Here is a 46804-nt window from a genome sequence, read left to right on the forward strand (position 1 = left end):
AAAACACCCAGCAACCAGAAGCCATCCAAACCCCCCGGGCCACGACCCCGCCGAACAGGATAAAAACCCAGCTCAGAGGTTAAAACTCAAGCTAGCCCCTGTCGTGGTGAACACACGCCCGGGAGCGCTCTAGTCTGGAGTCCGATCGCGGCGGGCAGCGCCGCCGAGCCTCAGGAGGAGTCCCATGAACGCCACGCTGTCACGGACCGGCCGAACCGGCCTCGGGATCGCGATGGTCGCCATGGCGCTCGCGGGCTGCACCGACATCGAACGCGCGCTCAACCGCGGCGGCGACACCCCGTGCAGCGAGTACATCAAGCAGGACCAGGACACCAAGCGCACGACGATCACCAAGTTCGTCAAGCAACAGAGCAAGGACGACCGCGAGCCGGCGGGGACCGTGGTGGACGCGACGATGGTCTCGGTCGACTTGCTGTGCGGCGCTCAGGCCAATGCCGACACACCGATCAAGAACGCCGACGTCGCAGGCATTTTCATCCGGAAGTGACCGCTCAGCGCGGCGGATGGGCGGCAAGCCAGTCCGCCGCCCGCTTACGCGAGGCCCGGGCCAGCCAGGCGTCCTGGATGACTTCGGTGAGCTCCCGACGGCTCAGTTCGCCGAGGTCCGCCGCGCGCACCAGGACCGACGGATGCCCGTCGAAATGCCGCGTGGTGAAGAACGGCGAGTCCGGGTCCTGGACCAGCGCCTGTTTGTCCGACTCCGACGGCACCCAGATCACGATCACATCGGCATAGCGCTCGCCGGTCGCCGGGTCGACCGCGTCCGGACGTGGATTGCGGAAGAACACGAACGATTTCCCCCCGACCTGGTAGATCGCGTTGCCGCGCGGTCCGTCGACGCGCGTCACATGGGGCATGCCCGAGGCCACGGCGTGCACGTCGGCGAGGCGTGCACGTGGAGTACCGGTCGCCATGCCAGCAGCTTATGGCGTGACCGGCCGGTAGGGCTCGAACAGTTCGCCACCGTCACCGGCGTCCGCCAGAATGAGAGTGCGAATACGAGCTCACACGACGATGGGTCTTGCACGTGGCGCGGTTCCGCACCCTCACGCAACAGCGGGTCCAACTGGAAAGAGAATGGGAGCGTTGGGCGACGGCTCCGCGGGCGACACCGGCGCCACGGAACACCGTCCTGCGCAAAGAAGTAGCGCAATCCTGGCGACGGTCGTTGCACACGGTCGATCCGGGCACCACCGGCGCACCGGGAGTGGACGACATCGGCGATCGCTGGGCCGCTTCCCCGTTGCGCGATCCGGTGACGGCGCTGGCGGGTGAACTGCGCGCCGTCACCGAGGACTCCGGTTATCTGGCCGTGGTCACCGACAGCGCGGGCACCGTCCTGTGGTCCTGCGGTGACCGCACCCTGCGCAGGCAGGCCGAGCAGGTCAATCTCGCACCCGGCGGCTGCTGGGACGAAAGCCATATGGGCACCAACGGCGTCGCCCTCGCCCTGCACACCGATCGCCCTGCCTCCGTGTTCTCCGCCGAGCACTTGGTCGCCGCCCTGCACGGCTGGGTCTGCTATTCCGCACCGATCCACGGCCCCGACGGCAGGCAGGTCGGTGCGCTGGATCTGTCCAGTTCCTGGGACCGTTCCCATCCCGCGGTGCGGACCTCGGTGCGCGCGCTGGTGACGGCGGTGGAGACGATGTTGCGCACGGCCGCGCCCCTGCCCGAGCCGGGAATCCGGCTGGAATGCCTCGGCGCCGCGCGACTGGTGCGCGACGGCGTGCCGCTGCCCCTGCCCCCTCGGCAATTGGAGATCCTCGCGCTGCTGGCGCTCCAGCCGGACGGCTTCTCCCCGGAGCAATTGCACGCCGCCCTCTACGGCGACCGCGCGGTTTCCATCAGCACGCTGAAAGCCGACGTCTCGCATCTGCGCCGCGCGATAGGCGGCGAGATCAGCAATCGCCGTTATGCCCTCACCGGTCCGGTGTCCTGCGACGCCGTCGACCTGCTCGCCGCCGTCACCGCGGGCGACACCACCTCGGCGGTCTGGCTGTACCGGGGGCCACTGCTGCCCGGATCGGAAGCGCCCGCCGTGCTGCAGTGGCGTGATCATCTCGACGTGGGTGTGCGCACCGCCGTGCTGGCCGGGGACCGCGCCGAGCACGCGGTGGCGTTCGGCGAACGCGTGCCCCGTGACATCGCGGTGCACGAGCACGCGCTGCGGTTGCTGCCGCCCGACGACGTGCGCCGCGCCCTGGTCGCGGCTCGGCTGCATACCGCGTTGCGCGACTGAGAATTTCCCACCAACCTCGCACCAACCTCGGCGGACCATAGTGGGTCGGTCCGAGATATCTGCGAGGAATCATGAGCTACACCAGACCGGGGGCCGGACTCCGGCATCGCCGACTACCCGACGTCCGGCTCCGTCGTCCACGCGGTGCGGCGGCGCACCGAACGCATCGGGTGGACATCACCGATCGCGCCAGGGCCGTGCTGCGCCACGTGATCGACCAGCACGGGGCCGTGCTGCTGCACCAGTCCGGCGGACACCACGACAGCGGCTCGCCGCGCTGTCTGCCTATCCGGGAGTCCCGGATCGGCGGCGAGGACGTTCTGCTGGGAAGCCTTCCCTGGCACACCGAATTGTGGATCAGCGGGGAGCAATACGAGCACTTGAAGCACGCCCACCTCACCGTGGACGTGGCCGACGAGCCCGGCGGCGGCCTCACCGACGCACTCGAGGACATGCGTTTCGTCATCAGATCACGGCTGCTCACCGACGAAGAAGCAGCGGCGATGGCGGCGGGCGGGCCGCCGCGCACCGGAGCCGACCGGTTGGCGTGACCCCTGCACGACCGAACCGGCGGGTCGTCCGTCCGGGTGGGCACGACCACCCGGACGGACGTCGTGTCTCAGCGCCCGGGCAGGAAACGCAGACTCCGGGCCACCGTCATCAGGAACGGCTGCCACTTGCCCTTGGGGAACAGTTTCGGCGCGTCGAGGTTCATGAAACGGGTGACCACGATCGACTGCGGCTCGGTGAATTTGAGCAGGCCGTCCGGCCCGTGGCGGCGCCCCACACCGGAGATGCCCATACCGCCCATCGGCGCCCCGGTGGTGCCCCATGCCGGCGCGTAGCCCTCGTCCACACAGACCGTGCCCGCGTGCAGCCGCGCCGCGATCCGCTCGCCTTCGGACTTGCTTCCCGCCCACACCGAGGCGTTGAGACCGTAGGCGGTGTCATTGGCCAGGCGCACGGCCTCCTCGACATCGTCGACCGGATAGATCGAGACCAGCGGTCCGAAGGTTTCGTCGCGGCCGCATTCCATCTCGTCGGTGACTTCGCCGAGGACGGTCGGCTCGAAGAACAGCGGACCCAGATCCGGGCGGGCCTTTCCGCCGGTGAGGACCTTCGCTCCCTTGGAGGTTGCGTCCGCGACGTGCTTGGAGACCGTCTCCAGTTGCGCTTCGGAGATGAGGCTGCCGATGTCGGTCGAATAGTCGTAGGCCGCACCGAGTCTGGCGGCGTTCGTGGCGGCGACGAATTTTTCGGTGAACGCCGCGGCGACCTGACGCTCGACATAGAGCCGCTCGATCGAGATGCACAACTGCCCGGCGTTGGAGAAGCAGGCGCGCACGGCCGCCCGCGCGGCCTTGTCCAGGTCGGCGCCCGCGGCCACGATCATCGGATTCTTCCCGCCGAGTTCGGCGGAGAAGCCGATCAGCCTGCGGCCGCACTGTTCGGCCAGGGTGCGGCCGGTCGCCGACGACCCGGTGAACATCAAGTAGTCGCAGGCCTCGACGATCGCGGTGCCGACGACGCCGCCCGGCCCGGGGACGACCGCGAGCAGCTCCCGAGGCAGACCGGCCCGGTAGAGCAATTCCGCACCGGCCAGTGTGGAGAACGGAGTCTGGCTGTCGGGTTTGACCACCACCGCGTTGCCCGCGATGAGCGCCGGTATGGAATCGCCGATCGACAGCAGCAACGGGTAGTTCCACGGAGCGATGACGCCGACCACGCCTTTGGGCTGGTACCGCACGGAGGCGCGGTTGAGCACGGGAAAGGCGCCCGGTACCCGGTGGCCGCCCAGCAGGCTCGGTGCGATCCTGGCGAAATAGCGGGCCGCGAACATCAGGCCCATGATCTCTTCCTGGGCCGCCCAGCGCGCTTTGCCGGTCTCGGCCTGCACGACGTCCATCAGGAATTCACGGTGCTCAACCACCAGCGCGCGGTAACGGTCCAGCACGGCGGCGCGTTCGGCCACCGGCTTGGCCGCCCAGCTCCGCTGCGCGGCCCTCGCCTTGTCGAAGGCGGCGGCGACATCGGCCGCCGTGCCGACCGGCACGCTGCCCAGCGGCTTCCCGGTGAAGGTCTCGGCGATCGTCCTGCGCTGACGATCTGCGGGCGCCTCGATCGCGGCCAGCGCGCTGAGGCGGTCGAATATATCGGCTTCCGGCGCGGGCATCGTTGCCTCCTACTTGTGAGTAACCGAGGGATACGGACAATCTACGCCGCGTCCGGGGGTGCCATGAACCGGCCACGGGAGGATTTCGGGCGGATCGGGCCCCGGCCGGCCGCGCAGGTGAACCGCGCCGGTCGCCATTGCCTCCCAGTTATGCGCTCCGGCAATAATTTTCGGTAGATCGCCGCCCGATCACGCGGAAGCGTGTCAGGTCAAATCCAGTCCCGCTCACCGGGACAGGACGCCCGGATCGCCGGGTTCGTGGATTACGTTGTGCCGATGTTCAGAGCGAGGCTCGGGGTCCGCACCCGGATTCTGGCGATCGCGCTCATTCCGAGCCTGACTCTGCTTGTCGTCGGCGTGGGCGCTGCGAGCTATCTGGTCGCGGAAGGAACCAAGGCCAAGGACTGGGCCGCCGAGAACCAGAAGGCCATCCCCTCCACCAGGGAATTGATGGAAGCGGTTCAGCAGGAACGCTACTTGACCCTCGCGCAGCTGAGCGGCGACCCCACGGCGGCAGTCCCGCTCGGCGCCGCGCGGATGCGGCTGGACGGTGCGCTGCGCGGCTTGGTCCAGGACTCCGAGGGCCTCCGCGGCATCGACGACTCCAAGCTCGGCGACAACGTCGCCAACTTCACCACCCTCACGCAGAACATGACCGCCGTGCGTTCCGGCGTCGACGCCGCGGCGCTGCCGCCCTCGGACGCGTACATGTTCTTCAACCGCCTGCTCGACGTGATCTCCGTCGGCACCAAAGTCGCCGAGCAGACCGCCCCGTACACCGAGATCGGCGTGCGGATTGCCACCGGCATGCGCCTGTTCAACGCTAACGAGGCAATGGCGCGCAGCAACGCGCTCGGCGGCATGTACGTCGACGGCGCCACCGCGCCACCGGCCATTCCCGCCGAGGAGTACGTCCGTCAGGTCGGCTTCTACCACACCGAGATCGCCGCGCTCAGCGCGGAACTGCAGGGCGCCGAACAGCACCAACTGCAGACGCTGACCGCAAGCCCGGCCTGGCAGCAGCTCACCGCGATGGAGAACGCCATCGCCCAGCGCGCCGTGACTGCGCCCGCGCCGACCGGCTCGAGCACATCCGGCAGCGGTACGCGTTCATCGAGTCCGCCGCCGCTGCCACTGAACACGCAGGAATGGCACAGCGCCGCCGCCGAGGTCAACCGCGGCCTGATGGATGCCTGGACCGCGCACAACCGGGCATCGCAGAAACTCGCGGAGGACAAGGCGGCCGCGGCGGCGACCAGATCCGCGTTCGCGGGCGGCGGCGTGCTGGTGGTCAGCGTGCTGGCGTTCCTCATCGCCGTGGTGATCGCCAATCGGGTCATCCGCCGGTTGAAGCGGCTGCGTGGTCAAACGCTGGCCCTGGCCGACGAGCGGCTGCCGGAGATGATGCGCAGGCTGCGCGACGGAGAGACCGTCGATCCCGCGGCCGAATCCCCGAATCTGGACTACGGCAGCGACGAGATCGGCCAGGTGGCCAAGGCTTTCCAGCACGCGCATTCCGCGGCCGTCTCCGCGGCGGTAGCCGAATCTCGTACCAGGGAAGGTGTCAAAGCGGTGTTCTTGAAGATCGCGCACCGCAGCCAGATCGTCGTGCACCGGCAACTGGAGATCCTCGACGAAGCCGAGCAGCAGCAGGAGGACCCGATACTGCTCGACACCTTGTTCCGCCTCGATCATCTCGCGACCAGGGAGCGGCGCAACGCCGAGAACCTCACCATCCTCGGCGGCGGCAAGCCGGGCAGGCAGTGGCGCAATCCCGTGCCGCTGGTCGATCTGGTGCGCAGTGCTGTCGGTGAGACCCTCGACTACGCGCGGGTCCGGGTGGCGCGGTTGCCCGAGGTTCGTGTGCTCGGCACGGTGGTCGCCGACCTCATCCACCTGCTCGCGGAGCTGGTGGACAACGCGACCTCCTTCTCCCCGCCGCAGTCGCGGGTCGAGGTGACCGGCAACGTGGTCGGCAAGGGCGTGGTGGTCGAGATCGGCGACCAGGGCATGGGCATGTCCGAAGCCGAGCTGACCAAGATGAACGAGATGCTGCGCAACCCGCCGGATTTCGGCGTGGCGGCGCTCTCGGCGGACTCCCGGCTCGGGCTGTTCGTGGTCGCGCAGCTGGCTACGCGCCACGGCATCGCGGTGCGGCTGTCGGACTCCGACTACGGCGGTATCAAGGCCATCGTGCTCATTCCGACCGCGCTGATCGCGACGGACCCCGTCGCACCGCAGACACCGGCGGAACTCACCGATCCCGGCAGCCGACGCAAACTCGTCGCCGGTGCCGCGGTCGCGGCGGACACCGGGACGTTCGCGCAGGCGGCATCGCCGGTGGCGACCCTTTCCGCCGAACCCGCCGCACCCCCGCGCTACGGACCGCGCCCGTACACCGAGGCGCCGACGCAAGCGGGTCCGGACGGCCGTCCGGCGTTGCCCCGCCGGAGCCGACAGACCAACCTCGCACCGCAATTGGCGCAGCCGGTCCAGGAGCAGGCCGCACCCGCGCAGCCACCCCGCTCCGCCGAGCAAGCCCGTGACCTGATGTCCGCCATCGAGAACGGGACCAGGCAGGGCCGTCGCGCTGCCGTCTCCGACGAACAGGAAGGCTAGGTGTGTCCGCTTCTCCCGCAGGTGATCTCAATTGGCTGCTCGACGATCTCGTCGATCGGCTGGCCGGCGTGCGCCACGCGGTGGTGCTGTCCACCGACGGGCTGCTACTGGGCCGCTCCAGCGGAATGAACCGCGAGGACGCCGAACACTTCGGCGCGATGTCCTCGGCGCTCTACGGGCTGGCGCGCAGCGCGGGCAACCGATTCGACGGCGGCGGGGTGCGCCAGGCGGTCATCGAACTAGACCGCGCGGTGCTGTTCGTGACCTCCGCGGGCGACAACGCCTGCCTGGCACTGCAGGCCGCCGAATCGGCCAATCTCGGCATGGTGGCCTACGAGATGAACCTGACCGTCCAGCGCGTAGGCAACTACCTGTCCACAACTGCGCGCCAAGACCTCGTCGGACATGTCGAATAGCCACCGCCATGACCAATCCGCGTGAGCCCTGGTTCGACGAGGCGGCCGGTCCGCTGGTGCGTCCCTACGCGCTCACGCGCGGGCGCACCAGCGGCGCCGGACCCGAGCTGGATATGCTCACCACCGTGGTCGCGGACACCTCCGCGTCCGCACTGCGACGCAGTGAACCCGAGTACGCCGAAATCCTTCGGCTGTCCCGGGTCTCGCAGACCGTCGCCGAACTCTCCGCACAGTTGCGTTTGCCGCTGGCGGTGACGAAGATCCTCGTCGGTGACCTGATCGGCGACGGGCAATTGATCTTCCGTGCTCCCGTTCCGACGGAGGCCGGACCCGATGACCTCAACATATTGCGAGCGGTACTGGATGGAATCCGAAAACTTTGACCCGAGCGGCACACCGCAACTGGCCGCCTCGGTCAAGATCCTCATCGCCGGCGGGTTCGGCGTCGGCAAGACCACGATGGTCTACGCGATCAGCGAAGTCCCGCCACTGCGCACCGAGGAACTGATCACCGAGGTGAGCACCGGCATCGACGATCTGTCGGGCGTCGAGCAGAAGTCCACGACCACGGTCGCCTTGGACTTCGGCAGGCTCACCATCGACCGTGACCTGGTGCTCTACCTGTTCGGCACGCCCGGCCAGGACCGGTTCTGGTTCCTGTGGGACGAACTCGCGCGCGGCGCGCTCGGCGCGGTCGTGCTGGCCGACACCCGCAGACTGGGCAACTCCTTCGCCGCCGTGGATTTCTTCGAGCGGCGTGGTCTGCCGTTCATGGTGGGCGTCAACTGCTTCGACGGCGCACCGCGATACACCATCGACGAGGTGCGTGACGCCCTCGACCTCGACACGGTCACCCCCGTCATGCTCTGCGACGCCCGCGACCGCAGCTCTTGCAAAGACGTCCTGCTCACCCTCGTCGAGCATCTGATCCAGCGGGCACAGCGCGCACACGCCACCACCTGATCGCGCCGCGTGTTCACACGCGGTGCACTCCCTCGGCGACTGAAACCCCGAGAGTTCGGGGCTCACACCTGCCGCAGCCAGGCGACGAACAGCAGCGCGCCACCGGCGACGAGCACGACCGCCGCCGGAGCGGGCCATCGCGGCCCGTTCCGGCCGAGCAAACCGCGGGTCAGCCGCAATTGGAACGCGCCGAGCCCAGCCAGGGCCAACAACCACACCGGCAGCAACCCGACACCGAGCGCCGCGTGCACCGCCCACGCCCCCGCCAATGTCGGGCCGCCCCAGGAATCCTCGAGATCATCGCTCGCGACGAGCGGATAGCAGACTCCGCGGAACGCGCCCAGGGCCGCGAGGAACGCCAGGAACCACGTCACCAGGCCCACCCCGCCACTGAGCACCGAGTGCGACACCGACCGGAGAGCCGAGAATTTATGCGGCAGAACGGATTCGCCGAGCATTCGCCGCGGCACGCGCAGTCGGGTGGGAATTCGCCGCGCAGCCGAGGGCAGGGCGCGCAGTGCGTAGGCTGCGTAGCGCAGAAGCGGCCGAAACCAGGACATATCGCCGACGGTAGCGCTGTTCTGCCCGCGATTCACCGCAGCAGGCCCGCGTGCACGAGATCGTCGAACAGCAACTGATCGACCAGGGGGACGAGGGCGCGGTCGGCATAGGAGAACCACGCGACCTCTTCGATCTCGCTGCTGGCGGCCAGCGTTCCACGATAATCCGCGGTGTAGCAACTCATCCGCACCAGCGCGCCGTCCGTCGGGCCGTGCACCGCCTCGTAGGTGCCGACATGCGCGGCGGTCTCCGGCAGCAGGGCGACGGTGAGTTCCTCCTCGATCTCGCGGAGCAGTGTCTGCAGGTCGGTTTCGGCGCCCTCGCGCTTGCCGCCCGGGATGTAGAAGACGCCTTTGCCACGCGGTCTGGCGCAGAGAATGCGTCCCTCCTCGATGCGCACCCACGCCACCGTGTCGATCAGTTGCCGCACTCGCCCGTCCGCCACCGCCGCAGCCTATCGCCGCGCGGCGGTGAACGCGGAACCGGCCGCACCCGCCTCAGCGCGAAGGCAGGAGGGAGGAATCCTTGGCGCCGGGGCCGAGAACGGGACACAGGTCGCGTGGGGCGATGTGCTCACCGCACTCGGAGCACACCGGTTCGACGGTCGCGAGGTTCCCGCACGTGGTGTGTACGGTCTGCACCGGCGGGCCGTCCGGGGCAGCCCATTCGTCGCCCCACTGACGCATCGCGGTGACGACAAGCCACAGCGAACGGCCTTTCGGGGTGAGCCGGTAGTCGTAGCGAACCGGATTGTCCTGGTAGGGCTCTCTGGTCAGTACCCCGTGCTCGATCAGATGCTCGAGACGCTGGGTGAGCACGTTGCGGGCGATGCCGAGACGGGCGCGGAAGTCGTCGAAGCGCGTCACGCCGAACAGAGCGTCGCGCACGATCAACAGCGTCCACCACTCTCCGACCACCTCGAGGCACTGGGCCAGCGAGCAGTTCATGTCCTCGAAGCTCGTCCTGCGCATATCCGCCAGCATAGTCGGTTGCTTCATAGAACTCACTCCCTTATGGTGCGTTGCATGAAACAACTCACTAAGCGGACACTCGCCGAGGAGTTCGCGCTCACCGAGACCGGCGCCGCCGGGTGGCAGGCGCGCGTCGACCGGTCCTGGCGCGGCTGGACCGGCCCGCACGGCGGCGTGATCGCGGCACTGCTGATCGAGGTGGCTCGCGCGGCCGCCGCGGAACCGCTGCCGGTGCGGGCCGTGGACCTCCGGTTCCTGGGCCGCCCCACCCACGAAGTGCTCACCTTCCATGCGATCGAACGCGCCGTCGGCCGCAGCACCGTCGTGGTCGAGGTGGGCGCCGACCAGGACGGCAGCCCGGTCGCGGGGGCGTCCGTCACGCTCGGTCGCGCCGTGGCGTCGGGCGTCGCGTATTACGCCGGCGCGCCCGCGCCGCGAGTGCCCGATCCCGATTCCTGTGCGCACTTCGCCCTCCCGCCCGAAATCGTGCCGGCGGCAGCTCATTTCGACATCCGTCCCGCAGCCGGGCCGCTGCCGCTGACCGGTGCGGACGAACCGATGATGTGCGCGTGGATCGAACTCGTCCCTGAGTTGCCCACCGATGCCGCGGCCCTCGCGATCCTCGCCGATGCCCTGCCGCCCGCCGTCTTTCCCACACTGCGCGCGCCCGTCGCGATTCCCACCGTGGCGTTGTCGATGCATCTGCACGACGTGCCGACCGAGGGCTCGCCGGTGCTGGTGCGTACGGTGAACGCCTCGACCGGCGGCGGCTGGTCGGTGGACGACACCGCGATCTGGGATCGAAGCGGCCTGCTGCTCGCCTCGGCCCGCCAGACCCGCCGCGTGCTCGGCTGAACGGAGACGATCGTGCATTCTCCGTCCACGCCGCCCAACCGGGCCACCGACTTCCGGGTCGTGCTCGCCGTCGTCTCCCTCGGCGTCCTGCTGTCGAGCCTGGACCTGTTCATCGTCAACGTCGCCCTGCCGGACATGGCCGCCGACCTCGGCGGAGCGCAGATCTCGGGACTGTCCTGGGTGCTCAACGCCTACGCGATCGTGTTCGCCGCGCTGCTGGTCCCGGCGGGACGACTGGGCGACCGTCGCAGCATCCGGACCACCTTCCTGCTCGGGCTGGTGGTCTTCGTCGTCGGCTCGGCACTGTGCGCCACCGCCTGGGACGTCGGGTCGCTGGTGCTGTTCCGCGTGCTCCAGGCCGTCGGCGGCGCGCTGCTGACGCCCGCCTCGCTCGGCTTGGTGCTCGCGGCCAGCCCGCCATCGCGCCGCGCCGCCGCCGTGCGGCTGTGGGTCGCCTTCGGCGGGCTCGGCGCGGCGCTCGGCCCGGTCCTCGGCGGCCTTATCGTCGAATTCGGCTGGCGCTGGGTATTTCTGGTGAATGTGCCGATCGGTCTTGCCGCCGTGGTGGTCGGACTGCGGACGCTGCCCGATCCCGAGGGCGACGGCGGGCGGTTGCCCGACCTGCTGGGTGCGGCGCTATTGGTCGGCGCGATCGCGAGCCTGGTGCTCGCGCTGGTCAAGGGCGAGGACTGGGGCTGGTCGTCGGGGCGGGTGCTGGTCGCGTTCGCGCTGGCGGCGACCCTGACGGTGGCGTTCGTCGTCTCCTCGGCCCGGCACCACAGCCCGGTGGTGGATCCGGCGCTGCTGCGCGCGCCCAACTTCGCCTGGATGACCGGCAACGCGGTGTTGTTCAACGTGGCCTTCGGCGCGATGCTGCTGTCGGTGGTGCTGTGGGCGCAGAACGTCTGGGATTGGTCGGCGTTGCGCACCGGACTGGCCATCGCGCCCGGCCCGCTGATGGTGCCGGTGGTCGCCGCCCTGGCGGGACGGCTGATCGGCCGGATCGGGGCCGGGCCGGTCATCGCCGCGGGCGGGATCGTGTTCGGCGCGGGCATGCTGTGGTGGGCGCGGGCGATCACCTTGACGCCCGACTATGTCGGTGGCCTGCTCGGCGGCATGGTGGTCAGCGGCATCGGCGTCGGCCTCACCCTGCCGACCGCCTTCGCCGCGGGCACCGGCGGACTGCCGCCGCAGCGGTTCGCCACCGGATCGGCCGTGCTGAGCATGGCGCGCCAGCTCGGTCTCGCCGTCGGCGTCGCGGGCCTGGTCGCGGTGCTCGGCTCACCCACAAGCCCGGAGGCGACACTCGACGCGTTCCGGCACGGGTGGTACGCGACGGCCGTGGTCGCGGTCCTCGCGGGCCTGATCGGCGCGGCCGCGCGTATGCCGAAACCCACTGTGTCACAACCAGATTCGGCTATCCAGTCGGCCGTCGTCTGATCCGGATCCACGCCCCCGGCCCGTGCGTGACACTCCGCTCGGCAGCGCCGATTCGACAGCGCGGGTCGCGCCGCCCATTGCCCGGCGATCCGCGGCCGCACTTTCCGGATCCATCGCGGCGCTGTCCGTAGTGGCTGTCATCGGCCGATTCGTCGGCCGCACACCTGGTCGATCCCTGGTCGACGTCCGAACAGCACCGGACGCCGACCAGGGTCCCACGCGACGGGCAGTTCAGCGGCTGGGGCTGAAACCGCCGCACCACGAGCGGCGGAATCGGCACCAGTAGCCCGTTTCGGTTGGCAGGGCATCCTCGACAGCCTGGAACACCCTGTGGCACAGCATGGCAACGCTACGCGACTCGCACCGTGAGGCTCTCGCGCCCGGCCGCCAGCGCCACGTGGGCGAGGGCCGCTTCCAGGCCCCGCGCAGGCAACGGCGCACCGTCGAACATGGTGATCTCGACGGCGTCCTCGGCGAGCTCCCAGACACCCGCGATGCGCCCACCCACCACGACGATCGGTGAGATCCAGCCCGCGGTGCGGCTCACCTTCGCACGGTGTGCGGCAGGCAGCAGCACGGTGTCACCGGTGCCCGGTCCCAGCACGTATTGATCGAAGGCGCCGAGCAGGTGCACCATGGCGCTCGGCGCGGCGGCGGCCAGTGCGTCGACCTGGTCGGTCGGCAGGAAGGCGCGGCGGCCCTCCACGTCGATTTCGGTGATCAGCTCGCCCAAATCGGCGAACCAACGGCGCACCGTGGTCTTGCGCAGACTGTTGCGGCTGAGCCAGGCGTCGAAGGTCTCCGGCGTCGCCGGGCCGTAGGCGCCGAGATAGCCGAGGATCGCCACCCGGGCCGCGGCGTCGAGATCGGGCAGGCCGGGCCAGTCGCGCACCAGGTGCGCGGGACTGGTGAACGTCACTTTGGTGCCTCGTGCCGGGCCGTGACACAGCACGCCCTGCCAGGCCAGCGGTTTGAGCAGCGCACCCCAACCGGATCGCAGTTCCTCCCCCAGCCGATGGAATTCCGGTGCGGACACCAGGGCTTCGACCAACTCCTCCCGGGTGAGCACCGCGGCGTCGAGTACCTGCGCGACCGCCTCGGTCAGTGCCGCCACCTCCGTGGGCGAAGCGCCGAAGTTCTTCTGCCACGAGGGTTTCTCCCACGTGCGCGCGGAACCGATGAGCGCGAGAACGGCGGCGGCCTGTTCCGAAGGCAGCGCGTGCAGCGTGCCACGCATCGCCCAGGTCTTCATCAGCGCGCCGTCGTCGAGCGCGCGCACCAGCGCGCCGGATTCCGGCTTCGTGCTGCGCAGTGCGACCGCCAGTTCGGCCGCTGAGGTGACCTGAGCCTGGACACCGCACAGACGCCCGGCCACCGCTACCGCACCTTCGTCGGTCCGGGACACGACATGGTGCCGGTCCAGCCGCCAGGCGAAAACCTGATCCCAGGTGGCCCGCATTCGCGCTCCTTCTACTGCTCAGCTCAGCATCGTGCCCGCGCAGGCGACCAGCGCGGCAGCCAGCGCCGACCCGGCGACCGTCATCGCGATCACGCCGAGCAAAGCGGTGCGGGTGGTGGCGCGCCGAATCGCGCCGACCGGATCGGCCAGCCGTTCGGCGCGGACCAGTACCGCCGTGCCCGCCGCGGCCAGCGCACCCGGCGGCGCGGGCTCGACGATGCCGACGATCGCCAGCAGCCCGCCCAGCAGCGGCAGCGAACCGTGCTCGTCGGCGGCCTTGTCGTCGGCGCACATCTCCAGCAGGCGGGCGATCTCGGCCGCGCCCCCGGTGAACAACCGCAGGCCGGGCAGTGTGGTGGCCACCGCGCGCAGCACCGCCGTCAACGCCGCGTGCCTGCCGGACAGATGCGCGCGTTCGTGCGCGAGTACCGCCGCGAGTTGATCCTCGTCCAGCGCCGCCAGCGCGGCGGTGGTGACCACGATGGTGTCGGGTCGTCCCGGCACGCAATACACCTGCCGCTCCGGTGAGTCGAGCACGACCGCCCCGATTCCCGGCACCGGCCTGCCGACCAGACGGACCGCCCGCGCGTGGACGCTGGTGCGCCTGCGCATGTCCAGCACGACTCCCACGGCGCGCGCCACCAGCGCGACGGTTCCGGTGGACACCAGTGCCGCCACCGCGAACGTGGCCGCACGGCCCGCTGCGGCGCCGTGCGCATCCACCGGAGCCCATAGGAACGAGGCGCACGCGTGCAACGCGTCCTTCGGATGTCCCCAGTAGGTGGCGAACTCGACGGTCAGCACCGCCGCCGCGACCCCCCATGCGCTCAGCGCACCGATGATCGCGACAACCCAGGCGATCACACCCAGCCGCGGCGCGATCCCGCGATGGGTCAGTCTGCGCAGCACGGGCGGACCGAAGGTCGCCACGACGCCGCCGTACAACGTCAGAGCCAGGGCCAGGCTCACGGCACTTCTGGTGACTTACGCGCCGCGAGTCTGCGTAGCGCGGCACGCAGCCCCGCCGACTCCTCGGCGCTGATCCGATCGACGAAATGGCTGAGTACCAGATCCGAGCGTCCGCCCGAACCCAGCGCCTCCAGCATGAGCCGGGCGCTGTGTTCCTCCCTGGTGAGCGTCGGCCAATAGCGATAGGCCTTGCCCGCGCGTTCACGCGCCAGCCAGCCCTTGCGATGCAGGTTGTCCATGGTCGACATCACCGTCGTATACGCGATGTCGCGCTGAGCCGACAGTTCGTCGAAGATCTCACGCACCGTTGTGTCCTCTGCGTCCTGATCCCAGATGCGGTCCATGATCACCGCCTCCAGATCCCCGAATCCACGCACCGTACCGACTCCCTCATCCGAGCTGTACCCCGTCGTGGGAACAGGTTACCGGTCCGGGTGGGTTACTACGGAGGCAACCAGTAGATCCGTCCGCTCCGACCGCACCCTGTCGGGGGCGTATGCGAACATATGTTCGTGTCCGACGCGCCCGTCTCCCGATCCGGCAGGCCCCGGATTCTCGCGCGGCCGGAGGCATCGATCCTGCATGCCGACCTCGACTCCTTCTATGCCTCGGTCGAGCAGCGGGACGACCCGTGGCTGCGCGGCAAACCGGTGATCGTCGGCGGCGGCGTCGTCCTGGCGGCCAGCTACGAAGCGAAGGCGTTCGGAGTGCGCACCCCGATGAACGGCGGACAGGCGCGCCGGTTGTGCCCGCACGCGATCGTGGTGCCGCCGCGCATGTCCGCCTACGCCGAGGCGAGCAGAGCCGTCTTCGAGATCTTCCGCGACACCACACCCGTGGTCGAGGGCATCTCGATCGACGAGGCCTTTCTCGACGTCGGCGGACTGCGCCGGATCGCGGGCGAGCCCGTCGCCATCGCGACGCGGCTGCGTGCGGAGGTCCGCGACCGGGTCGGCCTGCCCATCTCGGTGGGCATCGCTCGCACCAAGTTCCTCGCCAAGGTGGCCAGCGCCGTCGCCAAACCCGACGGATTACGGCTGGTGCCGCCGGACGGCGAACTGGACTTCCTGCATCCGCTGCCGGTCGAAAGGCTCTGGGGCGTAGGCGATGTCACCGCGCGCACGTTGCACGAGCACGGCATCACCCGGGTGGGCCAACTGGCCGAGCTGGGCGAGCGCCCGCTGCGGGCGATCCTCGGACCCGCCGCGGCACGCCATCTCTACGCCTTGTCCTGGGCGCGTGACCCGCGCCGGGTCGAGACCGGCCGGCGACGGCGCTCGATCGGCGCCCAGCGTGCCCTCGGCCGCAAGCACCGGCCGCCGGACGAGATCGAGGCCTATCTGCACGGGCTCACCGATCGGCTCGGCCGTCGCCTACGCACCGCCGACCGGGTGTGCCGAACCGTGGTGCTACGCCTGCGTTTCGACGATTTCACCCGGGCCACCCGCTCGCATACTCTCGCCGGGGCCACCGACCACACCGAGACGATCCTGAGCGCGGCCCGCACCCTGCTCGCCGGGGCGATGCCGCTCATTCAGGAACGCGGCCTCACCCTGATCGGTCTCGCGCTGACCAACCTCGACGACGCCGACTCCGTCCAGCTCACCCTGCCCTTCGAAGCCCGTGCCACCAGCAGCCTCGACGCCACCCTCGACGACTTGCGCAAGCGCTTCGGCTCCGCCGCCGTCACCCGCGCCGCCCTCCTCAACCGCGGCGAGGGCCTCTCGGTTCCTCTTCTCCCCGACTAGCCACGCCTCAGTACGAGCGTTTCGGCCGCTTGTCCATCAACCGCAGAATCAGCGGCGTGAAGATCAGCTGCATGGCCAGCTCCATCTTCCCGCCGGGCACTACGATGCAATTCGTCCGCGACATGAACGAGTCGTGCAGCATCGACAGCAGATAGGGGAAGTCGATCACCTTCGGGTCGGCGAACCGGATCACCACGAAACTCTCGTCCGCCGTCGGAATGGTGCGCGCGATGAACGGATTGGACGTGTCCACGGTCGGCACCCGCTGGAAGTTGACGTAGGTGCGGGAAAACTGCGGGCAGATGTAGGTGACGTAGTCCGGCATCCGCCGCAGGATCGTATCGATCACGGCCTCGCTGGAGTACCCGCGCTCGGTCTTGTCCCGGATCACCTTCTGAATCCACTCCAGATTGATGATCGGCACGACGCCGACCAGCAGATCGGTGTATCGCGCCACATCCACGGTCGAGGTGACCGCCGCGCCGTGCAGGCCCTCGTAGAACAGCAGGTCGCTGCCCGGCGTCAACTCCTCCCACGGCGTGAAGGTGCCCGGCGGCTGGCCGTAGGGCTTGGCCTCGGCTTCGTCGTGCAGGTACCGGCGCACCGTTCCGACCCCGGTCTCGCCGTAATCGCGAAACAGCGTCTCCAGTTCCTTCAGCAGGTTGGCCTCCTCCCCGAAATGCGAGAACCGCAGATTGCGGCTCTGCTCCGCCTCGGCCATGGCCAGTTTCATCTCGTTGCGGTCGTAACGGTGGAACGCGTCGCCCTCGACGATGACCGCGTTGATCTCTTCGCGGCGGAAGATCTCCTGGAAGGTCCGCGTCACGCTGGAGGTCCCCGCCCCGGAGGACCCGGTGATGGCGACGACCGGGTGCTTGACCGACATGGTTCTCCTCTTCAGCGCTGGGCCGGACGAAACAGCGACCGCCTGCCGAACAGCGAGCTGTCGAAGCTGGGGCCCTCGTCCGGTTCGCGGTGATACCGCTCGATGCGCTCGACTTCGTTGCGGGAGCCGAAGATCAGCGGCACCCGCTGATGGACGTCCCCGGGCGTCACTTCCAGCACTCGCTCGCTGCCGGTGGTCGCGGAACCCCCGGCCTGTTCGACGATGAACGCGATCGGATTGGCGCCGTAGAGCAACGCCACCCTTCCCGGACGCGTGGGCGGGCGGGTGTCGCGGGGGTACAGGTACACCCCGCCCCGGTTCAGGATGTGAAAGGTGTCGGCGACCAGGGATGCCACCCAGCGCATATTGAAATCGCGCTCGCGGGGACCGTCGACGCCGTCGAGGCACTCGTGCACGTAGCGGCGCACCGGTCGTTCCCAGAACCGCTCATTGGCCGCGTTGATCGCGAATCCGGAGGTGTCGTCGGGAATGCGCATCCGCGGGTGGGTCAGCACGAACGCGCCGATCTCCCGGTCCAGGGTGAACCCGTCGACCCCGCTGCCGGTCGTCAGCACCAGCATGGTCGCGGGCCCGTACAGGGTGAACCCCGCGCACACCTGCTCGACGCCGGGCTGCAGGAAGTCGGCCGCCGCAGGGCCAGGGCCCTGCGCGGGCGCGCGCAGCACGCTGAAGATGGTGCCCACCGGCAGGTTGACGTCGATGTTCGACGAACCGTCCAGGGGATCGAAGGCCAGCAGGTACTTCCCGCGCCGATGGGTGGCGGGCACCGGATGGATCTCGCTGATCTGTTCGGACAGCAACGCCGCAAGGTGCCCGGTCCATTGAGTTTCGGCGACCATGATGTCGTTGGTGATCGCGTCCAGTTTGCGATGCACCGTCGGCGGCAGATTGTCCGGCTCGGACGCACCGATCGAGCCGACGATCGCGCCCCTGGTGACCTGATTGGCGACGATCTTCGTCGCGGTCGCGATCACGTTCACCAGGGCGGAGAACTCACCGGACGATCCGGGATGCCGATGCTCCTGTTCGATGGTGTAGCGGGTGAGGGTCTTCAGTCCTTCTGGCATAACGCCTCGATCTCGTCACCGGGGTCACACGGTCGGCTCGCCTGCGGGCTCGGGGTCGGTGAACACGCTGCTGCCGTAGACATCCCGGTCGGTCAGCGTGATCAAATCGGTCTTGGTCAGCGGTCTGCGCAGTTCCACGAGACGCTTGGCCTGCCGCAACCGGCAACGGTCGAGCGCGTTGCGGACGCTGCGCGCGTTGGAGAAGCGCGGGCGGGCCATCCGGTGTTCCAGGTACTCCCCGAAAGCGGTCCGCGCCGCGTCGTCGAAGTGGAAGTTCTCCGCCGCCACCATGAGCTCGGCGATTCCCAGCAGCTCCGCGTGCGTGTAGTCGGCGAACTCCAGGTGATGAGCCACCCGCGAGGACAGGCCCGGATTGGCGGAGAAGAAGCGGTCCATCCGGTCGGGGTAGCCCGCGAAGATCACCACCAGACTGGCACGTTCGTTCTCCATCTCCTGCAACAGGATCTCGATCACCTCCTGCCCGTAGTCGCGTTCGTTCTCCGGCCGGAACAGGTAGTAGGCCTCGTCGATGAACAGCACCCCGCCCGCCGCCTTGGCCAGCGCCTCTTTGGTTTTCGGTGCGGTGTGCCCGATGAACTGACCCACGAGATCGTCGCGGGTGACCGTGTGCACCTTGGGTTTGCGGATGTAGCCCAGGGCGTGCAGCATCTGCGCCATCCGCAATGCCACCGTGGTCTTGCCCGTGCCGGGACCGCCGGTGAAGCTCATGTGCATGGTCGGCCGCGAGGAAGTCAGCCCGAAACGCTGCCGGGCGCGGTCGATCAACAGCAGCGCCGCGATCTCGCGGACCCGCCGCTTCACCGGAGCCAGCCCGATCAACTCCGCGTCCAGCCTGCGCAACGTTTCCTCGACGTCGTGACCCGCGATGTCGCTCGACAAGTCCAGCACCGCGTCCTCGGCCAGGATTTCCGGCTCTTCCGGATCGGCGGACGCCGTCCGCACCGCGCCGGGGACATCGGTCCCCGGCCGGTGCAAACGGAATCCGGAGCCGTTGCGCTCAGCCGCCATACCGCTCTCCCGGCCGGACGGTCGTGGCATACGAATGCAGGCCGTATGTCTGCATCCGGTCGGGCCCCTCGGTGCGGGTGAGCACGAAACCCGGCTCATCGGGCGGTCGTTGCACCAGGAAACTCAACGCCGTCGTCTGCCTGGTGTAGCGGGCGTCGTAGGCTAGCACCCGCACATAGTGCCGGGGGAAAGTCGCCCGGCACGCGTCGATCTCGGCCAGCACGCCGTCGGGCTCGTCCAAGTCGAACAGCGGCAGCCCCCACATCTCCCAATAGGCATTACGTGGGTGCGGATCGTCGGTGTACTCGATGGACACCGGCCAGCTGTTGAGCAACGCGTAGCGCACTTGGGCGGCGATCTGCTCGTCGGTCAGCGGCGGCAGGTAGCAGAATGTTCCGTGCCTCAGATACATCGGCTCGTCCTTCCTGGATGGTCAGCGGCTGGCCGTCGGCACAGCGTCCGGCGCGTCGGTGGAGGTGTAGTCGAAGGTGACATCGCCCCAGGTCGCCAGCGCGACATCGAGCGGACGGCAGATCTCGGCCGCCTTCCTGAGCACATCGGGGCCTTCCTTCAACAGGTCGCGGCCTTCGTTGCGGGCCTGCACGACCGCCTCCAGCGCGACCCGGTTCGCCTCCGCGCCCGCGGCGATGCCGAGCGGATGCCCGATCGTGCCGCCGCCGAACTGCAGCACCACGTCGTCACCGAACAGGTCGAGCAGTTGATGCATCTGCCCGGCATGGATGCCGCCGGAAGCCACCGGCATCACACCGGGCAGGCTCGCCCAGTACTGGTCGAAGAAGATCCCGTTGGCCGGCTCGGTCCGGATGTGGTTCTCCCGCAACGTGTCGTAGAACCCCTTGGTCGTCGCCGGGTCGCCCTCCAGTTTCCCGACCACGGTGCCCGCGTGCAGATGGTCGACGCCGATCAGCCTGCACCACTTGGCCAGCACCCGGAAGCTGACGCCGTGCGTCTTCTGCCGGGTGTAGGTGGAATGCCCCGCGCGATGCAGATGCAGCAGCACCCCGTTGCGGCGCGCCCAATGCGACATCGACTGCATCGCGGTGAAGCCGACGGTGAGGTCCATCATGATGACGACGCTGCCGAGTTCCTTGGCGAACTCCGCGCGCTCGTACATCTGCTCCATCGACGCCGCGGTCACATTCAGGTAATGGCCTTTGATTTCGCCGGTCTCCGCCATCGCGCGGTTGACGCCTTCCATCGCGAACAGGTACCGGTCGCGCCAGCGCATGAACGGCTGCGAGTTGATGTTCTCGTCGTCCTTGGTGAAATCCAGGCCGCCTTTGCATGCCTCGTAGATGACGCGTCCATAATTGCGGGCGGATAGCCCGAGTTTCGGTTTCACCGTCGCGCCGAGCAGCGGCCTGCCGTATTTGTTGAGATATTCGCGTTCCATCACCGTGCCGTGCGGCGGCCCTTGGAACGTCTTCACGTACGCCACCGGAATGCGCATGTCCTCCAGCCGCAGCGCCAGCAGCGGCTTGAACCCGAACACGTTGCCGATGATCGAGGAGGTCAGGTTGGTGATCGATCCCTCCTCGAACAAGTCGAGATCGTAAGCGATATAGGCGAAGTACTCCCCCGGCCGCCCGGGGACCTCGTCGATGCGGTAACACTTCGCCTGGTAGCGCGAGTGGGCGGTGAGCCGGTCGGTCCACACCACCGTCCAGGTCGCCGTGGAGGATTCACCCGCCACCGCGGCGGCCGCCTCGATCGGATCGACACCGCGCTGCGGAGTCACCCGGAACACGGCGAGCACGTCGGTATCCGACGGCTGGTAGTCGGGCGCGTAATACCCCATCGACGCATAGGATTGGACACCCGGATCCCAGCGGTCGCGTTCGGTTTCTTCGGCCATCGTTCCTCCTGCTGTGCCACTGCGGGACACCCGCACCCGGGTGAACGGGCGTGCCTTGGGATTTCCAGGATGACGGGCCGGATACCGACAAACAATTTGATTGTTTCTCGCGATACTCAACATATTCGTTGAGTTTGTTACCGTTCTCCGGTGGGTATGGTGAGCGCGGCTCGGATGGAAACCTTCCTGGCCGTCGCCCGCCACGGCAGCATCCGCCGCGCCGCGGCGCAGTTGCACATCACCGAGGCCGCGGTCTCCGCGGCCGTCGCGCACATCGAGAAACAGCTGGGGGCAAAGCTCATCGCGAAGTCCGGGCGCGGCATCGCGCTCACCGAGGCCGGGCGCGTCTACGCCGAGTACTGCCGCGGCATCCTCGGGTTGATGAAGGAGGCGCAGGCGGCCGTGCGCCGCGCCGAGACCGGGCGACTGCGGATCGGCGTGGTCGCCACCGCGGGCGAGTACGTCCTGCTGCGGCCGCTCGCGTCGTTCCGCCGCCGGTTCCCCGACATCGAACTGAGCCTGTCGGTGCATCCGCGCGACGCGCTGTTCCTCGAATTGCAGCACCACGAAACGGATCTCGTCATCGCAGGCCGACCGCCACGCGACACCGGGCTGGTGGTGCGCGCCCGGCGGCCCAGCCGCCTGGTCGTGGTCGGCCTGCCGGAACTCGATCCGCTGCGCGCCACCTGGCTGCTGCGCGGGCGCGGCTCCGGCACCCGCGAGGCCACCCTCGCCTTGCTCGACCAACTCCGGATCGAACCGCCGGTGCTCACTCTCGGCTCCCACGGCGCCGTTCTCGCCGCCGCGCGAGAAGCACTGGGGGTGACGCTGATCCACAGCGATGCCATCTCCCAGGACCTGGAGAACGGCGCGCTGCGCGTCCTCCCGGTCGAGGGCACCCCGCTGGATCGTCCCTGGCATGCCATCACCACCCGCACACCGACCCCGACCACCCGCCTGTTCCTCGCCCATCTGCTCGACCCCGCGGAGGTCGGCTCCGACGCCTTCCACCCGCATTGAGGCCCGCGACCTGCGCGGACCGGCGCCACAGCCGCCACGGAAACCGACTGGACGGATATGACAGACTCACTCGCATGACCCGAGGGGATGTTCCGTCCAACGTCTCGGACACCGCGCGCTGGGTCGCGGCCTACCGCGCACGCGAGACGACGCGCCCGGACGCGCTGTTCCGCGATCCGCTCGCCGACCGGCTGGCCGGCGAACGCGGCCACGCCATCGCCGACAACGCGCCTCCGGTGATGCGCGACGGGTGGCCGATCGTCACGCGGACCAAACTGATCGATGACCTCATAGCCACAGCGATCGGCGAGGGCTGCGACCGCGTCCTCAACCTCGCCGCCGGTCTGGACACCCGCCCCTATCGGCTCGACCTGCCCGACGAGTTGCTCTGGATCGAAGCCGACCTGCCCGAGATCGTCGCCGAGAAGGACAGCGCCCTCGCCGGCGAGACGCCGCACTGCGTGCTCATCCGCCGCGCGGTCGACCTCGCCGACCCCGAGGCGCGGGTGAAGTTCCTCGACGAGGCGCTCGGCGCGATCGGCCCGAACGCCACCGGCGCGTCCAAGGCCCTGGTACTCACCGAGGGGCTGCTGATGTACCTCGACCCGCCGACGGTCACCGACCTCGCGACCGCACTGGCCCGCCCCGAAATCGCCTGGTGGCTGCTGGACCTGAGCCTGGGCATGCGCAAGATGCGCTCCGGCGACACCTTCGCCAACGCGCCGATGCAGTTCGAACCCGCCAACGGCGTCCGCTTCTTCGAAGACCTCGGCTGGCGGCCGATCGAACTGGAAAGCCTGCTGCTGCACGCCCGCAAATTCCACCGCGCGCCTTGGTACCTACGTCCCTTCACCTATCTCCCCCAGCCCGACCCCCGCAAACCCATGCGCACCCCCTGGTCGGGCATCATCCGTTTCCGCCACACCTGAGCGACGCCGCCCGCGACTACAGCTGGCCGTGCTGGGAGTCGAAGGTGAGCACGCGGCCGCCCAGTTGGATCTGGGCTCCGGGTGTGAGGGCGACCGGCTGGCCGGGGACCGCTCGGACCCAGTCCTGGCGTCCGGGATGACGGATGTGGGTGCCGTTGGTGGAACCGCCGTCCACGACCGTGACATCCCAGTCGACGAGGCGGATCTCCGCGTGCGCCCGCGACATTCCGCCCGAGCTGTCCTCCAGCCGCACCGGGCGCGCACCACGCGCTACCGCGTCCGAATGCTCCGGTTCGCGGCCGAGAACGCAGTCGCTGTCCAGGACGAACGACGTGCCGTCGTCCAGTAGCAGCACACCGAGCGGTGGGCGCACCCCTTCGCTGAGCACGCAGGTGAGCTGATCCATCCGGATCCCGCAGACCGCGCAGAACGACACCCGAGGATCGTTGTGATGATGCCGGGCGCATTGGAAACCCGGCACGATCACGCGATGTCCCAGCGCGTTCGAGCCGGTCGACCCGAGCGCGTCGGCGACGACTCCGGCCGAGGGAACCATCGTCTCGGCGAGATTCGCGTCGTTGGCGATCGCGTGATCCCGATCGGTGCGGTGCGCGGGCCGCGCCGGGCTCTGGTCCGGCGCCGGTGGTAAGGGCTGCGCCGCCGGCGGCGTCACGCCTTCGCGTGGCGTGGCCCGCCGCGCCGCCGCTTGGAGATCGACTTCCGTCGCGGCATCGCCGGAGTCCTGGCCCTTCCGCAGGCTCGGCGCCCGCCGTGGTTGCGCTTCGGACGCCTCGGAACCCGCCTGCCCACCCGGGCGGTGTGGTTGCGGCATCGCCTGCGGTCCGGCGGTGAGACTCGGTTGTGGCATCTGATCCGGCATCGGCGGACCATCCTCGACGCGATGCGGTTCGGCCGCCGGTCGTGGCGCGACGTGCGGCGGCTCCGGCCGGGGCTCGACGGGAGATGGCGGCGCGGATCCGGCGTGCGGTCGCCGCGGGGACTCGGCGTCACCGTGGTTGTCCGGCTCATCACCGATCGCGCCCGACCACAGCACCGCGCCGGACCCCGGCGCGGTGCCCGCATCCAGCGACAGAATTCCCCGCCCCGGTAGCGATTCCGCGGTCCAGCCCGCCTCGTCCACGAACAACCCGGCGCCGCTGTCGGGTGCGGGCGTCACCATGCGGTCGACGGTGAATCCGGCGTCCCGGCCGCGCAGCACCTCCGTGTGGCCCGGGCCGGCGAGCACCGCGGTGACCCCACCGTGCAGGAACACCGCGAGACCTTGGTCCACCGGCGTGATCACCCCGAATTCGACTTCGTCTTCCTCGCCGTTGGACAGGCCCATCAGCCAGGTCGTGGCCAGTCGCGCCACCGCGCGACCGCTGCGGCGCCGGTCGCGCGCGACGGCTTCGCGCACGATGTCCAGCAGCGCCGTCATCGTGCGGGCAGCGACCGTGTCCGCCGTGAGGAGCCCGTCGGCCCGGTGCGCGACGACCACGACTGCGCCATTCGCGCTCGCCACCAGGTGGGCGCCGGGCAACACCTCGATCTGCGCGCTCACAGGAACCGACCGCCTTGGAAGCGCCACCGATGGAAGACCACCCGCATCGGCCCGTTCACGATGAGCCAGAAGGCGATCCATGTGACGACGAACTGGATGAGGAAGGCAGCGAGCGACGGACGCAGATGCTCGGGCAGCACCACCGTGGTGTAGCGCACGAGCACCCAGATCAGCGCCCCCTCGTTGAGGATGGTGACCAGACCGAACAGGGTCGGCCAGTCCTTCTCCCAGCGGAACTGTTGGAGCAGGTGGTAGAGCAGTTCCCAGAGCACACCGACCAGAACGGTCGCCAGCAGCACCGACAACGTCACCCGGTACGCCTGACCGGTGCTCAACGCGCCGGTCGGCAGGAGCGGGGTGATGAACAGCGCGACAGCGAAGCCGATCACGCTCAGCGCGAGCAGACGGGTCTGGATTCGCCCGTTCAAGGTAGGAAGCATCGCTCAGATCTTCTCGTTCGTAACCCACAGCCACCATTGGCGCGTCGAGCGTAGCGGCCCCATCCTGCGGCAGAACCCGACCGCGGCCAGGTCGTCGGCGATCTCCTGCGCGGCGATCTGCAAGCCGAGGAAGGTGTCCACCCCGGCGAACGGCCCGCCGAGCGTCGCGCTGCCGGAGGCGTATATCCGTCCCGTGCCGCTGCGGGTGCCGATCAGCTCGAAGGTCGTGTCCACGTCCAGCCGACCGAGCGGATTACGGCCCGCGCCGGTGTGGTCGAGCAGGTCTGCCAACAGCCGGTGCTCCCGGACGTCGGCTTCCAACCCCGTGCAGTCGATGATGTAGTCGACGGTCGTGTCGAACGGTTGCGTCGGCGGAGGAAAAGGCAAGGGTGCGCTGGAGTCCGGAAGAATCGTGGCGACCACGCCTTGCCGTCCCGCGGCAGGACGCGGAGCGCGCATCGTGCCGGCCATCACCTGGTACCACCCCTCCCTGCGGCCGCGGCGCAACTGTTCCTGCCAGTTGTCACGGATGGGGGTGTTGGTGCCGGAGATCTCCTTGTACGCGCGCGCCCGTTCCTCGCCTTGCAGTCGTCGCACCTTCTGCTTGAGCTGACCGCCCCACACCGACTTCGGATAGTTGAAACCCTGGTAGGCCCATCCGTCGCCGCCCTTGCGCCTGCTGAAGACGTTCTTGCCGTGCGAGCCGGCGATATACGTGCGGAACAGGTGCAGGATCCGGGTGTCGAGCCGGTACTTGTCCCGATCGTCGATGAGCCGTTGCAGGACGCGGCTGGCCACGATCCCGCTGCCACGGATCAGCACCGTGCCGGGCCGCCGCTGGAGCGCCTGGTAGACGTGCTCGTGCGGCTCGTAGGCATTGACCACACGGGTGGGGTCACGATGGGTCTCGCGATACTCCTGCAGATCCGGCAGCAGCTTCAGTCCCGGATAGCCTACGGCGACATGGACATACGTGCTGCGGAAAGCGACCCGCTTGGTCGGTGTCGAACCCGCGGGCGGGGTGAGGATGGTGAAGTATCCGCCGCCGTTGCGCTTGCGGACCATGCGCACGTGCCCGCGGTGCAACGAGCGGGCATAGCCGATGCGGTGGAATTCCCGCTCCATGGAGGCGAACGCCTGGCCCGCACGCGGGGTGTAGTAGTTGGCGAAGATCGGCTCGACGAAGACGTTCCACAGCGGCTTGATCGACTTGTCCGCGATCGCCTCCCGCACCGCGTAGGACGGAAAGCCCCAGATGTTGTCCGGCGTGGAGGCCGAGTCGCTGCGCAGGCGTTCGCCACGGGGGATCTGCGACACCCTGGTGAGGTACTCGTAGGAGGTCCACGGGTGCTCCTGCGGACCGAGCACCGCCATCGCTTCGGCGGGCACGCCGAAGATCCGGAGCGTGTCGTAGGTGACGAACGATCCGATCCCGCTGCCGATGGTCACGAACGGTACGTCGAACACCGGAATCCCGGCGCTGCCGAGCATTTCATCGGTCCATACGTCGGTGTCGACGAGGGCCTGCGTGATATCTCCCCGCATTGGCCGGACTTTACCGGCAGTTTCTTATCAACTGCTTGCCATCGGCTTTCGCCGGACGACCGCACTGGTGACGCGCCGCGCACGACGCGCGCGAACCATCTGCGCCGAACCTGCCACGCGGTACGCCCTCGCGGACGTACCATGCCGTTCGTGGCCGATTCCCCTCGTTCCACCCCACTGCGGGTCCTCGTGTACAGCAACGACGCCGACACCAGGCGCCAGGTGATCCAGGCCTTGGGCAAGCGTCCGAGCACGGAGCTACCGGAGTTCGAGTACCTGGAGGTCGCCACCGCTCCCGTGGTGATCGCGCAGCTGGACGCCGGTGGCATCGACTTGGCCGTGCTCGACGGCGAGGCCACCCCCGTCGGCGGGCTCGGCATCGCGAAGCAGTTGAAGGACGAAGTCGATCCGTGCCCGCCGCTGCTGGTGCTCACAGGCAGGGCCGACGACGCATGGCTTGCCAGCTGGTCGCGCGCGGAGGCAGCGGTGGCGCATCCCATTGATCCGCTCCGGCTCACCGAGGCCGTCGTGGCTCTGCTGCGCAGCCGCTCCGCGGCCTGACCCCCCGGCAATTCATAGCGATCATGAATTAATTCACCCGGGCGTGCCGCCGCGCCCCAGACCGCCGGTAAGCGACCCCGGGGCGCACCGCTCGCCGGCACCGTTGTGCGCCGCACAATTTGTCGCCTTTTCCGACTGCGAACCCGCTCGGGACCACATTTGGCGTCGCGGTACCCGACACCTCAGCGTTTCCAACTGACCGTTCACCCAACGGTGCGGGCCCCTCGCGCGGATTACCACCGTTTCGGTCATAAATGCTTGTACTGAATTCGATCAAACGCCGTCGCCAAACGGGGTGCGGGCCGCCGGTTCAGTTGTAGGCTGTGCTCTACCTCACACGGAGACGGATCTGGCCATGACCGTCCCCGGGTGGAGCCGAGGGGCGAGTCTGGCCGAGGCGGACAACGACGTCAGCCCGCCTCGGACGCTGTTGTCAGCTGCCGCTCGCAAGGAGGGGAAGTGCAGTCGTGAACATCGAGGTGCCGACGCTTGTACTCGGCGCGATCGCGGCGGCGTTCGCGCTGTTCTCCATCGTTCTGTCCGCCCTGGTCGGCCCGAAACGACGAAACCGGGCAAAGCTGGAACCCTACGAATGCGGTATCGAACCCACGCCGCATGCCGTGGCAGGCGGACCGGGAAACGTTACCGGACAACGCTTTCCGGTGAAGTACTACCTCACCGCCATGTTGTTCATCATCTTCGACATCGAGATCGTGTTCCTCTACCCGTGGGCAGTCCACTTCGATGCGCTCGGTCTCTTCGGTCTGGCCGCGATGGCGTTGTTCATCGTCAACGTCTCGGTGGCCTACGCCTACGAATGGCGACGGGGTGGGCTCAGCTGGGACTGACCCCCGCGCAGCCGAATTCGTAGCCGACGAGTGGAAGCGAGTCAGTAGAACATGGGTCTCGAGGAAAAACTGCCCAGCGGCTTCCTGCTGAGCACGGTCGAGGATTTCGCCGGATACCTGCGCAAGGGCTCCCTGTGGCCGGCCACCTTCGGGCTCGCCTGCTGCGCCATCGAGATGATGGCCACCGGCGGGGGCCGTTTCGACATCGCCCGCTTCGGCATGGAGGCCTTCCGCGCCTCGCCGCGGCAGGCCGATCTGATGATCGTCGCGGGCCGGGTGAGTCAGAAGATGGCTCCGGTGCTGCGCCAGGTCTACGACCAGATGACCGAACCCAAATGGGTGCTGGCGATGGGCGTCTGCGCCTCCTCCGGCGGGATGTTCAACAACTACGCCATCGTGCAGGGCGTCGATCACGTCGTGCCGGTGGACATCTATCTGCCCGGCTGTCCGCCCCGGCCGGAGATGCTGCTGAACGCGATCCTGGCACTGCACGCCAAGATTCAACAGATGCCGCTCGGCGTCAACCGCGAGGAGGCCATTCGCGCCGCCGAACAGGCCGCGCTCGCCTCGACGCCGACCATCCGGATGGAGGGTCTGCTGCGATGACCTTCGACACCCCTGACGACACCGAAACCCCGCCCGCGCACGACGCGATCGATGCCGCCGCCACCGCGGGCCCCGAAGGCACACTGCCGGAAGAGGATTCCAGGCCGGCGGAGACCGACGTGATCGGCGTGCGCCGCGGCATGTTCGGCGTCACCGGCACCGGCGACACTTCCGGCTACGGCCGCCTGGTCCGCCCCGTCACCCTGCCCGGCGGCACGTCCGCCCCCTACGGCGGGTACTTCGACGAGCTGGTCGCCGCGCTCCACGCCGCGCTCGCCGCCACCGGCGTCCGCTCGGACGCGGCGCTCGAGAAGGTGATCGTCTTCCGTGGCGAACTCACTGTGCACGTGCGCCGGGAGCATCTGCCCACGGTGGCCGGCGCGTTGCGCGACGATCCCGCACTGCGATTCGAGCTCTGTCTCGGCGTCGACGGCGTGCACTACCCGGAGGACTCCGGCCGTGAACTGCACGCCGTCTACCACCTCATGTCGATCACGCACAACCGCCGTCTACGGGTGGAGGTCTCCGCACCGGACGCGGACCCCCACATCCCCTCGCTCTACGAGGTGTATCCGACCACCGACTGGCATGAGCGCGAGACCTACGACTTCTTCGGCATCCGGTTCGACGGGCACCCCTCGCTGACCCGGATCACCATGCCGGACGACTGGCGCGGCCACCCCCAGCGCAAGGACTACCCGCTCGGCGGGATCCCGGTCGAATACAAGGGCGCGCGCATCCCGCCGCCCGACGAGCGGAGGGCATACAGCTGATGAGCGACACCGACACCGAACCCGAGGTCACCGCGCCCGGGCCCGCCACGGTCACCGTCGCAGGCCAGGACTGGGACCAAGTGGCCGAGACGCTGTCCGGCGCGGGCGAAGAACGCATCGTCGTCAACATGGGTCCGCAGCATCCGTCCACCCATGGTGTGCTGCGCCTGATCCTCGAGATCGAAGGCGAGACGGTCACCGAAGCCCGCTGCGGAATCGGCTACCTGCACACCGGGATCGAGAAGAACCTCGAATTCCGCAACTGGACCCAGGGCGTCACGTTCGTCACCCGGATGGACTACCTGTCGCCGTTCTTCAACGAGACGGCGTACTGCCTGGGCGTGGAGAAACTGCTCGACATCACCGAGCAGATCCCCGAGCGCGCCACGATCGTCCGCGTGCTGCTGATGGAGCTCAACCGCATCTCCTCGCACCTGGTCGCCCTGGCCACCGGCGGCATGGAGCTCGGGGCGTTGACGCCGATGCTGTTCGGCTTCCGCGAACGCGAGCTGATCCTCGACGTGTTCGAGACGATCACCGGCCTGCGGATGAATCACGCGTTCATCCGCCCCGGCGGCCTGGCTCAGGACCTCCCCGACAACGGCGTCACCAAGGTGCGCGAACTGCTCGCGCTGCTGCCCGAACGGCTGCGCGATATGGAGCGCCTGCTCACCGCCAACCCGATCTGGAAGGCCCGCACCCAGAACATCGGCTATCTCGACCTGCAGGGCTGCATGGCCCTCGGCATCACCGGCCCGGTGCTCCGCGCCACCGGCCTGCCGCACGACCTGCGCAAAGCCCAGCCCTACTGCGGCTACGAGAATTACGAATTCGACGTTCCCATCACCACCGGATGCGACTGCTACGGCCGCTACGTCATCCGGGTGGAAGAGATGAAGGAATCGTTGAAAATCGTCGAGCAGTGCCTGGACCGGTTGCGGCCCGGCCCGGTCATGATCGACGACAAGAAGATCGCCTGGCCCGCCGACCTGCAACTCGGCGCCGACGGACTCGGCAACTCCCCCGAGCACATCGGCAAGATCATGGGCACGTCCATGGAGGGCCTGATCCACCATTTCAAGCTGGTCACCGAAGGCATCCGCGTTCCGGCCGGCCAGGTCTACGCGGCCGTCGAGTCACCGCGCGGCGAGCTGGGCGTGCACATGGTCAGCGACGGCGGCACCCGGCCCTACCGCGTGCACTATCGCGACCCCTCGTTCACCAATCTGCAAGCGGTCGCGGCGATGTGCGAGGGCGGCATGGTCGCCGACGTCATCGCCTCGGTCGCCAGCATCGACCCCGTCATGGGCGGAGTGGACCGATGAACCCGGCAACAGACGGCGATACCCCGAACGGCGGCTACGGGACCGGTGGGACGCGGGTCCTGCTGAAGCTCAGCGCCCGGCCCGAGCCGTACCAGCCCTTCGTGCGCGAACGGCTCGAAACCGACGCCAAGGAGATCATCGCGCGCTATCCGCATCCGCGCTCGGCGCTACTGCCCCTGCTGCACCTGGTGCAGTCCGAGGAGGGTTGCGTCACCGGCACCGGAATCGAGTTCTGTGCCGAGCAATTGGGCTTGACCGGCGCCGAAGTCACCGCGGTCGCCACCTTCTACTCGATGTTCCGGCGCACACCGACCGGCGACTACCACGTCGGCGTCTGCACCAATACGCTCTGCGCGGTCATGGGCGGCGACGCCATCCTCGCCGCACTCGAGCGCCACCTCGGCATCGGGCACGGCGAGACCACCGCGGACGGATCGATCACGCTGGAGCACGTCGAGTGCAACGCGGCCTGCGACTTCGCGCCGGTCGTCATGGTCAACTGGGAGTTCTTCGACAACCAGACCCCCGAGTCCGCACGGGCGCTGGTGGACGCGCTGCGAGCCGGACAGCAGGTCACCCCGACCAGGGGCGCGCCGCTGTGCACGTTCAAGCAGACCGCCCGCATCCTCGCCGGTTTCCCCGACGAGCGCCCCGGCGTGCTCGACGGCGTGGCCGGTGACGCGACACTCGCGGGTCTGCGGGTGGCCCGCGAACAGGGCATGCGCGCCCCCGCGCCGGAAGAGGACGCGGAGGGCAGGCGATGACGCTCACCCCGGTGCTCAGCACCTACTGGGACGATCCGCAGTCCTGGACGATGGACACCTACCTGCGCCACGACGGCTACCAGGCGCTGCGCACCGCCCTGCGGATGGACCCGGATCAGATCATCCAGACCGTCAAGGACGCGGGCCTGCGCGGGCGCGGCGGCGCGGGCTTCCCCACCGGCATGAAATGGAGTTTCATCCCGCAGGGGCCCGGTCCCGACGGCGTCACCAAACCGCACTACTTGGTGGTGAACGCCGACGAATCGGAACCCGGCACCTGCAAGGACATTCCGCTCATGCTGGCCGCCCCGCACGCGCTGATCGAAGGCGTCGTCATCGCCGCCTACGCCATCCGCGCGGCGCACGCGTTCATCTACGTGCGCGGCGAGGTGGTTCCGGTGCTGCGGCGGCTGCAGGCCGCGGTGGCCCAGGCCTACGAGGCGGGCTTCCTCGGTCACGACATCCTCGGCTCCGGCTACGACCTCGAGCTGATCGTGCACGCGGGCGCGGGCGCCTACATCTGCGGTGAGGAGACCGCACTGCTGGACTCGCTGGAAGGCCGCCGCGGCCAGCCTCGCCTGCGCCCGCCGTTCCCCGCCGTCGCGGGTCTGTACGCCTGCCCGACCGTGGTGAACAACGTCGAGTCCATCGCCAGCGTGCCGCCCATCATCCGCAACGGCATCGCGTGGTTCCGCTCCATGGGCAGCGAGCGCTCGCCCGGCTTCACGCTCTATTCGCTGTCGGGTCACGTCACCCGGCCCGGGCAGTACGAGGCGCCGCTGGGCGTGACGCTGCGCGAACTACTCGGCTACGCCGGTGGCGTGCGCGCCGGGCATCGGGTGAAGTTCTGGACTCCGGGCGGTTCGTCCACGCCGCTGTTCACCGAGGAACACCTCGACGTGCCGCTCGACTACGAAGGCGTCGCGGGTGCGGGATCCATGCTCGGCACCAAAGCCTTGCAGATCTTCGACGACACCACCTGCGTGGTGCGCGCCGTGCTGCGCTGGACGGAGTTCTACGCCCACGAATCCTGCGGCAAGTGCACCCCGTGCCGGGAGGGCACCTACTGGCTTGTGCAGCTGCTGCACCGTATCGAGGCGGGCACCGGCGTCGCATCCGACCTGGACAAGCTGCTCGATATCAGCGACACCATCAACGGCAAGTCGTTCTGCGCCCTCGGCGACGGCGCGGCCAGCCCGATCATCTCCTCGCTGAAGTACTTCCGCGAGGAGTACGTCGAACACCTGCGGCTCGGCCGCTGCCCGTTCGACCCGGCGCGCAGCACGGCATGGGCCGAGTCAGGAGAAGAGGTCCGATGAAACCGGTATCGCGGAGCGATTCGATCAGAGGTGGCGGCCGGGCGGCGAACGGGCCTGCCGCCGTGCGCGACCACAACGGCGGCCCCGCGCCCGCCGATCTGGTGACCGTGACCATCGACGACACCCCCGTCAGCGTGCCCCCCGGCACACTGCTGATCCGGGCCGCCGAGCTCATCGGCATCCAGATCCCCCGCTTCTGCGACCATCCGCTGCTCGACCCGGTCGGCGCCTGCCGTCAATGCCTGGTCGAAGTCGAAGGGCAGCGCAAGCCGGTCGCCTCCTGCACCATGGCCGTCGCCGACGGCATGGTGGTGCGCACCCAGCTCACCTCCCCCGCCGCCGACAAGGCGCAGGAGGGCGTGATGGAGCTGCTGCTGATCAACCATCCGCTCGACTGTCCGGTGTGCGACAAGGGCGGCGAGTGCCCGCTGCAGAACCAGGCGATGTCCACCGGCCGCGCCGAAAGCCGGTTCGACGGCCGCAAACGCACCTACCCCAAACCGATTCCGCTGTCCACGGCCGTGCTGCTGGACCGGGAACGCTGCGTACTCTGCGCCCGCTGCACCCGTTTCTCCCAGCAGATCGCGGGCGACCCGTTCATCGAACTGATGGATCGCGGCGCGCTACAACAGGTCGGCACCGCGCAGGCCGAACCGCTGGACTCTTATTTCTCCGGCAACACCGTGCAGATCTGCCCCGTCGGCGCGCTCACCGGCACCGCCTACCGATTCCGCGCGCGCCCGTTCGACCTGGTGTCCAGCCCGAACATCTGCGAGCACTGCGCCTCCGGCTGCGCCCAGCGCACCGACCACCGGCGCGGCAAGGTGTTGCGCCGGTTGGCCGGAGACGACCCGCAGGTCAACGAGGAATGGAACTGCGACAAGGGCCGGTGGGCTTTCGCCTACGCCACCGCACCCGACCGGCTCACCACCCCCCTGGTGCGCGGCTGGGACGGCGAACTCGCCCCCGCCTCGTGGTCGCAGGCGCTGGCCGCGGCCGCGGAGGGGCTGGCCGCGTCCTTCGGCAACGCAGGCGTGCTGGTCGGCGGCCGGGTCACCGAGGAGGACGCCTACGCCTACGCGAAGTTCGCGCGAGTCGCCCTCGGCACCAACGACATCGACTTCCGCTCCCGCGCGCATTCCGCCGAGGAGGCCGATTTCCTCGCCGCCCGCGTCGCGGGCCGGGACGGCGCGGTCACCTACGACAGCATGGAAGCCGCACCGGTCGTCCTGCTCGTCGGATTCGAACCCGAGGAAGAGTCGCCGATCGTCTACCTGCGGTTGCGCAAGGCGGCCCGCAAGCGCGGCCTACCGATCTACTCGCTCGCGCCGTACTCCTCGCGCGGGCTCGAGCGCATGTCCGGACGGCTGATGCGCGCCGTGCCGGGCGCCGAACCGCATCTGCTCGACGCTATCCGCACCGGCGAGATCACCACGCCCGGCGCGGACCCCGCCCAGCTGGCCGATCTGGCCCGGCTGCTGCGCGAACCCGGTGCGGTGATCATGGTCGGCGAGCGGATGGCGGGCGTCGCGGGCGCGCTGTCGGCCGCGGTTCGCCTCGCCGACGAAACCGCGGCCGCCCTCGCCTGGGTGCCGCGCCGGGCAGGCGAACGTGGCGCGGTCGAAGCGGGCGCCATGCCCGGCCTGCTTCCCGGCGGCAGGCCCGTCGCCGATCCCCGTGCCCGCCAACAGGTCCGGGCTGTTTGGAACGTACCGGAGCTGCCCGTCGGCGCGGGCCGCGACACCACGGCGATCCTGGAGGCCGCCTCCGGCCTCGGCGCGCTGGTCATCGGCGGGGTCGATGTCGCCGACCTGCCCGACCCGGCCGCAGCGCTGGCCGCGATCGACGCGGCCAGGTTCGTGGTGAGTCTGGAACTGCGCCGCGGCCCGGTCACCGAACGCGCCGACGTGGTCTTCCCGGTGGCCGCGGCCATGGAGAAATCCGGCACCTTCCGCACCTGGGAGGGCAGGCCGCGCCCGTTCGCCGCCGCGCTCGGTGACGACATGGTGCGCCGCCAGACCGCGCCGCTGTCGGATCAGCGCGTGCTGCACGCGATCGCCGAGGAGATGTCGGTGCGCCTCGGCCTGCCCGACATCGAAACCGCCCGCGCCGAACTCGCCGAACTCGGCGCGTGGGACGGCGCACCCGTCACCGCCCCCGCGCACGGGCCGAACCCGTTGCCGCGGCTCGAGCCAGGAACGGCGGTGCTCGCCAGCTGGCGCATGCTGCTGGACGAAGGCCGGATGCAGGACGGCGAACCGAATCTGGCCGGCATCGCCCGGCCCCCGGTGGTGCGCCTGTCGGCGGCCACCGCCGCCGAGATCGGCGTACAACCCGACGACCCGGTCACGGTCGCCACCAGCCGCGGCACGGTCACGCTCCCCCTGATGATCAGCGACCTGCCCGACCGCGTGGTCTGGCTGCCGCAGCACTCGCCCGGCTGCTCCATCGCCGAGCAACTCGCCGTGCAGCCCGGCGCGATCGTGCATCTGCGGCACGCCGACGAGAGGATGAAGGAGCACCGTCATGAGTGATCTCGCCGCGCTCGCCCTGACCTCCACGGTTACCCACGCCGCCTCCGATCCCTACGCGCCCGCCGGCTTCGGGCACGACCCTTTGTGGCTGGTGATCGTCAAGGCGCTGGCCGTCTTCGTCTACCTGATGCTGATTCCGCTGATCGCCGTGCTCGCGGAACGAAAGATCGTGGCACGCATGCAAATGCGGATCGGCCCCAACCGGACCGGGCCGTTCGGCTCGTTACAGAGCATCGCCGACGGCGTGAAGATGGCCCTCAAGGAGGACATCGTCCCGGCGATCGTGGACAAGCCGATCTACATCCTGGCGCCGGTCATCTCGGTGGTGCCCGCGTTCATGGCGTTCGCGGTGATCCCCTTCGGGCCCGAGGTGTCGTTCTTCGGCGTCATCACGCCGCTGCAGCTCACCGATCTGCCGGTGGCGGTGCTGTACATCCTCGCGATCACCTCCATCGGCGTCTACGGCATCGTGCTGGCCGGATGGTCGTCGGGCTCGACCTATCCGCTGCTGGGTGGGTTGCGCTCGACCGCGCAGGTCATCTCCTACGAGATCGCGATGGCGCTGTGCTTCGCGACGGTGTTCCTGCTCGCGGGCACCATGTCCACCTCCGGCATCGTATCCGCGCAGGAAGGCACCTGGTATGTGTTCCTGCTGCTGCCGTCGTTCCTGATCTACTGCGTCTCGATGGTCGGCGAGACCAACCGGGCGCCGTTCGACCTGCCGGAGGCCGAGGGCGAGCTGGTCGGCGGCTTCCACACCGAGTACTCCTCGCTCAAGTTCGCCATGTTCATGCTGGCCGAGTACGTCAACATGGGGACGGTGTCCGCGCTGGCCACCACCTTGTTCCTGGGTGGCTGGCACGCGCCGTGGCCGCTGAACATGTGGGACGGCGCCAATTCCGGTTGGTGGCCGGTGCTGTGGTTCACCGCGAAGGTCTGGACATTCCTGTTCGTGTTCATCTGGCTGCGCGGCACACTGCCCCGGCTGCGCTACGACCAGTTCATGAATCTCGGTTGGAAACTGCTGATCCCGACCTCGCTGGCTTGGGTCATGGTGGTGGCCACCGCACGGGTGTTGCAGGCAGAGGGCCATCGGGTGCAAACCCCCATCCTGGTGATCGGCGGCTTGGTCGTCACCGGGCTACTGGTGCTGCAATTCCTGCGGGCAGGCCGGGCGCAGGCGGCGCCGCCACCGGTCGAGCAACCCGTGATCGCGGATTCCCCCGAGTCGACGGTCTTCCTCGGCTTCCCGGTTCCGCCGCTGCCCGCCGACGCGCACACACGCGACGCCACCCGCACCAAAGCCGGGCTGTTCGATCCACTGGCCGGCTTCGCGGTTACCGCGGGCACCATGTTCAAGAAGCCGAACACCGAGTTCTATCCCGAGCAGAAGACGCCGACCGCGCCGCGCTACCACGGCAGGCACCAGCTCAACCGGCATCCCGACGGCTTGGAGAAGTGCATCGGCTGTGAGCTGTGCGCATGGGCCTGCCCCGCCGACGCGATCTACGTCGAGGGCGCCGACAACACCGAGACCGAACGGTTCTCGCCCGGTGAGCGATACGGCCGGGTCTATCAGATCAACTACCTGCGCTGCATCGGCTGCGGCCTGTGCATCGAAGCCTGCCCCACCCGGGCGCTGACGATGACCAACGACTACGAGATGACCGATGACAACCGGGCCGACCTGATCTACGAGAAGGACCGATTGCTCGCCCCGTTGCAGCCCGGAATGACCGCACCGCCGCACGCCATGCACCCCGGCGCCGACGAGGCCGACTACTACCTCGGCCGGGTGCCCGGCGGGCCTGCCACCAGCGGTGCCACGGCGACCGACGCGCTCCGCAAACCCGCCACCGCCGGCGCGGAAGGAGTGACACGATGACCGAACTGATCCTGGCCGCGGAGCCACTGACCCGCGCATCCACCGGCGAGACCGTCCAATTCTGGATCCTCGCCCCTATCGCCGTGCTCGGCGCGCTCGGCATGGTGTTCGCCCCCAAGGCCGTGCACTCCGCACTGTGCCTGGCCGCGACGATGATCGCGCTGGCCGCGTTCTACATCGCCCAGGACGCACTGTTCCTCGGCATCGTGCAGATCGTGGTCTACACCGGCGCGGTCATGATGCTGTTCCTGTTCGTGCTGATGCTCGTCGGCGTCGACTCCGCCGAATCGCTGAAGGAGACCATCCGCGGCCAGCGACTCGCGGCCGCCGCGGTCGGCATCGGCTTCGGGCTGCTGCTCAGCGGCGGCATCGCCCACGGCGTACGCGAATCCGGAACAACCTTCCCCGCCAACGGTTTCCCCGGCCGCAACGTGATCGCCGAATTGGCCGAACTGATCTTCCTGCGCTACGTGTGGGCCTTCGAACTCACCGGCGCCCTACTGATCACCGCCACCATCGGCGCCATGGTGCTCGCGCACCGCGAGCACTTCGGCCCCCGCACCGATCAGCGTGAACTGTCACGCCGCCGCTTCCGCGAGAAGGGCCACCGCGCCACACCACTGCCCACCCCCGGCGTCTACGCCAGGCACAACGCGGTGGACATCCCCGCGCGGCTGCCCGACGGGTCTTTCGAGGAACTGTCGGTCAGCACCATCCTGCGGCACCGCCGCACCAGGGCGCTCACCGAAGCGGCCGTCATCTCGGTCGGCACCACGCCCGCGGCGGACGCGGCCGACACACCCAGCGACGAGGAAGGCAACCGGTGAATCCCGAGAACTACCTGTTCCTGTCCGCCCTGCTGTTCACGATCGGCGCGGCCGGAGTGCTGTTGCGGCGCAACGCCATCGTCGTGTTCATGTGCATCGAACTGATGCTCAACGCGGTGAACCTCGCGTTCGTCACCTTCGCCCGGATGCACGCCGATCTCGACGGACAGGTGTTCGCGTTCTTTACGATGGTGGTCGCCGCGGCCGAGGTGGTCGTCGGCCTGGCCATCATCATGACCATCTTCCGTACCCGCCGCTCGACCTCGGTCGACGACGCCAACCTGCTGAAGTTCTGACGTGGACACCGCAACGCTGTGGCTGCTGCCCGCCCTCCCCCTGGCGGGCGCGATCGTCCTGCTGCTGACCGGACGTTACGCCGACAAGTGGGGCCATCTGCTCGGCACCGCGCTGGCCCTCGCCTCGTTCGTAGTCGCCGCGCTCGCGTTCGCCGACATGCTCGGGCGCGACACCGCCGACCGGGCAGTGCGCCAGGACTTGTTCAGCTGGATCCCGGTAGCCGGTCTCCAGGTCGACTTCTCGCTGCGACTCGATCAGCTGTCGATATGTTTCGCACTGCTGATCACCGGCGTCGGCTCGTTGATCCACATCTACTCGATCGGCTACATGAGCCACGATCCGGCGCGCCGGAGGTTCTTCGCCTACCTGAACCTCTTCCTCGCCGCCATGCTGCTGCTGGTCCTGGCGAACAACTACCTCGTGCTCTACCTCGGCTGGGAGGGCGTCGGCTTGGCCTCCTACCTGCTGATCGGGTTCTGGCACGAAAAGCCCTCGGCGGCAACGGCGGCGAAGAAGGCGTTCGTCGTCAACCGGGTCGGCGACATGGGCTTGGCGATCGCGATGATGGTCATGTTCGCGACGTTCGGGTCGATCGACTTCGACGTCGTGTTCGGCGCCGCGTCCGCCGCGGGCGAGGGCACACTCACCGCGATCGGCCTGTTGCTGCTGCTGGCCGCGTGCGGCAAGTCCGCGCAGGTGCCGCTGCAATCCTGGCTCGGTGACGCGATGGAAGGCCCCACGCCGGTGTCGGCGCTCATCCACGCGGCAACCATGGTGACCGCGGGCGTGTACCTGATCGCGCGCTCCAACGCGATCTTCGACCTCGCACCGAACGCGCGCTTGGGCGTGGTGCTGGTCGGCGCGGTCACCCTGCTGTTCGGCGCGATCATCGGCTGCGCGAAGGACGACATCAAGAAGGCGCTCGCCGCCTCCACCATGAGCCAGATCGGCTACATGGTGCTGGCCGCGGGACTCGGCCCCGCCGGATACGCCTTCGCCATCATGCATCTGCTCACCCACGGGTTCTTCAAGGCCGGGCTGTTCCTCGGCGCCGGTTCGGTGATGCACGCGATGAACGACGAAACCGACATGCGCCGCTACGGCGGACTGCGCACCCTGCTGCCGATCACCTACGTCACCTTCGGCCTCGGCTACCTCGCCATCATCGGTGTTCCGCCGTTCGCCGGATTCTTCTCCAAAGACCGGATCATCGAGGCGGCGTTCAACCAAGGCGGCCTCGGCGGGGTCGCCTTGGGACTGGTCACGCTGCTCGGCGCGGGCCTGACCGCGTTCTACATGACGCGGGTCATGCTGATGACGTTCTTCGGCGAACGGCGCTGGAAACCGGACACCCACCCGCACGAAGCCCCCGCGGTGATGACCGGGCCGATGATCCTGCTCGCCCTCGGCTCGATCGGGGCGGGCGCGGTGTTCGTCTTCGGCTCCTCGCTGCAGAACTGGCTCGAACCGGTCGTGGGCGCCCACCACGGTACCGAAACCGTTCCCGCGGCGCTGGTCACCATCCTGGCGCTGGGTGTGGTCGCCGTCGGAGTCTGGGTGGCCTACTCGCAGTACGCGCAGCGCGACATCCCCGAGACCGCACCCGAAGCCGTCTCCGCGCTCACCGTCGCGGCGCGCCGCGACCTCTACGGCGACGCGGTCAACGAAACGGCGTTCATGCGGCCGGGACAGTACCTCACCCGGGCGCTGGTCTTCCTCGACAATCGCGGCATCGACGGCGTCGTGAACGGCACCGCGGCGCTGATCGGCGGGTTGTCCGCACGAGCCCGGCGTGTGCAGTCCGGCTTCGTGCGCTCCTATGCCCTGTCCATGTTCACCGGCGCGGCCCTGGTGGCCGCAGCCCTGCTGGCGGTGAGGTTGTGGTGAGCGAGTTCCCCTGGTTGACGACGCTGTGGCTGGCGCCGGTCGTCGGTGCGGCGATCGTGCTCGTGCTGCCCGCCGCGCGACGTACGCTCGCGCGCGCGGTGGCACTGGCCTTCTCGGTGCTCACCCTCGGTATCGGCATCGCGCTGGCGGTGCGCTTCGATCCCGGCGGCGCGCAATACCAATTCATCGAATCCCATCAGTGGATTCCGGCGTTCGGCGCCGGCTACACCCTCGGACTGGACGGCATCGCACTGGTGCTGGTGCTGCTGACCGCGGCACTGGTGCCCCTGCTGATCCTGGCGGGCTGGCACGACGAACGCGAAGTCGGCAGCGGCAAGCGGGTGGCCCACACTTACGTCGCGCTCATCATGCTCGTCGAGGCGATGGTGCTGGTCTCCTTCGTCGCCTTGGACATCCTGCTGTTCTACGTCTTCTTCGAGGCGATGCTCATCCCGATGTACTTCCTCATCGGCGGGTTCGGGCCGCGCACCGGCGACGCGCTGGCGCGCAGGCAGCGCTCGCGCGCGGCGGTGAAGTTCTTGCTGTACAACCTGTTCGGCGGGCTGATCATGCTGGCCGCGGTCATCGGGTTGTACGTACTCACCGCCCGCGAAGGTTTGGGCGAAGGGTCCTCGGGCACGTTCGATTTCCGCACCGTGGTCGCCGCCGCCAACGCCGGGCAGCTCGGCGCGGGTCCCGCGGTGCTCAATGCCCTGTTCCTCGGGTTCATGTTCGCTTTCGCGGTGAAGGCGCCCTTGTGGCCGCTGCACACCTGGCTGCCCGACGCCGCCGTCGCCGCCACGCCGTCCAGCGCGGTGCTGATGATGGCGGTGGTCGACAAAGTGGGCACCTTCGGCATGCTGCGCTACTGCCTGCCTTTGTTCCCCGACGCGTCGAGCACCTATGCGCCGTTGGTGATCACGCTCGCGGTGATCGGCATCGTCTACGGCGCGCTGCTGGCCATCGGGCAGACCGACGTGATGCGCCTGATCGCCTACACCTCGATCTCCCACTTCGGTTTCATCATCCTCGGCGTCTTCGCCATGACCAGCCAGGGTCAAACCGGCGCGACGCTGTACATGGTCAATCACGGCATCTCCACCGCCGCACTGTTCCTGGTGGCCGGGTTCCTGGTGTCGCGGCGCGGAACCCGGCTCATCGCCGATTATGGCGGCGTGCAGAAGGTGGCCCCGGTGCTGGCGGGCACGTTCTTCATCGCCGGTCTCGCGACGCTCTCGCTACCCGGGCTCGCACCCTTCGTCAGCGAATTCCTCGTGCTGATCGGTACCTTCACCCGCTACCGGTTCGCCGCCGTGATCGCCGCGAGCGCGCTGGTGCTCGTTGCCCTCTACGTGCTGTGGCTCTACCAGCGGATGATGACCGGACCGGTGAAGAAAGGCAACGAGCGGATCTGGGATCTCGCCCCGCGCGAACTCGCCGTCGTGATACCGCTGATCGCCGCGCTGCTGTTCCTCGGTATCTACCCGAAAGTCCTGACCGACTTCATCAATCCCGCGGTGAGCCAGACCCTCACCACCATCGGCCGGACCGACCCCGCACCGTCGACACCACCGGCGGAAGCGGGATCGACCCACCATCCCGGAGGTGTCCACAAATGACCGACCTCGCCTCCACCGCGACGCTCGCCGCGAGCGTTCCCGCGCCGAGCATCGAATACGGCGCCCTGTCCCCCATGCTCATCGTGTTCGGCGCCGCCGTACTCGGTGTGCTGGCCGAAGCGTTCGTCGCCCGGCACTACCGCTACGCCACCCATCTGGTGCTGAGCGTGGTCGGCTTGGTCGCCGCGCTGATCGCGGTGGTGCTGCTGGCAGGCACCGAATCCACCGCTGTCGCCGGTGCGGTCGCGATCGACGGCGTGACCCTCTTCCTGCAGGGCACGATCCTGGTGGTGTCGCTGCTCGGGATCCTGTTCATCGCCGAGCGCGGAGCCGAGCCGCGTCTGCGGGCGCGGTCGGGCCCCGGAACCTGGAGCCGAGCCGCCGCCACCCTCGAACGCGGTGTGGACGCGTTCACGCCCCAGGCCTCGGCGGTGCCCGGCAGCGCGACCGAAGCCGCGGCGCTGCGCGCGGGTGTCGCGACCACCGAGGTGTTCCCCCTGACGCTGTTGGCCGTCGGCGGCTTGCTGCTGTTCCCGGCGTCCAATGACCTGCTGACCATGTTCGTCGCCCTCGAAGTGCTATCGCTGCCGCTATATCTGCTGTGCGGCCTGGCCCGGCGCAAGCGGTTGCTCTCCCAAGAGGCGGCGCTGAAGTATTTCCTGCTCGGCGCGTTCTCCTCGGCGTTCTTCCTCTACGGCGTCGCGCTGCTGTACGGCCAGGCGGCTACGGTGCGACTCGGCGGCATCGCCGACGCGATCGCCCAGCATCCGGACAACGCGACGCTGGCGGTCCTCGGGATCGCGATGCTCGCGGTCGGCCTGCTGTTCAAGATCGGCGCGGTGCCGTTCCAGTCCTGGGTCCCCGACGTCTACCAGGGCGCTCCCACCGCGATCACCGGGTTCATGGCCGCGGCCACCAAGATCGCGGCGGTCGGCGCGTTGGTGCGTGTGCTGCAGGTCGCGGTGCCCGGTCTGCGCGACGACTGGCGGCCCATCCTCGCGGCCGTCGCGATCGCCACCATGGCCGTCGGCGCGGTCATGGCGATCACGCAGACCGACGTCAAACGAATGCTTGCGTATTCCTCGGTGGCGCATGCCGGGTTCCTGCTCACCGGCCCGGTGGCGGCCAACGCCCGCGGTGTCGCGGCCGTGCTGTTCTATCTGCTGGCTTACGGCATCGGCACACTCGGCGCGTTCGCGGTGGTCAGCTTGGTCCGCGAGCCGGACGGTGACGAGGCCACCGGCCTGCAACGGTGGGCGGGGCTGGGCCGCAGGTCACCCTGGCTGGCAATGGTATTCGCGCTGTTCCTGCTTTCCTTCGCGGGGTTGCCGCTCACCAGCGGCTTCGTCAGCAAGTTCACCGTCTTCGAGGCCGCCGCGTCAGGCGGCGCGGCACCACTGGTCGTCATCGGCGTGATCTGCAGCGCCGTCGCGGCGTTCTTCTACCTGCGGGTCATCGTGCTCATGTTCTTCACCGACCCGCCCGCCGACGCGCCGGTGCTGGTCAGCCCGCCGCTGACGACGACGATCGTGGCGATCACCGCGGCGATCACGTTCGCGCTCGGTGTCTTTCCGCAGCCGTTGCTCGACCTCGCCGATCAGGCGGCGACGTTCGTTCGCTGACCGGCCCGATGCCGCCGCCGCACGACCGCGGCGGCATCGTCGTCTCACGGCTCGACGCGCTCAGGCGCCGCGCCGGCCTTGCAGCGCTTTCGCGATCAGCGCCCGGGCGCGATCGCCGTACTCGGCTTGGTCGGCAAGGATCGCGAAGGTCTTCTCGTGCAGAGCGATCTCGGACGGGCGCGTGATCGTCAGCTCCGCCGAGACCGTCTCGGTCAGCACCTGTGAGCGGTCGTAGATGACGAAGTTCGTCGCGGGGGCGCGGTACTCGGCGCAGATCGGGATGATGCCCAACCGCACAGTCGGGTTGGCCATCACCGCGAGCAGGTGGGCGAGCTGCTCGGCCATGACGGTGGCGTCGCCGACCGTGCGCCAGAGCGCGGCCTGGTTGATCACGAAGTGGAACCGGTGTTTCACCCGGAAGAGCACCTGCTTACGGGTCATGCGTGCGGCCACCGCTTCTTCCAGGTCGTCGCGCCCACCGGTCACCGCGATGCAGGCGGTCAGGATCGCGCGCGCGTAGCCCTCGGTTTGCAGCAGCCCCGGCAACGTGTCCGGCGCGTACCAGCGGATCTGCGTGGTCTGCGATTCCAAATGGATCGATTGCCGTTGCCTGCGCGCGTGCCCGGAGGCGACGGTGCGCTGCCATTCCAGGTACATCGACTGCAGATTGCGCGCATTGGCGACCAGGTCGTCCAGCACGGCGGTGTTACCGCACGCTTCACACCACGCGGCGAGGTCCGCTTCCGACGGCGTCTGCTTGCCGCCCTCGATCCGGGAGACTTTGCTCGAATGCCAGCCGCACCTCGCGGCCAGCTCCAGGCCGGTGAGGTGGGCAGCGCGACGAAGTTCACGCAGGCGCGCGCCCAGCACCTCGCGTGCGTCCGACACACCGTTCACTCGGGTACGTGCTCACTCTCGCAATATCGTTGATGATCGATGCCCATGGGCCACAGCCGTTCCCGCACCCGCAGGTACCGGGCGACCAGCGCTGGATCAGTACTGATCGACAGCCCGGTGAACGCCCCGTTCTCGGCGAAGGTGTTGAAGGCCACCGTGTCCGAGTCGAACAGCCAGTAGTCGTCGTGCGGCAGATCCGCCGCGTCGACCAGATGCCGCGGTAGCCAGCGCACCGCCTCGCCGGTGGCGATGTTGTCGTCGGTCGCCGACAACAACCACCGGGTGTAGCCGGTATGCGGGACCGTCACGACACGTAGTCGCTCCAGCGTGACTCCGCGGGTAGCCGACTCGACCATCAGAGCATCCCAGGCTTTCCACGACTCGGGCTGTTCCTCTCGCTCGTACGCTACTCCGGCATCGAAGCGGCGCAACGCTTCCTGCTCGTCCTCCATCACGTACTGATCTCTCACCTCCAAGTGGAAAGCGCGGAATCGAGCCGCCCGAAAGAGCGGCTCGAAACAGCGGTCACCGGCGACGTGCAGCATCAGCGCACCACCACGGCGGTTTCGTGACGGTCGAGGGTCAACTGGGCGAGCAGTTCGGGGTCGGTGACCGGTTCGCCGGCCACCAGCACCGAACCGCAGGTTCCACTCGCCTCCACCCGTAGCCACATGCCGGGTTCCAGCCAGTCCAGCAATTGGTGCGGTACACGCACCGTGCCCGTGCGGTCGGTGGCATCGCCCTGCACCACGAGCACGCCCGTGTCGGTCGCATACACGGCGGGGCAAGCTCCATGGTCGGATCCGGATCCGAGAAGTCGCAGGTTCATAGCTGATCCTTTGCGAGAGCTGGCGGACGATGTCGTGCAATCGTCCCCACCGGACCCGATGCGGGTCAACGCACTTCGCAAAGTCGCGCAAAATGTAGGCGGCGGTATCGGTGTGGCTTCTACCGTCGATTCGGCAACCCGAGCCACCGCGCCGATGTCGGTCCCGGGCTGCCTTCTCCTCGAGGGAAAGGGCCGCGACATGATGAGACGCCCCAGGACTGCCGCCGATTTCGCGGTGCTGGGTGTGCTGGCGCCGGGCGGTTTGCTCACTGTGGAGCAACTGGCGCAGCAGGCGCGACTGACCGCCTGGTCGGTGCGCAGCGCATTGCTGCGCCTGCAGTCGCGTGGTTTGATCATGGACTGCCGGTACCGCGGCCGCTGGGCCATCACGCCGCGCGGCCGCGGCGAGTGGGCCGCGAAGGGCCGCAGATTCACGCTGTGAGTCGGATCCCGCGACTTCGCAGGCGACACTCCAGCCGATTCAGGACTTGTCGAGGATTTCGCGCAGCCGGTCGGCGAAGGCGCCAGGATCGTCGACGAATCCGGTGTGTCCACCGGGGAACAGCGTTGGTGTCAGGTCGAGCGCCGCGGCGAGCGCGCGCGAGGTGCGATCACAGAATTGCCCGGCGGATTCCGCGCCGATACCGATGACGAGACGAGTGGACGCGTGGTGCAGGGCGCGGATATCGGGTTCCCAGGTGGTGGTGCCGCGGATCTCGTGGGCGAACCAGTAACGTTCACTGGCCAGCTGCCGCGGGTCGCGCTCCGGGCCGAACATCTGCTCGAGCACCGGCTCGGGCATCGCAATGTTCGCGGCCGCGAAGAACTTCCGCCAAGCGCCGAGCACGTCACCTCGGGCATAGGTGGCGACGAGGTCGTCGGTCGCGGCTCGATGCGCGTCCCGGTCGGCGATCAGCGCGTTGATCGGTGGTTCGTGCGCGATCGCCGTAGTGACGAGATCAGGACGAGACTGGGCCAGTGCGAGCGCGGTCACCGCACCGCCACTGGAACCGAAGACCACCGCGGGCCCGGCGTCGACGTGCACGATCAGCCGGGCGAGGTCGTCGGCGCGCAGTTCCGGCGTCGAGTCCTCTTCGGTGTCCTTCAGCGTGGAACTTTGGTGCCCGCGCGGGTCGGTGGTGAGCACGGTGCGGTCCACGGCCAGCAGATCGGCCAACGGCGCGAACGCGGCGGCGTGCATCGGCGCGCCCGCCAGTACGACCAGCGGGCCCGCGCCACGCAGTTCGTAGTACAGGTGCGCGCCCGGGACGTCGAGGGTCCGCGCGGTGGTCGCGGACGGCAGATGGGTCACTAGGGCACCATCCTTTGCGCGGATCTTGTTACGGGGTTCGTGGAAGGGACTCGGGGGGAGCCGGGGTGACGGCCTGGGTCGGTCGCTC

General features: G+C 68.7%; 47 protein-coding genes. 27 read left to right on the forward strand and 20 right to left on the reverse strand.

Features of this window, described 5'->3' with window-relative positions:
• Window positions 1–184 precede the first annotated feature (184 nt).
• Window positions 185–508, forward strand: a complete 324-nt coding sequence (locus tag ACWEO7_RS28740) for a hypothetical protein (RefSeq protein WP_355073951.1) — start codon at window positions 185–187, stop codon at window positions 506–508.
• 4 nt (window positions 509–512) lie between these two features.
• On the opposite strand, the gene ACWEO7_RS28745 is transcribed toward ACWEO7_RS28740, so the two are convergent.
• The gene (locus ACWEO7_RS28745) at window positions 513–935 is read right to left on the reverse strand and encodes an MmcQ/YjbR family DNA-binding protein (RefSeq protein WP_452427810.1); all 423 of its coding nucleotides are present in this window, start codon (window positions 933–935) and stop codon (window positions 513–515) included.
• Between the two features lie 113 nt (window positions 936–1048).
• Between ACWEO7_RS28745 and ACWEO7_RS28750 the strand changes: the two genes are divergently transcribed.
• Together ACWEO7_RS28750 and ACWEO7_RS28755 are read left to right on the forward strand one after the other, a co-directional pair.
• Window positions 1049–2263 (forward strand): transcriptional regulator, encoded by a 1215-nt coding sequence (locus tag ACWEO7_RS28750; RefSeq protein ID WP_452427812.1) that lies wholly within the window; start codon window positions 1049–1051, stop codon window positions 2261–2263.
• Between the two features lie 71 nt (window positions 2264–2334).
• A complete protein-coding gene (locus ACWEO7_RS28755) occupies window positions 2335–2814 on the forward strand; it encodes a DUF779 domain-containing protein (protein WP_450017008.1) in 480 nt (159 codons plus the stop codon).
• 68 nt (window positions 2815–2882) lie between these two features.
• Here the strand turns inward: ACWEO7_RS28755 and ACWEO7_RS28760 are convergent, their stop codons facing one another.
• The gene (locus ACWEO7_RS28760; protein ID WP_452427814.1) at window positions 2883–4436 is read right to left on the reverse strand and encodes a succinic semialdehyde dehydrogenase; all 1554 of its coding nucleotides are present in this window, start codon (window positions 4434–4436) and stop codon (window positions 2883–2885) included.
• Between the two features lie 276 nt (window positions 4437–4712).
• On the opposite strand from ACWEO7_RS28760, the gene ACWEO7_RS28765 reads away from it, so the two are divergent.
• From ACWEO7_RS28765 to ACWEO7_RS28780, 4 genes are read left to right on the forward strand one after another with little or no spacing between them, the layout of a single operon-like run.
• Window positions 4713–7055, forward strand: a complete 2343-nt coding sequence (locus ACWEO7_RS28765) for a nitrate- and nitrite sensing domain-containing protein (RefSeq protein WP_452427816.1) — start codon at window positions 4713–4715, stop codon at window positions 7053–7055.
• 2 nt (window positions 7056–7057) lie between these two features.
• Window positions 7058–7471, forward strand: coding sequence for a roadblock/LC7 domain-containing protein (locus ACWEO7_RS28770; protein ID WP_452427818.1), 414 nt, complete (start codon window positions 7058–7060; stop codon window positions 7469–7471).
• Window positions 7472–7479: 8 nt separating this feature from the next.
• Window positions 7480–7854, forward strand: coding sequence for a DUF742 domain-containing protein (locus ACWEO7_RS28775; RefSeq protein ID WP_355073960.1), 375 nt, complete (start codon window positions 7480–7482; stop codon window positions 7852–7854).
• On the forward strand, window positions 7835–8434 hold the full coding sequence (locus tag ACWEO7_RS28780) for a GTP-binding protein (protein ID WP_450017001.1): 600 nt from the start codon (window positions 7835–7837) through the stop codon (window positions 8432–8434). The genes ACWEO7_RS28775 and ACWEO7_RS28780 overlap by 20 nt, the downstream gene beginning before the upstream one ends.
• Window positions 8435–8496: 62 nt before the next feature.
• Here the strand turns inward: ACWEO7_RS28780 and ACWEO7_RS28785 are convergent, their stop codons facing one another.
• Genes ACWEO7_RS28785 through ACWEO7_RS28795 form a run of 3 tightly spaced genes read right to left on the reverse strand, consistent with a single transcriptional unit; the run spans window position 8497 to window position 9966 of the window.
• Window positions 8497–8994, reverse strand: a complete 498-nt coding sequence (locus ACWEO7_RS28785; RefSeq protein ID WP_452427820.1) for a hypothetical protein — start codon at window positions 8992–8994, stop codon at window positions 8497–8499.
• Window positions 8995–9026: 32 nt separating this feature from the next.
• On the reverse strand, window positions 9027–9440 hold the full coding sequence (locus ACWEO7_RS28790) for an NUDIX hydrolase (RefSeq protein ID WP_452427822.1): 414 nt from the start codon (window positions 9438–9440) through the stop codon (window positions 9027–9029).
• Between the two features lie 52 nt (window positions 9441–9492).
• On the reverse strand, window positions 9493–9966 hold the full coding sequence (locus tag ACWEO7_RS28795; RefSeq protein WP_452427871.1) for a winged helix-turn-helix transcriptional regulator: 474 nt from the start codon (window positions 9964–9966) through the stop codon (window positions 9493–9495).
• Between the two features lie 54 nt (window positions 9967–10020).
• Between ACWEO7_RS28795 and ACWEO7_RS28800 the strand changes: the two genes are divergently transcribed.
• Entirely contained in the window at window positions 10021–10821 is an 801-nt protein-coding gene (locus ACWEO7_RS28800) for a thioesterase family protein (RefSeq protein WP_452427824.1), read from the forward strand.
• A 12-nt stretch (window positions 10822–10833) separates the two neighbouring features.
• Window positions 10834–12261: an MFS transporter gene (locus tag ACWEO7_RS28805; RefSeq protein WP_452427826.1), complete on the forward strand. Its 1428-nt coding sequence runs from the start codon at window positions 10834–10836 to the stop codon at window positions 12259–12261.
• A gap of 349 nt (window positions 12262–12610) precedes the next feature.
• On the opposite strand, the gene ACWEO7_RS28810 is transcribed toward ACWEO7_RS28805, so the two are convergent.
• Genes ACWEO7_RS28810 through ACWEO7_RS28820 form a run of 3 tightly spaced genes read right to left on the reverse strand, consistent with a single transcriptional unit; the run spans window position 12611 to window position 15066 of the window.
• Window positions 12611–13720: a winged helix DNA-binding domain-containing protein gene (locus ACWEO7_RS28810; protein WP_452427828.1), complete on the reverse strand. Its 1110-nt coding sequence runs from the start codon at window positions 13718–13720 to the stop codon at window positions 12611–12613.
• A gap of 18 nt (window positions 13721–13738) precedes the next feature.
• Window positions 13739–14689 (reverse strand): M56 family metallopeptidase, encoded by a 951-nt coding sequence (locus ACWEO7_RS28815; protein ID WP_452427830.1) that lies wholly within the window; start codon window positions 14687–14689, stop codon window positions 13739–13741.
• Window positions 14686–15066: a BlaI/MecI/CopY family transcriptional regulator gene (locus tag ACWEO7_RS28820; protein ID WP_043691105.1), complete on the reverse strand. Its 381-nt coding sequence runs from the start codon at window positions 15064–15066 to the stop codon at window positions 14686–14688. The genes ACWEO7_RS28815 and ACWEO7_RS28820 overlap by 4 nt, the downstream gene beginning before the upstream one ends.
• Window positions 15067–15195: 129 nt before the next feature.
• Here ACWEO7_RS28820 and dinB point away from each other — a divergent pair, with 129 nt between their 5' ends.
• The gene (gene dinB / locus ACWEO7_RS28825; protein ID WP_452427832.1) at window positions 15196–16437 is read left to right on the forward strand and encodes a DNA polymerase IV; all 1242 of its coding nucleotides are present in this window, start codon (window positions 15196–15198) and stop codon (window positions 16435–16437) included.
• Window positions 16438–16444: 7 nt separating this feature from the next.
• Here dinB and ACWEO7_RS28830 read toward each other — a convergent pair whose 3' ends face one another.
• The 5 genes from ACWEO7_RS28830 to ACWEO7_RS28850 are packed head-to-tail and all read right to left on the reverse strand — an operon-like array spanning window position 16445 to window position 21520.
• Complete coding sequence (locus tag ACWEO7_RS28830) at window positions 16445–17323, reverse strand: phosphoribulokinase (protein WP_450016985.1); 879 nt, start codon at window positions 17321–17323, stop codon at window positions 16445–16447.
• An 11-nt stretch (window positions 17324–17334) separates the two neighbouring features.
• Complete coding sequence (locus ACWEO7_RS28835) at window positions 17335–18411, reverse strand: class 1 fructose-bisphosphatase (protein WP_452427834.1); 1077 nt, start codon at window positions 18409–18411, stop codon at window positions 17335–17337.
• A gap of 24 nt (window positions 18412–18435) precedes the next feature.
• On the reverse strand, window positions 18436–19440 hold the full coding sequence (locus ACWEO7_RS28840; protein WP_452427835.1) for an AAA family ATPase: 1005 nt from the start codon (window positions 19438–19440) through the stop codon (window positions 18436–18438).
• The gene (locus tag ACWEO7_RS28845) at window positions 19430–19852 is read right to left on the reverse strand and encodes a ribulose bisphosphate carboxylase small subunit (protein ID WP_450016979.1); all 423 of its coding nucleotides are present in this window, start codon (window positions 19850–19852) and stop codon (window positions 19430–19432) included. The genes ACWEO7_RS28840 and ACWEO7_RS28845 overlap by 11 nt, the downstream gene beginning before the upstream one ends.
• 21 nt (window positions 19853–19873) lie before the next feature.
• A complete protein-coding gene (locus tag ACWEO7_RS28850) occupies window positions 19874–21520 on the reverse strand; it encodes a form I ribulose bisphosphate carboxylase large subunit (RefSeq protein WP_452427837.1) in 1647 nt (548 codons plus the stop codon).
• On the opposite strand from ACWEO7_RS28850, the gene ACWEO7_RS28855 reads away from it, so the two are divergent.
• Window positions 21491–22336: a LysR family transcriptional regulator gene (locus ACWEO7_RS28855; protein WP_452427839.1), complete on the forward strand. Its 846-nt coding sequence runs from the start codon at window positions 21491–21493 to the stop codon at window positions 22334–22336. The two genes, ACWEO7_RS28850 and ACWEO7_RS28855, sit on opposite strands and share 30 nt — an antisense overlap.
• Window positions 22337–22410: 74 nt before the next feature.
• Window positions 22411–23265 (forward strand): class I SAM-dependent methyltransferase, encoded by an 855-nt coding sequence (locus tag ACWEO7_RS28860; RefSeq protein WP_452427841.1) that lies wholly within the window; start codon window positions 22411–22413, stop codon window positions 23263–23265.
• Between the two features lie 16 nt (window positions 23266–23281).
• Here ACWEO7_RS28860 and ACWEO7_RS28865 read toward each other — a convergent pair whose 3' ends face one another.
• The 3 genes from ACWEO7_RS28865 to ACWEO7_RS28875 are packed head-to-tail and all read right to left on the reverse strand — an operon-like array spanning window position 23282 to window position 26811.
• Window positions 23282–24826: an FHA domain-containing protein gene (locus tag ACWEO7_RS28865; RefSeq protein ID WP_452427843.1), complete on the reverse strand. Its 1545-nt coding sequence runs from the start codon at window positions 24824–24826 to the stop codon at window positions 23282–23284.
• Window positions 24823–25266: a hypothetical protein gene (locus tag ACWEO7_RS28870; RefSeq protein WP_452427845.1), complete on the reverse strand. Its 444-nt coding sequence runs from the start codon at window positions 25264–25266 to the stop codon at window positions 24823–24825. The genes ACWEO7_RS28865 and ACWEO7_RS28870 overlap by 4 nt, the downstream gene beginning before the upstream one ends.
• 3 nt (window positions 25267–25269) lie before the next feature.
• Window positions 25270–26811, reverse strand: coding sequence for a hypothetical protein (locus tag ACWEO7_RS28875; RefSeq protein WP_452427847.1), 1542 nt, complete (start codon window positions 26809–26811; stop codon window positions 25270–25272).
• 141 nt (window positions 26812–26952) lie between these two features.
• Between ACWEO7_RS28875 and ACWEO7_RS28880 the strand changes: the two genes are divergently transcribed.
• The 14 genes from ACWEO7_RS28880 to nuoN all read left to right on the forward strand — a co-directional run bounded on the left by ACWEO7_RS28880 (window position 26953) and on the right by nuoN (window position 43678).
• Window positions 26953–27372 carry an Rv3143 family two-component system response regulator gene (locus ACWEO7_RS28880; protein WP_452427849.1) on the forward strand — a complete coding sequence of 140 codons (420 nt, stop codon included), beginning with the start codon at window positions 26953–26955 and terminating at the stop codon, window positions 27370–27372.
• 467 nt (window positions 27373–27839) lie between these two features.
• Window positions 27840–28220, forward strand: coding sequence for an NADH-quinone oxidoreductase subunit A (locus ACWEO7_RS28885; RefSeq protein ID WP_067807371.1), 381 nt, complete (start codon window positions 27840–27842; stop codon window positions 28218–28220).
• Between the two features lie 51 nt (window positions 28221–28271).
• Window positions 28272–28826 carry a NuoB/complex I 20 kDa subunit family protein gene (locus tag ACWEO7_RS28890; protein WP_040866749.1) on the forward strand — a complete coding sequence of 185 codons (555 nt, stop codon included), beginning with the start codon at window positions 28272–28274 and terminating at the stop codon, window positions 28824–28826.
• Window positions 28823–29599, forward strand: a complete 777-nt coding sequence (locus tag ACWEO7_RS28895; protein WP_452427850.1) for an NADH-quinone oxidoreductase subunit C — start codon at window positions 28823–28825, stop codon at window positions 29597–29599. The genes ACWEO7_RS28890 and ACWEO7_RS28895 overlap by 4 nt, the downstream gene beginning before the upstream one ends.
• The gene (gene nuoD / locus ACWEO7_RS28900; RefSeq protein WP_452427852.1) at window positions 29599–30924 is read left to right on the forward strand and encodes an NADH dehydrogenase (quinone) subunit D; all 1326 of its coding nucleotides are present in this window, start codon (window positions 29599–29601) and stop codon (window positions 30922–30924) included. The genes ACWEO7_RS28895 and nuoD overlap by 1 nt, the downstream gene beginning before the upstream one ends.
• A complete protein-coding gene (nuoE, locus tag ACWEO7_RS28905) occupies window positions 30921–31688 on the forward strand; it encodes an NADH-quinone oxidoreductase subunit NuoE (protein ID WP_452427854.1) in 768 nt (255 codons plus the stop codon). The genes nuoD and nuoE overlap by 4 nt, the downstream gene beginning before the upstream one ends.
• Complete coding sequence (gene nuoF, locus ACWEO7_RS28910) at window positions 31685–33007, forward strand: NADH-quinone oxidoreductase subunit NuoF (protein WP_379254453.1); 1323 nt, start codon at window positions 31685–31687, stop codon at window positions 33005–33007. The genes nuoE and nuoF overlap by 4 nt, the downstream gene beginning before the upstream one ends.
• Entirely contained in the window at window positions 33004–35541 is a 2538-nt protein-coding gene (locus ACWEO7_RS28915; RefSeq protein ID WP_452427855.1) for an NADH-quinone oxidoreductase subunit G, read from the forward strand. Before nuoF ends, ACWEO7_RS28915 begins: the two co-directional genes overlap by 4 nt.
• Before the next feature lie 16 nt (window positions 35542–35557).
• Window positions 35558–37426, forward strand: a complete 1869-nt coding sequence (gene nuoH, locus ACWEO7_RS28920; protein WP_452427873.1) for an NADH-quinone oxidoreductase subunit NuoH — start codon at window positions 35558–35560, stop codon at window positions 37424–37426.
• Window positions 37423–38253 (forward strand): NADH-quinone oxidoreductase subunit J, encoded by an 831-nt coding sequence (locus ACWEO7_RS28925; RefSeq protein ID WP_355074000.1) that lies wholly within the window; start codon window positions 37423–37425, stop codon window positions 38251–38253. The genes nuoH and ACWEO7_RS28925 overlap by 4 nt, the downstream gene beginning before the upstream one ends.
• On the forward strand, window positions 38250–38549 hold the full coding sequence (gene nuoK / locus ACWEO7_RS28930) for an NADH-quinone oxidoreductase subunit NuoK (RefSeq protein ID WP_040866745.1): 300 nt from the start codon (window positions 38250–38252) through the stop codon (window positions 38547–38549). Before ACWEO7_RS28925 ends, nuoK begins: the two co-directional genes overlap by 4 nt.
• Before the next feature lies 1 nt (window position 38550).
• Entirely contained in the window at window positions 38551–40437 is a 1887-nt protein-coding gene (gene nuoL / locus ACWEO7_RS28935) for an NADH-quinone oxidoreductase subunit L (protein ID WP_452427857.1), read from the forward strand.
• Window positions 40434–42056 (forward strand): NADH-quinone oxidoreductase subunit M, encoded by a 1623-nt coding sequence (locus tag ACWEO7_RS28940; protein ID WP_452427859.1) that lies wholly within the window; start codon window positions 40434–40436, stop codon window positions 42054–42056. The genes nuoL and ACWEO7_RS28940 overlap by 4 nt, the downstream gene beginning before the upstream one ends.
• A complete protein-coding gene (gene nuoN / locus ACWEO7_RS28945; RefSeq protein ID WP_452427861.1) occupies window positions 42053–43678 on the forward strand; it encodes an NADH-quinone oxidoreductase subunit NuoN in 1626 nt (541 codons plus the stop codon). The genes ACWEO7_RS28940 and nuoN overlap by 4 nt, the downstream gene beginning before the upstream one ends.
• Before the next feature lie 60 nt (window positions 43679–43738).
• On the opposite strand, the gene ACWEO7_RS28950 is transcribed toward nuoN, so the two are convergent.
• The 3 genes from ACWEO7_RS28950 to ACWEO7_RS28960 are packed head-to-tail and all read right to left on the reverse strand — an operon-like array spanning window position 43739 to window position 45353.
• Entirely contained in the window at window positions 43739–44566 is an 828-nt protein-coding gene (locus ACWEO7_RS28950) for a helix-turn-helix domain-containing protein (protein ID WP_452427863.1), read from the reverse strand.
• A gap of 5 nt (window positions 44567–44571) precedes the next feature.
• Window positions 44572–45120, reverse strand: coding sequence for a DUF6879 family protein (locus ACWEO7_RS28955; protein WP_450016953.1), 549 nt, complete (start codon window positions 45118–45120; stop codon window positions 44572–44574).
• The gene (locus ACWEO7_RS28960; RefSeq protein ID WP_452427865.1) at window positions 45120–45353 is read right to left on the reverse strand and encodes a hypothetical protein; all 234 of its coding nucleotides are present in this window, start codon (window positions 45351–45353) and stop codon (window positions 45120–45122) included. The genes ACWEO7_RS28955 and ACWEO7_RS28960 overlap by 1 nt, the downstream gene beginning before the upstream one ends.
• A gap of 250 nt (window positions 45354–45603) precedes the next feature.
• On the opposite strand from ACWEO7_RS28960, the gene ACWEO7_RS28965 reads away from it, so the two are divergent.
• Window positions 45604–45846: a MarR family transcriptional regulator gene (locus ACWEO7_RS28965; RefSeq protein WP_452427867.1), complete on the forward strand. Its 243-nt coding sequence runs from the start codon at window positions 45604–45606 to the stop codon at window positions 45844–45846.
• Window positions 45847–45885: 39 nt separating this feature from the next.
• Here the strand turns inward: ACWEO7_RS28965 and ACWEO7_RS28970 are convergent, their stop codons facing one another.
• Window positions 45886–46716, reverse strand: a complete 831-nt coding sequence (locus ACWEO7_RS28970) for an alpha/beta fold hydrolase (RefSeq protein ID WP_452427869.1) — start codon at window positions 46714–46716, stop codon at window positions 45886–45888.
• Between the last annotated feature and the right edge of the window lie 88 nt (window positions 46717–46804).

Source organism: Nocardia sp. NPDC004260, from assembly GCF_053603155.1.

Excerpts from the sequence above, each read along its gene's own strand:
- ACWEO7_RS28740 (WP_355073951.1), top strand. The coding sequence starts at position 185 with ATGAACGCCACGCTGTCACGGACCGGCCGAACCGGCCTCGGGATCGCG.
- ACWEO7_RS28745 (WP_452427810.1), bottom strand. The coding sequence starts at position 935 with ATGGCGACCGGTACTCCACGTGCACGCCTCGCCGACGTGCACGCCGTG.
- ACWEO7_RS28755 (WP_450017008.1), top strand. The coding sequence starts at position 2,335 with ATGAGCTACACCAGACCGGGGGCCGGACTCCGGCATCGCCGACTACCC.
- ACWEO7_RS28760 (WP_452427814.1), bottom strand. The coding sequence starts at position 4,436 with ATGCCCGCGCCGGAAGCCGATATATTCGACCGCCTCAGCGCGCTGGCC.
- ACWEO7_RS28765 (WP_452427816.1), top strand. The coding sequence starts at position 4,713 with ATGTTCAGAGCGAGGCTCGGGGTCCGCACCCGGATTCTGGCGATCGCG.
- ACWEO7_RS28775 (WP_355073960.1), top strand. The coding sequence starts at position 7,480 with ATGACCAATCCGCGTGAGCCCTGGTTCGACGAGGCGGCCGGTCCGCTG.
- ACWEO7_RS28780 (WP_450017001.1), top strand. The coding sequence starts at position 7,835 with ATGGAATCCGAAAACTTTGACCCGAGCGGCACACCGCAACTGGCCGCC.
- ACWEO7_RS28785 (WP_452427820.1), bottom strand. The coding sequence starts at position 8,994 with ATGTCCTGGTTTCGGCCGCTTCTGCGCTACGCAGCCTACGCACTGCGC.
- ACWEO7_RS28795 (WP_452427871.1), bottom strand. The coding sequence starts at position 9,966 with ATGCGCAGGACGAGCTTCGAGGACATGAACTGCTCGCTGGCCCAGTGC.
- ACWEO7_RS28800 (WP_452427824.1), top strand. The coding sequence starts at position 10,021 with ATGAAACAACTCACTAAGCGGACACTCGCCGAGGAGTTCGCGCTCACC.
- ACWEO7_RS28810 (WP_452427828.1), bottom strand. The coding sequence starts at position 13,720 with ATGCGGGCCACCTGGGATCAGGTTTTCGCCTGGCGGCTGGACCGGCAC.
- dinB (WP_452427832.1), top strand. The coding sequence starts at position 15,196 with ATGTTCGTGTCCGACGCGCCCGTCTCCCGATCCGGCAGGCCCCGGATT.
- ACWEO7_RS28830 (WP_450016985.1), bottom strand. The coding sequence starts at position 17,323 with ATGTCGGTCAAGCACCCGGTCGTCGCCATCACCGGGTCCTCCGGGGCG.
- ACWEO7_RS28835 (WP_452427834.1), bottom strand. The coding sequence starts at position 18,411 with ATGCCAGAAGGACTGAAGACCCTCACCCGCTACACCATCGAACAGGAG.
- ACWEO7_RS28840 (WP_452427835.1), bottom strand. The coding sequence starts at position 19,440 with ATGGCGGCTGAGCGCAACGGCTCCGGATTCCGTTTGCACCGGCCGGGG.
- ACWEO7_RS28845 (WP_450016979.1), bottom strand. The coding sequence starts at position 19,852 with ATGTATCTGAGGCACGGAACATTCTGCTACCTGCCGCCGCTGACCGAC.
- ACWEO7_RS28855 (WP_452427839.1), top strand. The coding sequence starts at position 21,491 with ATGGAAACCTTCCTGGCCGTCGCCCGCCACGGCAGCATCCGCCGCGCC.
- ACWEO7_RS28860 (WP_452427841.1), top strand. The coding sequence starts at position 22,411 with ATGACCCGAGGGGATGTTCCGTCCAACGTCTCGGACACCGCGCGCTGG.
- ACWEO7_RS28870 (WP_452427845.1), bottom strand. The coding sequence starts at position 25,266 with ATGCTTCCTACCTTGAACGGGCGAATCCAGACCCGTCTGCTCGCGCTG.
- ACWEO7_RS28875 (WP_452427847.1), bottom strand. The coding sequence starts at position 26,811 with ATGCGGGGAGATATCACGCAGGCCCTCGTCGACACCGACGTATGGACC.
- ACWEO7_RS28880 (WP_452427849.1), top strand. The coding sequence starts at position 26,953 with ATGCCGTTCGTGGCCGATTCCCCTCGTTCCACCCCACTGCGGGTCCTC.
- ACWEO7_RS28890 (WP_040866749.1), top strand. The coding sequence starts at position 28,272 with ATGGGTCTCGAGGAAAAACTGCCCAGCGGCTTCCTGCTGAGCACGGTC.
- ACWEO7_RS28895 (WP_452427850.1), top strand. The coding sequence starts at position 28,823 with ATGACCTTCGACACCCCTGACGACACCGAAACCCCGCCCGCGCACGAC.
- nuoD (WP_452427852.1), top strand. The coding sequence starts at position 29,599 with ATGAGCGACACCGACACCGAACCCGAGGTCACCGCGCCCGGGCCCGCC.
- nuoE (WP_452427854.1), top strand. The coding sequence starts at position 30,921 with ATGAACCCGGCAACAGACGGCGATACCCCGAACGGCGGCTACGGGACC.
- nuoF (WP_379254453.1), top strand. The coding sequence starts at position 31,685 with ATGACGCTCACCCCGGTGCTCAGCACCTACTGGGACGATCCGCAGTCC.
- ACWEO7_RS28915 (WP_452427855.1), top strand. The coding sequence starts at position 33,004 with ATGAAACCGGTATCGCGGAGCGATTCGATCAGAGGTGGCGGCCGGGCG.
- ACWEO7_RS28925 (WP_355074000.1), top strand. The coding sequence starts at position 37,423 with ATGACCGAACTGATCCTGGCCGCGGAGCCACTGACCCGCGCATCCACC.
- nuoN (WP_452427861.1), top strand. The coding sequence starts at position 42,053 with ATGACCGACCTCGCCTCCACCGCGACGCTCGCCGCGAGCGTTCCCGCG.
- ACWEO7_RS28955 (WP_450016953.1), bottom strand. The coding sequence starts at position 45,120 with ATGCTGCACGTCGCCGGTGACCGCTGTTTCGAGCCGCTCTTTCGGGCG.
- ACWEO7_RS28965 (WP_452427867.1), top strand. The coding sequence starts at position 45,604 with ATGATGAGACGCCCCAGGACTGCCGCCGATTTCGCGGTGCTGGGTGTG.